This window comes from Sphaerisporangium fuscum, assembly GCF_018531465.1.
Lineage (GTDB): Bacteria > Actinomycetota > Actinomycetes > Streptosporangiales > Streptosporangiaceae > Sphaerisporangium > Sphaerisporangium fuscum.
This window is the reverse complement of the sequence record NZ_JAHDTF010000049.1, coordinates 1-57,526: the sequence shown is the minus strand read 5'-3', so window position 1 is coordinate 57,526 and position 57,526 is coordinate 1. Positions and strand designations below refer to the sequence as shown.

The following is a 57,526-nucleotide window of genomic DNA, read 5'->3' as shown; positions in this document are numbered from 1 at the left end:
CAACGAGGACGTTGAAGCGGCGGGGCTCATGGGTGCGGTTCAGGCCAAGAAGGAGGTTCGCAAGATTCAGCGCCGTGTGAGGCGGTCGCATCGGCGGAGAGCGGAGGAAGGTACCCCGGTGGGCGGACATCGACCGTTCGGCTGGCAGGCCGACCGCGTCTCGCTTCACCCGGTGGAAGCTCCGTTGCTCCAGCGGGCGGCTCGCGACTTCATCGGCGGACGTTCGCTGCGCTCCATCGTGAACGAGTGGATCCGGGAAGGCGTGAAGACGCCACGCGGCGGAGACTGGAAGGTCCACGTACTGAAGGACACTCTCTCGAACCCTCGCCTGTGCGGCTGGCGTCGGCTCGGCGGGGAGTTGGTGAGGGACGATGCGGGCAACCCGGTTGTCGGGCAGTGGGAGGCGATCCTTACGCCGGACGAGTGGGTCACCGTGCAAGCGATCTTCAGCACGCGGAATGGTCGGAGCGTCGGAAAGGATGGCGTGCCGGGTGAGGTGCTTCCCGCTGACTACCGGGAACATCGCTACCTGCTTACCGGCATTCTCCGCTGCGGACGACCAAAAGAGGATGGCGTTATTTGCAACACCAAGCTACGAGTTGCCCAGCGTCCGGAACTAGGCCATCACGTCTATCACTGCCCGGCGCGTAGTGCCGGAGGATGTGGGGGCCTTTCTCGGCGCGGTGATCTCGTCGATATGTACGTCTCGGAAGCGGTTTTGGCAAAGCTCGAAGAGGCGGAAATGCGCAAGAGGCCCATTTCGACGGTGTGGCCTCGCGAGACGGAATTAAAGGAAGCGGAAGCGATCCTGAGCGAACACATCGCCGCGTTCATGAGCAAGCCTCGGAAGATAACCGCAGAACTGTTCTACCGCCTCCTTCCCGACCTGGAACGCGACGTTGCCGAACTGCGCGCCGAGAAAAACAAATACGAGGGTGCGGCCAGAGCGGCTCAGGCTCGAACCGATATCAACATTGCCGACATTCGTAAGCGCTGGTACCTGCCGGAAGCGGAGGGGGGTCTTCCCCTGTCCCGTAAGCGACTGTACGTGCGGGAAGCGCTCGTGGCGGTGATCGTCCATCCGAGCGGCCGAACCGGGCGGGCTCCGTTCAACCCGGACCTACTCGAACTGATCCCGCGTGAGGACGTCTAGGACGTCTTCAGCTCGGCAGGGCGCTGCCCCCCTTACCTAGGGGTGACAGCGCCCTTACCTTTTGCCTGAAGCGGTCGGACGTCTACGGACGCCCTGGGACGTCTGTGGACGCTGGTGGACGTTGGCGGAAAGTCGGCAACTCGCCTGCTAAAGGAACTTTCCCCTGGTCTTGATCGTTAGGAACGTGGTAGATCTAGAGACGTCCAAGCCGTCCGATCACGAGAGGCAAGAACAGCGGGGACCGATACGCGACCTGATCCGGCGTGAATAAATCACCGGGCAACTAAATATATAAAACATGATTGCCGTTCCGTTGGAGGGACCCGGCCCAACGGTAGGCCAAAAATTTGGCACGCCAATCGGTATATAAAACATCGCGCCTTAAATTTATAACACTCCAAATAACTCCCGCTGAAAGTAGCACTCTAGGTCATGTCGTTTCTTTGGCATGCCTGCCGGTGATGCTTTCGTTTCCGTGTTTCGGTGGCTCCCTGCGGCGAAAGGAGCCCCCCGCTGGTACCCGACGAATTGGGACCGCACATCAAGCTTGCTCAGGAGTGGGGCAAGCGCAAGGCCGCTCAGTTTCCTGAGTGGTCAACCGAGAAATGGCGGCGCGTCGCTGCCATCCTCGACGTGGAGATAGACCCCCGTCCCTCTCCCGTCGTTCCGCAACTTCCTGCCGAGAGCGGGAGGGGTGCCGCGTGAGCGAGGCTCCTCCGTTCTCTCCCGAGGTCTACGCCGCTGCTCGTCGTGCGTCCATGCCTGATTTCGCCCGGTGGCAAGAGATGGTGCGCGCGACGGGCGGGTGTGCCCAACCGATCCGGCTTCAAGGTCGCCGGATCACCTTCGACTCGTCGCTAGAGATCCTCGACGTCTACCGGACGGCTGATGAGCCCACGGGGTACCTGCTCACCGCCTGCGGCAACCGTCGCAAGTCTCGTTGCCCTGCCTGCGCCGAGGTGTACCGGGACGACACCTATCACCTGATCCTGTCCGGGCTGCGGGGCGGCAAAGGCGTTCCCGAGGATGTGGGCGGGCATCCTCGGGTGTTCGCCACCTTCACCGCCCCCTCGTTCGGCGCGGTCCACGGTCGACGTGAGAGGGACGGCAAGACGCTGCCCTGTCGTCCCCGGCGAGACAACCCCGTGTGTGAGCACGGACGGCCGGAAGGGTGCGGGGCGCGGCACGCGGAAGATGATCCCCAGATCGGGCAACCCATCTGCGTGGACTGCTACGACTATCCCGGCGCGGTGCTGTGGAACGCTCACGCGGGCGAGTTGTGGCGGCGCTTCACGCAGGCTCTACCGGCCACCTTCGCCCGGCGGCTGGGCATCACGCGGGGGGAGTTACGGCGTCGGCTGCGGCTGTCGTACGCCAAGGTCGCCGAGTACCAAGCGCGGGGCCTGGTCCACTTCCATGCCGTGATCCGGCTCGACGGACCGGACGGGCCGGATGCTCCTCCACCGGACTGGGCGAGCGTCCCCGTACTCCAGACGGCGATACAGGAGACGGCGGCAGCGGTCGCGGTCCCTGTGGGGTCCTCGTTCGTCGCCCGGTGGGGTGACCAACTCGACGTGGAACCGATCTACGTTGCCGCGTCGCTGGAAGGGGTCGCAGATCAGCGGGTGGCGTCCTACATCGCCAAGTACGCCACCAAGGGCGCGGAAGCCTCCGGGACGGTCGACCGCCCGGTTCGGCAGTTGCGGGATGTGGCATACCTCGACGTCACTGAGCACGCGAGGCGCATGATCTACACGTGCTTCGTGCTGGGTGACTTGCCCGAGTATCGGCTGGTGCCGCTTCGGCAGTGGGCTCACATGCTCGGCTACCGGGGGCACTTTTCCACCAAGAGCCGCCGCTACTCGGTGACGCTCGGCAGTCTGCGGCAGGCTCGGGCCGATCATCAGGCGGAAGAGTCTCGCAAGCGGCGGGGCCTGCCCGATCGGGGTGAGCGGCAGACGGTGACGGTGGGAGAGTGGCGGTTCGACGGAAGCGGCTACCGGGACGGTGAGGCGTTCTGGGCTGAGGTGATCCGGCAACGCCTGGCCACAGCTCGGGCCATCGCTCGGGAACAGAACCGGCAGGAGTCCTCCGGCTGATGGCTGGCTGATCCGCTACGTGAGTGGTGTGGCCGGCGGAATGCCGTAGGCACCCGAAGGGCGACCGCAAGGGAGTTCGGCCGGCGACACCACGTCACGATCTCGTAAGACCATAGCCTCCACGGGCTTAGGTCGCTCGCTTTACCCTGGGAATCGGAGTTGTCCCCAGGAAGGGGTAAGAGCTATGGCCGATGGCAACTCGACAGTCGGGAAGCGGCTGCGGTCCCTTCGCCTGGATCGCGGCTACAGCCAGCAAGAGCTAGCCAACCGAGCCGGTGTAAGCCTCGACCTCGTCTCCCTCCTGGAACGCGACGTACGCGAGTCGATGTCCTGGGCCTCGATGGTCAAGCTCGCTCGCGCCCTCGACGTCGACCCCGGCGTGATCGCCGGTAAGAAGCCCGCGTTAGATCCCGTGCCCGGTGCGGCCGTCCTGAGCGTGCGCGACGCTGTGATCAATCCTGGGTTGCTGCCCACGCTGCATCCCGACCACGAGGGAGAGCCCGCCGATGCGGCTAGCCTGTGGCGGCTGGTAGAGCGCGCTTACGGGGCCTACTTTGGCGGGGAGTTCGGCGTCCTCGCGGCGGACCTCCCGAACCTGATCAACGAGTGCCGTCTTCTGCATGCCAACGATCCGGCTGCTGGTGCTGCTGCGCTGGCTCATGCCTGGCAACTGGCCTCGTGCGTCCTGGTCCACACGGGACGTGACGACGCTGCGGCCATCGCTGCCGAACGGGCGATCCTCGCTGCTAAGGACGGCAACGACCCTTGGCGGCTGGCGACGCTCTACGGTACGTATTCCTGGGTCATGCTCCATCAGGGGCGACTCGAAGAGGCCGAACAACTGGCGACGTCAGCGGCAGACGAGATCGAGCCGGTGATGTCGAAGGCCGTCCCGGAACAGATCACCGCATGGGGCGGGCTCATCCTCAATGCGGCCGTGTCGGCTGGTGCGCGCACTGATCGCGAGCGGGCGGAAGAGTACTTGCGCGTTGCTGCTGCTGGTGCGGCTCGTGTGGCTAAAGACCGGCATGACTACTGGGTGTCGTTCGGTCCCTCGCATGTCGCTGTCCAGACGACGCACATCATGACGGCCCTGCATGAGCCTGAAGCCGCGCTGGAAGCGTCGAAGCGGGTACGGCGGGATGACCTGTTCAAGGTCCAGTTTGGGCGGCACCTGCTGAACGAGGCGCGTTCGCTGTTGGAGCGCCGTCGTACTGACGATGCCCTGGCTGCGACGGTCCGGGCTCGTGAGCTGTCGCCGGAGTGGTTCCGTCATCAGGGCTTCGCGCGGAGTCTGACGGTGGACCTGGCCGAACGTAAGACCCGGCTTTCCGCACCGTTGCGCACCCTGGTTCAGGAGTTCGGGGGCGTCAGTTAGTCGAGCCCGTACACCATGTACGGATTCAGGGTGCGGCCTCGACCAACCCTGACACTGCGTCCCTCGTTGTAACCGAGCGTTACGGTTACCGTCCCATGCATGGGTTTCCGAGACGCGAACGAGTTGCACTACTGGGACGCGGACGACGAGATCGTGGGCCGCCTGCGCATCCGGTTCCCCCGATGGCGCGTCTGGCGCGGACGAAACGATCAGTGCGAGCCCTCCGGCTGGTACGCCACGCGGACGGACGTCATCTCCGAGGATGATCTCGACCGGGGCTTGTGCCGCACTTTGGACGCCGACAATGACACGGAGCTGGCTCGTCTCCTCGGCGAGCAAGAGCGCATCCAGCAGGACATAGCGCCTCGTGATGGCGCTGCCGAGACGGCTACGGCGGGGGGCTGAGCGGTGCCCCGGCCTTTGGCGTCGTCAATCCGATCTGAGAAGCACTCCGAGAAGCTCGCGGGCTACCTGAGCAAGCTGGCTCCCCATCTGCGAGCTAAGGGGCTTTCGGTCCTGCTCAGCAGACCGGTCAAGCTCCGGGTCGGTCTCCAGTACGGCCAAGCGATGGGGTACCTGAGCTACGGTCCTCCCGAGCTGGACGTGTGGCGCTCGGACGGCAAGCCGCTAGGCACGATCACTGTGTACGAGGAGGCGAAGGAACCCGAATATGCGCTGCGTCCGCGCGGTGGGGAGCCCAAGCCGATGTGCCCGGTCAGTGACCCCAAGACGGCGGCCGATACCTTGGCGGCGCTGGTCATCCTTAGCTCGTACTGGGGCGGCTGATGTTCTACTACCTGCCCCGTGACGTGCCGCAAGACCAGCGGCAGGCGAACCCGGAGACGGTCAAGCGGGTTCGTTCGGCAGTGGCGCAGATCGTAGAGAACGAACGGCGACGGCGGCACGCTGAGGGCCTGATGCGCGCCTGGGACCTCGACCGTGACGGCCTCGACAAGGCGGCCGTCTCTCTGGGCATCCCCCCGGTCTCCGACGAGGAATGGACCGTGATCCAAGCCGCACGCCGCAGCACGCATGACGCTGCCACCCCCTGATCATGTCGTGCCGGATAGGCGAGGGTCATAAGCGTCCGGCGCGGCAGAGGCCCCCACGGGGAAGCACTGGTGGGGGCTCATCCATGTTTCGGCAAGCTTCCTCGGGACATCGCCCGTGCTGCTCGGTGGGCTGGGGCTGAGGAACGAAGTCCCAGACCTTCGATCGCCCCCAACCCCGTGTGGAGACCAGCCACAGCATGGCGATCGTAGGGCTGTACTGGTGGACACCTAGGAACGCTGCCCCGTGCGAGCCGCACCTTGATCGGCTTTCGATCGGCTTTCGGCAGACATCTCACATGTCCTCGGCCGCTCGTTGCCTGCGGCGGCGGTGCTCCCCCGCCGGGACCGGCCCCCAGGCCGCATGCCCGGCGGGGGGAGGGCACCGACCGCCGCGCGGCGCGCTTGCGCGCCGCCTAGACCATGTAGAGAAGGTTCTCGCCGAAATGTGCCTCATCGTGGCGAGCGGGTCATGCAAGCGGGGGCGGAGATGAGATCCGGCTAGGTGTTCGACCTGGTAAAAGCCGTTGTGCTGCGTCGATGACCGGCTGAGCTGGATGGCTGCGACTTCACGCGAAAGAGTTGCGTGGATGCAGGTTCTGAAGGTAGTTCATGATGTTGCTGAACCCGGCGGCGATCAGGGCGGTGCCGACGCCGAGCACCACGCCGCCGACGGTGGCGAGGCGGCCGAGCCGCAGGTAGTACTCATCCGGCTTGTCCTTCTTCACGTGCGACTTCCAGATGTCGTAGGTGAAGACGGTGTTGAACCCGCTGATGTTGGCCGCCATGCCCGCCATGAAGGAGGCGAGCAGGCCGGTGACGGCGATGCCGAGCACGCCGTTGGGCAGCAGGTCGCCCATCAGCAGCGGGATCGCGTAGTTGTACTGGGGGCCGCCCGGCTTGCCGAGGTCGTTGAACAGCACGAGGGCGACCAGGCCGGGGATCACCGTCACGGCGGGGATCACCAGTTTGGGGTAGGCGGCGACGATGGGGGTGAGCCGCGCCGCGGTGGTGTTGCGGGCGGAGAGCCCTCGCTGCACCTCGGCGAAGTTGGTCGTCCAGTAGCCGAACGACAGCACGAATCCGAGGCCGAGCACGATGCCGATCCAGTGCGCGCCGAGCGGGTTGGTGGCGCCGGAGCCGGTGCCGGCCCAGGCGTGCAGGCCGGGGTCGCCGAGCGCGGAGTGCCGCACCTTGTCGGCCAGGCCGGAGAACCCGCCGACCTTGATCAGCCCGAGCACGGTGACCGGGATGAGGCCCGCGAGGATCACGAAGAACTGCATGACCTCGTTGTAGATGGCCGACGACAGTCCGCCGAGGACGACGTAGGCGAGCACGATCGCCGCCGACACGACGATCGACAGCAGCAGCGGCCAGCCGAGGAGCGCGCCCATGACCAGGGCGAGCGCGTACAGGTTGATCCCGGCGATGAGGATCTGCGCCAGCGCGAAGGTGATCGCGTTGAGCAGCTGGGTCTGGCCGTTGAAGCGGCGCCGCAGGAAGTCGGGGACGCTGTGCACCTTGGAGCGGTAGTAGAACGGCATCATCACGATGCCGAGGAAGACCATGGCGGGGACGGCGCCGATCCAGTAGTAGTGCACGGTCTGCACGCCGTACTGCACCCCGTTGGCGGCCATGCCGAGGATCTCGGTGGCGCCGAGGTTGGCCGACAGGAACGCCAGGCCGGTGATCCACGCGGGCAGCGACCGGCCGGAGAGGAAGAAGTCCAGGCTCGTGCGCACGGCGCGCCGGGCCGCGAGTCCGATGCCGAGGACGGTGACGAAGTAGAGCGCCAGGACGACATAGTCAAGGACGTTGACGTTCAGCCGCAGGTCCTGCGCCGCGAGGGTTAGGTGTTGAGGCACGAACCCCCCGCTACCCGGAATTTTCCTGCTTTCACCTGCTGCTTCGTGCGAATTATGAGCCCTCGTCACACAGGGCATGGTGATCGTCCGTGTGGCGCCGCGGCGCCGAGCGACGGCGGCGAGAAAGTTTAGCGCCCAAACTATTGACGCGCCCGGCCCGGCTGTGTGAACCTGCGGCGGAGGCTGTCAGGAGCCTCGTCGTCACCATGCACGCTGGAGGTCGACGGTCAGGGTCCCGCCTGATCGTGCATGGCGGTTGTCCGCTGCCTGGAGCACGCCGGGAGGCGTCTTGGGCGGCACTTCGAAGGGAACCGTTCATGCGCAGGAAGCTCCTCAGCATGCTCGCGATCGCGCTCGCCGCGTGCTTCGTCGCGAGTGTGAAGGCGCCGCCGGTCACCGCGGCCGCCTCCGATCCGTACACCTACAGGAACGTCCAGATCGCCGGCGGCGGGTTCGTACCGGGGATCATCTTCAACCAGACCCAGAAGGACCTGATCTACGCGCGCACCGACATCGGCGGCGCCTACCGCTGGAACCAGGCCACCCAGACCTGGACGCCGCTGCTCGACTGGGTGGGCTGGGACGACTGGGGCTACAACGGCGTGGCCAGCCTCGCCAGCGACCCGGTGGACCCGAACAAGGTCTACGTCGCGGCCGGCATGTACACCAACTCCTGGGACCCCAACAACGGCGCGATCCTGCGGTCAAGCGACAAGGGCGCGACCTGGAGCCGTACCGTGCTGCCGTTCAAGCTGGGCGGCAACATGCCCGGACGCGGCATGGGCGAGCGGCTCGCCGTCGACCCCAACAAGAACAGCGTCCTGTACTTCGGCGCCCCCAGCGGGAACGGCCTGTGGCGCAGCACCGACTCCGGCGTCACCTGGTCGAAGGTCGCCAACTTCCCCAACGCCGGCACCTACGTCCAGAGCCCCGGCGACGCCTACCTCGGCGACAACCAGGGCGTGGTCTGGGTGACGTTCGACAAGCGCACCGGCAGTTCGGGCAACGCCACCCAGACGATCTACGTGGGCGTGGCGGACAAGGCCAACACGGTCTACCGCACCACCAACGGCGGGACCACCTGGGAGCGGATCGCCGGCCAGCCGACCGGGTACATCGCGCACAAGGGCGTCCTGGACACCGCCAACGGCTACCTCTACATCGCCACCAGCGACACCGGCGGCCCGTACGACGGGGCCAAGGGCGACGTGTGGCGCTACACCACCGCGACCGGCGCCTGGACGCAGATCAGCCCCATCCCCTCCAGCAGCAGTGACGACTACTTCGGCTACAGCGGCCTGACGGTCGACCGCCGGCATCCGGGCACGGTCATGGTGGCGACGCAGGTCTCCTGGTGGCCGGACGCCATCTTCTTCCGCAGCACCGACTCCGGCGCCACCTGGACGCGGGTCTGGGACTGGACGAGCTACCCCAACCGCTCCTTCCGCTACAAGATGGACATCTCGGCCGCGCCGTGGCTGACGTTCGGCGCCAACCCCTCGCCGCCGGAGGTCACGCCGAAGCTCGGCTGGATGAACGAGTCGCTGGAGATCGACCCGTTCGACTCCGACCGCATGATGTACGGCACCGGCGCCACGATCTACGGCACCACCGACCTCACCAAATGGGACTCCGGCGGGCAGTTCACGATCAAGCCGATGGTGGGCGGCCTGGAGGAGACCGCCGTACTGGACCTGATCAGCCCGCCGTCCGGCCCGCCGCTGGTGAGCGCGCTCGGCGACATCGGCGGCTTCCGGCACGACGACCTCACCAAGGTGCCGTCGAAGATGTTCACCCAGCCGGTCTTCACCAGCACCACCAGCCTCGACTACGCCGAGACCAACCCGGGCGTCATGGTCAGGGCCGGCGACTTCACCGACTCCGACCGCCCGAACGACAGCCACGTGGCCTTCTCCACCGACGGCGGCGCCAACTGGTTCCAAGGCGGCGAGCCGAGCGGCGTCAACAAGGGCGGCACCGTCGCGGCGAGCGCCGACGGCGGCCGGTTCGTGTGGGCCCCCGGTGACTCCGGCCTCCCCGTGGTCTACTCCGTCGGGTACGGCAACAGCTGGAGCCAGTCGTCCGGCGTCCCGGCGAACGCGATCGTCGAGTCCGACCGGCTCAACAAGAACAAGTTCTACGCCTTCTCCAACGGCGGCTTCTACGTCAGCACCGACGGCGGCGCCACGTTCGCCAAGACGGCGGCCTCCGGGCTCCCCGCGTCCGGCGTGCACTTCAAGGCGCTGCCCGGCATCGAGGGCGACATCTGGCTGGCGGGCGGCACCGGTGGCCTGTGGCACTCCACCAACTCCGGCGCCTCCTTCACCAAGGTGTCCGGCGTGACCGAGGCGGACAACATCGGCTTCGGCAAGGCCGCGCCCGGCAGGACCTACCAGGCGCTCTACCTGGTCGGCACGGTGGACGGCGTGCACGGCGTGTATCGATCGGACGACGCCGCCGGCGCCTGGGTGCGGATCAACGACGACCAGCACCAGTACGGCAACCTGGGCGAGGCGCTGACCGGGGACCCGCGCGTCTACGGCCGCGTCTACATCGGCACCAACGGCCGGGGCATCATCTACGGCGACCGTACCGGCGGCGGCAACGGCACGCCCGACACCACCGCGCCGACCAAGCCCGGCACCCCCACCGCCTCGTCGGTCGGCGCCACGGGCGCCACCCTGTCGTGGACGGCCTCCACCGACGACGTCGGCGTCACCGGGTACGACGTCTACCGCGAGGCCGGCGCCACCGACGTCAAGGTCGGCACGGCGACGTCCACGTCGTACGTCCTGACGGGGCTCACCGCGAGCACCTCCTACACCTTCTACGTGGTGGCGCGCGACGCGGCCGGCAACACCTCCGCGGCGTCCGGCCCAGTCACGTTCACCACCACCTCAGGTGGCGGGACCGGGAACGGCTGCACGGCGACCTACAAGGTCACCAACTCCTGGCAGGGCGGGTTCCAGGGCGACGTCACCGTGAAGAACACCGGGAGCGCCCCGATCAGCGGCTGGACGGTGAAGTGGAGCTTCGCGAACGGCCAGACGGTCACCCAGCTCTGGAACGGCGCCCTGACCCAGTCCGGAGCCGACGTCACCGTCAAGAACGTGAGCTACAACGGCAACCTCGCCGCGGGCGGCTCCACGTCGTTCGGCTTCAGCGGCACCTGGACGACCACCAACACCGACCCGGCGAACGTCACCTGCACGGCGAGCTGAGGCTCCCGGGCCGCGGGCCCGGCGCCTTCCCGGCGCCGGGCCCGCTTCGCGCTCAGAGCGCGGAGGTGTAGCTGATCATCGAGGCGTTGTTCGCCCGTGTCGTGGCGTTGTAGCAGGCGACGTCCCGCACCAGCACCTCCATGCCGGAGGTCGCCCAGGTCGTCAGCAGGTTGCAGAACTGCGGGCCCGGACCGAACGCGGTGACCTGGACGTGGTCGGGAAGGACGCCGACCTTGTGGAAGGTCACCAGCCGCAGCCCGGGACCGGCGGACTGGATCTCGTTGAAGGAGCCCACCGAGTTGAAGGTCACCCCGGCCGGCACCGGCGTGTACGGCCCGAGCGCGGCCGGCATGTTGTCGTAGGTGTAGGCGAAGTACTTCGGCGGGATCGCCGCCCCCGTGATGGCCCGCTGGCGCTGGTAGGTCAGGGTCCAGCCGGTGTTCAGCGGCACGTTCGTCGCGTCGAAGCAGCGCACCTGCACCTTCTGGGCGCTCGCCGTCCACGACCAGGCGCTCAGCTTGCACCGGGCCGGCACGCCGGAGTCGACCGCCGTCACCTGGAAGCCGCCCTCCTGGACGGTGGATCCCACGCCGTTCAGCGTGACCGTCCACACGCCGGTCACCGTCGGGACCACGGTGTTCGGCGCGCCGGCCGAGTTGAACGATGCGGCGGTGGCCCCGCCGTTCCAGTACACGTACCCGAGGGCCTGGGGCGCCGGAAGCCCGCCCGAGCTGTCCTCGATGACGATGCTGAACCGCGAGAACTGCGGCGTGCCGCCGTACAGGTAGCACCGCACCGCCACGATCTCGTCGGTGCCGGCCGTCCACCACTTCTCGGCCTGGCACCACTGGGCGAGCTCCGAGATCGCGGTGACGTGCACGACGCTGTTGTCGACGCCGGCCGCGCCGATCATCGGGAACTTCACGAACACCTCACCGGTGCCGCCGGGGCTGACCGTGACGTTGAACCCACCCGGCCAGCTGCCGGCCTGGTGGCTCGGCGAGGGAATCCCGGAGGTGACGTCGACCAGGGCGAACCCCCACCGGTCAGGCACGGCGGCCGCGGCACCGGTCGCCACCGCGGCGATTCCGGTCGCGAGCATGGTGGTGATCAGGAGCAGCCGTAAGACCACTCTTCGTAACTGGCGCATGTCGTCCTCCGTCGACGGTCGGATGGGCTTGCGCCGGAGACGCGGGGGCCGGTGATCCAAAGGCGGCCCGGAGGGTTCACAACCGCGTCCGGCGCCTTTTGATAACCCGCGCCCCGGCCTTTGAGAAGGCCCAACCGTGCCGCCTCCGCCTTGAGTCGTACGGCGCGTTCTACTCGCGGAGGAGACCAGACGCGGACGACCGCCCATATTCTGGGGGAGCGGTATCCGGGCGGACAGGGAGGGACATGGCGCTGACCGGCGACAGGAGCGGCGACGCCAAGGAAGGCACCCGCCGAGACGGCCTCAAGGGATGGCTGGACGACATCCGGTCCACCCGCACCGGGCGGCTGACCCTGAAGATCGTCATCGGGGTGTGCGGGGCCACGCTGGTCGTCACCGGCCTGCTGCTCGTCCCGCTGCCGGGCCCCGGCTGGCTCATCGTCTTCGCCGGCCTCGCCCTGCTGGCCACCGAGTTCGTCTGGGCCCACCGCCTGCTGGAGTTCGGCAAGAAGACCCTCGCGGCCTGGACCGACTGGCTCAAGCGCCAGGGCTGGCCGGTCCGCATCCTCGTCGGCACCCTGACCCTGGTCCTGGCGGCGGTCATCGTCGTACTGACCCTGAAGTACACCGTCGGCCTCGACCTGGTGGCGCAGGCGCGGCGGCTCCTGGGGTGACGGCCGCCGCTCACCAGAGCCGGTGACCTCTACCGGTCGTCCGTCGCGAGAAGAGAAGACAGCACGCTCGCCAGATCCCATATCTCCCGTTCCTTGGCGATCGACAGAGCACGATAGACGAGATCGGGATCAGTGCTCGCCGCGAGCGCCAGCGAAGCCCTGGCAGGGCGGAAACGGCGGTCGGAGACGGGGAGGACGCTACGCTCGGCCAGCGCGAGCCACACCCGCAGGTCGCCCCGGCAGCCGTTTCTGAGGATCGAGGAACGCCGGAACCAGAAGCGGGCAAGATTCTCATCCTCGGCCGCGCCACGCCCCAGTGCGGCGATCAGACATGTCGCCAGGTCGTCCACGAGTTCCGGAATATCATCGAGCAACTGCTGCTTCCACAGCATGGACAGGATCCCCGTCAACCGCTCCACCGGGATACGAGGCGCGTCCGCGGTCAGCATGGCGAGATACGTCGGCAAGAGGCGCGAAGTATGTATCAACTGAGGGCTGAAGGTGCGCAAATACTGCTCGTACGCCCTCACCAGATGCTCATCCGGCCGCGACACCATCAAGGTGAGCAGGCCCTGGGTGACCGTCTGGATCCCGACTTCTTGCGGGGCAAGGGCTATCAGGTCCTGCCCGATGCGTGATCGCATGATCGGTTCGGAGAGATGCGCCAGCAGATCGGTCTCGGGCGAACAGATGAACTGCGCGTGACCGATGATCGTCAGCGGGTCCTTGGGGAGGAGCCAGGAGTCCCGGCGCTCGTCACCTGGTGGGACGTCATAGGTCCAGTACAGGTCTTGGCTGTGGAACGGGGTGATGTAGTGGTTACCGGCCGACAGCTTCAAATCGCGCGTCCGGCCTCGCCAGACCCTTTGGACATCGACGGCTTGGACCAGGCTCTCCCACTCCTCCGGCGAGCACTGTGATTGCCACAGCAGGGCCAGTCGGCGCCATGAGGCGACGGCAGCGTCGTCCTCCCCGCCGAAGAGATCGCCGGCGTGCAGTCCGCCAGGGCTCACCCGTACGGCCATCAGCAGGAGGTTGGCACTGTAGGTGGCGTAGAGAGCCACCATGGTGGTGGAGGCCGGTCGATATTGGGGATATCCGGGTGCGGTCCGGGCGTCCACACCGCGCAGCAGGTCGATCAGTAGCCCGGTCAACCGGCCCCTCTCGCTCTCACGCACCAGTTCGGACAGGAAGTCGAGGATCGGGCCGCGCGTGGCGAGCACGGCGAACGACAGCAGCGCGTGGAGCAGGTCGTCGTCGGTGCCGGTCCGGCCGAGCGAAGCGCGTCTCGCCGACGACCGGCGGGCCAGGAGCTCGTCCAGCTCGACCGCGATCAGCCGTGCGATCAGGTACTCGCCGAAGGTGGCGTGCAGGAACTCGAAGGTGCGCAGGACGCCCGCGTCCCGGGTGGCCTCGGCGCGGTGGACGAAGAAGAAGCGGCCGATGACGACTTCGGCGTCGGTCAGCGGCGCCCGCATGCCGACCGGCTCGGCCCTGTCGGCCGGGCACAGGACGGCGAGGTCGGCGTTCAGCTCTTCGGCCGTCACCCACTGGCGGCCACGGTTGAACATCGCGAACGCCACCACCGACAGGCGCAGCAGCTCTCGCTCGACCAGTTCGTCCAGTTCTGCGCCGGGATGATGCTTGGCGACCTCTCTGCGCGCGAAGCGGTCCAGCAGGCGCTCGTACAGCTCGGCCCGGCTCAGCCCTTCCGAGGCCTTGCGCAGCGCGTTGCCGTCGGCGTCGTACAGGGCCAGCATCAGCAGCAGGAGCGGCTGCTCGGCGAGCTGCGGCTGGGCGAGGACGTCGTCGAGCTCCAGAGGTTCGAGGGAACGAGCGGCGAAGAAGCCGGCGTTGGCCGCGTTCCACACCGCCAGCCACTGCCGGACCTGCTCCGGGGCGAAGGGTTCGAGCCGTACGGCCATGGTCCCCGCCGGGAAGGCGCAGCGGTCGGCGACGGCCGTCCGCGAAGTCACCACGACGGCCACCGGACGGCCCAGTTCGGCCTCGCGCCGCTGGAAGTCGGCGATCGCGGTCAGGTAGTCCGACCGGCGCACCCCGGTGGCCTGGAGCAGCTCGTCGAAGCCGTCCAGCAGGACGAGGGGCAGCGCGCCGCCCGCCGACCGGACGAGGTCCGGCCAGTCGACGCGCTCGCCGGTGGTCGCCCGTATCCCGTGTTCGATCTGGTCCTGCACGCTCCCGTCGGCGGGGACGTCGCGCAGCGGCACCCGGATCGGCAGGAAGTCGGACGCCGGGAGCCGCGCGGCCAGCGCCCGGGTGAGCACGGACTTCCCCGATCCCGGCTGCCCGAGGACGACCAGGGGCGCGCGCAGCGCGGCCGAGCTGGTCAGATGTCCGAAGAGGAACTCCTGCACCTCGTCGCGCACCGCCACACCGGACCACCACTGCTCCGAGCTCGGGTCCCCGGCCGTACCGACCTCGGCGACCCGGAAGCGCGGGTGGATGTAGGCCTCGGCCAGGGACGGCATGACCATGCCCTCCGGCACGTCGCCGCTCTGGGCCACCGGGCGGTCGAGCAGCGCCCGGTTGGCACCGGCGATGCTCCGCATCCGATCCTCGGGCACCCGGCCGCTGGAGACTTCGGTGAGCAGCTCCTCCAGGCGGGACATGCCCACCGACAGCTCCGCACGCGTCGCCTGGTGGTCCACCATCTCCGACCAGAAGGCGAACTCCGGGACGTCACCGGCCAGCCGCCGGTAACCGTCCTCGTAGGCCTTCAGCGCCTCGGCCGGCAGCATCCGGGCGGCGGCTCGGAGCTGATCGCGGTCGCTCTCCGGCATCCTCGCCACGACGGCCAGCCCGGACACGAACGCCTCCAGTTCGTTGGTGAAGCGCGTGTAGTACGCCAACAGCTCGGCACGCGCCCGCTCGTACGGCAGGCCCGGCCGGGGACAGCCGGGTATCCCCTTCCAGGGAAAGGCGTCCCACGGCCCGGACGCGGCCCGCGCGCCCAGGGTGGTCTGCTCCTCGCGGGTCAGCTCCAGCTTCCGGTGGTCGAACGGCAGGTCGAGCCCGGCGAAGGCCTCGAAGAACGCGGTGACGACGACGATCGTGTGCGCGGCCTCCAGCAACTCGGTGCGGCTGCGCCGGTCCTTGCCCTTGACCAGCCCGCGGGCCCGTCCGACCAGCTCCCGGCCGACGCCCACGAAGTCGGCCTTGGGGTCGAAGAGGGCGAGCAACGCCGGGTTGAACACCGAGCCGACGAGAAGGCCGCCGCCCAGCACGGTGTCCAGGGCTTTCGCGGCACCGCTCTCGCCACCGAGCAGGCGGACGGCATCGGCATAACGGACTTCTCTGCTCACCGACGGGTTCCTCCGGAAGAGGGTGGAATTTCCATCATCTTGCCGGAAGGACACTGCCGGCGTGGATCAGTCGAAGGGACCGGCGGCATATCCGTCACGGAGCGTGCCTATATCAGATTGTCACCTGGGTGCGTACCGGATACCCGAGAAATGTGGGTGAAACCATAGGAACATTGTCATATCGGAGTAACGTCCGGATTCACGGATCCTCACCGGACAAGAGGTGCACCAGGTGAGCGCTGCCCAGGGACACGAGTGAGCGGCGTCGCGGCCCCGGCCACGTCCCGCCTGCCCAAGGAGTTCGCCGACGTCATCCGTGCCCATCTGGCCGATCTGACCGAGGAGATGATCGGCGAGATCCAGGCCAGCGTGCCGGAGTACTCCCGGCCCGGCGACGAGAAGTACGTCAGGGCCGTCCGCCGTGCCGTCGAGGAGGCGCTCAAGCAGTTCCTCGACCGGGTGTCGGCGAGCGGATCGAGCAAGGGCAGGCTGCTGGAGGTCTACCGCGCGATCGGCAAGGGCGAGGCCAACGAGGGACGTCCTCTCGACTCGCTGCAGGCGGCCCTGAGGATCTGCGCCAGGGTGGCATGGCGCCGGCTCGCGATGGAGTCGGAGCGGCTGAACCTCTCCCGCCGGCGGATGTGCGAAGTCGGTGAGGCCATCCTCGTCTACCTCGACGAGATCGCCGCGGCCGCCGCCGAGGGGTACGCCGAGGCGCAGATCAAGGTCGCCGGGGAGCTCGAGCTGCGCCGCCGGCGGCTGCTCGACCTGCTCGTGTCCGACCCGCCCGCCGACCTGCGCGCCGTGGAGGACCTGGCCCGCGCCGTGCGGTGGACGGTGCCGAAGACCGTCGCCGGCGTGGCGCTCGCCGCCCGCTCGCCGGGCGTCGCCGCCCGGCCCGCGCTGCCGCCCGACGTGCTGTCCGACCTCGACCGGTCGGATCCCTGCATGGTCGTCCCCGACCCGGACGGCCCCGGGAGGTCCGGCCTGCTGGACGCGGTGCCGCGGGACTGGGTCGTCGCCCTCGGCCCCGCCGTGCCCCTGCAGGAGGCCGGGCAGTCACTGCGGCTGGCGCGCGAGGCGCTCGCCCTGGCCCGCCGCGGGGTGCTGCCGGGGGAGCGGGTGATCCGCTGCGCCGACCACCTGTCGACGCTCATCATCTTCAAGGACGAGGCGTTGATCAGGGTGATGCGCAAGGCGCGGCTCGCGCCGCTGCGCGCCCTGCGTCCCGCGCAGCGCGACCGCATCGCCGAGACGCTGCTCGCCTGGCTGCAGTGCGGCTACAACGCCAACGAGGTGGCGGCCCGGCTGCACGTCCATCCGCAGACCGTGCGGTACCGGCTCCGCCAGGCGACGGAGCTCTTCAGCGACCAGTTGAAGGCGCCGAACGACCGGTTCGAGCTGGAAATAGCACTCCGTGCCCGGGCTCTGGCGGCCCGGGCCGCACAGCGCTGAAAAGCGCCGCTCCGCGCTTTCGTAAAGCGTGAAATGTGGGGGTAGTGAGTTCTCTTCGACCTGTCTGACGTGCGGTTTTGTCATTCGCGTGACAGTTGGGTGGGGTGGTTTGTCGGCCGGGGACAAGTTATTCGACCGGCGCTGCCTTAACTTTTCTGCCATTCAGCCGAAACGGGCTGTTAATGGCTGGAAGGCGGAAAAGTCATGCGTTTTCGGGTCGTCGTCTCGGCGTTGCTCGGGGCGGTACTCCTCTCCTCGGCCCTCACCGGCACCGCGCACGCCGCCACCTCTCCCCAGGGGGCGAACGACTGGGGGTGCAAGCCCTCGGCCGCCCACCCGCGTCCCGTGGTGCTCGTGCACGGCACCATCGAGAACATGGCGATCAACTGGGTGAAGATCTCGCCGGTGCTGAAGAACAACGGCTACTGCGTCTTCGCGCTCAACTACGGAGGCGCCGACGAGGACGCGTTCATCCAGGCCACCGGCGACATCGCCGCGTCGGCCCGGCAGCTGTCGGCGTTCGTCGACCGCGTGCTCGCCGCCACCGGCTCCTCCAAGGTGGACCTCGTCGGGCACTCGCAGGGCGGCATGATGCCGCGGTACTACCTGAAGTTCCTCGGCGGGGGAGCCAAGGTGAACAAGCTGGTCGCCCTCGTGCCCTCCAACCACGGCACCACGCTCGGCGGCCTGGTGGCCCTCGGCGACCTGCTCGGCGTCACCGGGATCGTCACCGACGCCTGCCAGGCGTGCGGGCAGCAGATCGCCGGGTCCGACTTCCTGAAGAACCTCAACGCGGGCGGTGAGACGGTCGCGGGCGTGAAGTACACGGTGATCACCACCCGGTACGACGAGGTCGTCACGCCCTACACCTCGGCGTACCTCGCCGGCTCGGGGGTGAGGAACATCCTCCTCCAGGACGCCTGCCCTCTGGACTTCAGCGCCCACATCGGCGTGATCCTCGACCCCGTCGTCCAGCGGATGGTGCTAAACGAGCTCGACGGGGCGGCCTCCCACCGCTCGATCAACTGCCTCGACCCGCTGGGCTGACCCTCGGCCAGATGCCCCGGGCGGGCGCGCCGCCCGGGGCACGCGTACGGCCTCGCCCACGTCCCGGGACGCCGGGGGAGCGGCGAAGGGTCAGAGGTAGAGGCCGGTGCCCTGCTCGGACTGCTGCGTGGCGACCGCGTGCAGGTCGCGTTCGCGCATCACGAGGTAGACCTGCCCGTGGACCTCGACCTCGTACTGGTCCTCGGGGTTGAACAGCACCTTGTCGCCGGCCTTCACCAGGCGCACGCTCGCCCCGACGCCGCACACCTCCCCCCAGACGAGGCGGTTGGCCATGGAGACGGTCGCGGGAATGACGATGCCCGCGGAGCTGCGGCGCTCCTCACGGTCCGGCTCGACCTTGACCATGACGCGATCATGGAGCATCTGGATCTCGAACTTCGGGTCACCCACGTTGGAAGCTTATTCCGAGCTCAGGTCAAGGGGGACCGGGTGTCCGGCCGTCGGATGGTGGGAGCGTTCCCATTGGGGTGATCGATAGGGTGGTGGCGGGAGGCGTGATGAACGAGGACTTCAGCGGCTGGCAGTGGATCAACGAGCCGGCGAAATGGTCGGCGGGCGACGACCTGCGGATGACCGCGGGGCCGCGCACAGACCTGTGGCGGGTGACCCACTACGGGTTCACGCGCGACGACGCCCACATGTTCGGCAAGGTCGTCCCCGGCGACGTCAAGGTCACCGCGACGTTCGAGGCGGCCTACGCCGAGCAGTACGACCAGGCGGGCGCCGTGCTGCGGGCCGACGAGACCACCTGGATCAAGGCGGGCGTGGAGTACGTCGACGGGCGGATCAACCTCAGCGCCGTCGTGACCCGTGACTTCTCGGACTGGTCGGTCGTCCCGCTCGCCGGTCCGGTCGAGGCCGTGACCCTGGAGCTCGCGCGCGAGGGCGACACCGTGACCGTGCGGTACGGCCTCGACGGCGCCGAGCCGCTCACCATGCTCCGCCTGGCTTACTTCCCTCCCGGCGCCCCGGCTCTGGCGGGCGTCATGTGCGCGGCGCCGCAAGGGGACGGATTCGAGGTCCGCTTCACTTCGGTGACCCTTGTGTGACGCATTTGTCGGTAAATGCCCCATTTATCAGGGTGAACGGCAGGTTTCACGGCAAAGCCCCAAGTGTCGGAGACCGTAATATGGATATGTTGGATGCCCAATGGGCGTGGATGGCTCACGGCGGCCGCCGTGCCGTCCGGTGCCTCCGGTCTCGTCCACGACGGGGAGTGAAGCGTGACCGATGAGACCTCCTGGCCCGCCGGCCTGGACACCAGCACGCCGAACCATGCCCGCATCGCCAATTACTTCCTCGGCGGGAAGGACAATTTCGCCGCCGACCGGAAGGCGGCCGAGGAGCTCCTGGCCATCGCCCCGGAGATCCGGGACATGGCCCGCGAGGGGCAGGCCTTCCACACGCGGGTGATCCGCTACCTGGTCGAGCAGGGGATCACCCAGTTCCTCAACGTGGGCGCGGGGATGCCGAGCGGGAACAACACCCACCAGGTGGCCCAGGGGCTCACGCCCGACGCCCGCGTGGTGTACGCCTCGCGCGACCCCGTCGTGCTGTCGCACTCCCGCGCGTTGCTCGCTACCGACGAGCGCACGGGCGTCGTCGAGGGCGACATCCTCCATCCCGCCGAGCTGCTCGCCGCCCACGGCCTCCGCCGGGTGCTCGACCTGTCGCGCCCGGTGGCCGTCATCGTGATGAGCGCGCTGCAGTTCGTCCCCGACGAGGACGGGCCGTTCAAGCGGGTCGCCGAGCTGCGCGACCTGCTGCCGGACGGCAGCCACCTGATGGTGATCCACGCGGTCTTCGACTCCCGGCCCGAGGCGGCCAAGCCGATCGTCGAGGTCTACAAGCGGGTCCTGAAGCGCAACGAGGACGCCTCGCGCACCCGCGAGCAGGTGCTCGGCTTCTTCGACGGGTTCGAGCTGGTCGATCCGGGCCTGGTCTACGTGCGCCAGTGGCGGCCCGAGAACCCGCTGAACGTCCACCGTCCCGAGAAGGACTGGCTGGTCGGCGGCGTGGGCCGCAAGATCTCCCCCTGATACCGCGGCCGCCTCGCGCCGCCCGGCGTCCTCACGCCCCGGCGTGGACGCCCGTCTCGACGGGGAGGCCCGAGAGCCGCCGAGCGCGTCGACGACGGTGACGGCCCCCGTGTCGATGGCGGCCCGCAGCTCGTCGCGGCTGATGAGCGCGGTCATGACTGGACCCTCCGAATGAACTGGACTACAGTCCGGTTGTGTGAACGATGAGGAAGTCAGCGGACCGCAGTCCGGTTCGTCGAGCGAGCTTCTGAGCCTGCTCGGCGGCGAGCCTCCGCGTGAACGTGCCGACGCCGCCCGCAACCGGGAGAAGGTGCTCGCCGCCGCGGCGAAGCTCTTCCGCGAGAAAGGGGTCGCCGCCGTCTCCATGGACGCGATCGCCGCCGAGGCCGGAGTGGGCAAGGGCACCCTGTTCCGCAGGTTCGGCGACAAATCGGGCCTCGCCGTCGCGCTCCTGGACGAGCGGGAACGCGAGCTGCAGCGCGCCATCGTCTTCGGCCCGCCCCCGCTCGGCCCCGGGGCACCGCCCGGCGAGCGGATCCTGGCGTTCCTGGACGCCTACGCCCGCTACTTGTACGACCACCTCGATCTCGTGCGGGTGTCGGAGACCGCCGCGCCCGGAGCCCGCTACCGCATCGGCGCCTACCGGTTCTGGCACCGTCACCTCGCCATCCTCCTGACGCAGGCCTCCCCGGACCGCGACTCCGACTACCTGGCGCACGCCCTCCTCGCTCCGCTCGCGGCCGAGGTCGTGACCGCTCTGAGGGACGAGTACGACATCGACCGCACGATCGAGGGCCTGCGCGCCGTCGTGAACGCCGTGACCGGCCGGTAGCCCGCCCCCGGGCCGGGCCGGACTGTCGGAGGGCGGCACTAGGGTGGCCGAACAGCGACCTCCCGGTGACCGATCACGCTGTTGACGGTCCCCATACTGTGAGGCGCCGTCAGTCGAGAAAGGCCGCAGAACCGTGAGGATCGCCCCCTACGTTCGGCTTCCCCGCCCCCTCCGGTGGGTGGCGCGCGTCCTCACCGCCCTCGTCGTCCTGGCCATGGTCCTCGGCGGCGTCGCCGTCTGGGCGGTACGGCAGTCGTTCCCCCAGCTCGACGGCGAGGTCCGGCTGCCCGGCCTGCACGCGAAGGTGACCGTGCTGCGCGACCGGTACGGCATCCCGCAGATCTACGCCGACGACCCGGGCGACCTGTTCAAGGCACAGGGCTACGTCCACGCCCAGGACCGCTTCTGGGAGATGGACTTCCGCCGGAAGACCACGGCCGGGCGGCTTTCGGAGCTGTTCGGCCCCTCCACGCTCGCGGTCGACAAGGTCGTCCGCACGCTCGGCTGGCGCCGCGTCGCCGAGCGCGAGGTGGCCCTGCTCGACCCGCGCACCCGCCAGGCACTGGAGGACTACGCGGCCGGCGTCAACGCCTGGATGTCCGCGCACCAGGGCTTCGCCGACAGGAGCCTCGAATACGCGGTGCTCAAGCTGACCAACCGCGCCTACACCCCCGAGCCGTGGACCCCGGCCGACTCCCTGGCGTGGCTCAAGGCGATGGCCTGGGACCTCCGGTCCAACATGTCGAGCGAGCTCGAACGGGCCATCGACGCCGCCGTCCTGCCCGGTGACCGGGTACGGCAGCTCTTCCCGCCGTACCCGTACGACAGGCACCAGCCGATCGTCACCGCGGGCTCCGTCCACGACGGCACGTTCACCACCGGCACGGGCACGACGGCGCGGGCCTCCACCGAGGCGGGCACCCTGCGCAAGACCTCCGTGACCGGCGTCCCGGGCAAGGCGCCCGTGACCGGAGTCGCGGCCGGGATGGGCGCCGCGCCGGCGTCCACGGGCGTGTTGCGGGACGTGTCGCGGGCGCTCGGGGCCGTGCCGTCGCTGCTCGGCACGAGCGGGGCCGACCCCGCCGGCATCGGCTCCAACTCCTGGGTCGTCGGCGGCGCGCACACCGCGACCGGCAAGCCGCTGCTGGCCAACGACCCGCACCTCGGGCCGCGCATCCCCTCCATCTGGTACCAGGCCGGGCTGCACTGCCGCGTCAGGTCGGCGGCCTGTCCCTACGACGTCGTCGGCTACACCTTCTCGGGGCTGCCCGGCGTGGTGATCGGCCACAACGACCGCGTCGCCTGGGGGTTCACCAACCTCGGCCCCGACGTCACCGACCTCTACCTCGAACGCACCAAGGGCGACACCTACGAGTTCAAGGGCCAGTGGCTGCCCCTGGAGACCCGCACGGAGGAGATCAAGATCGCCGGGCGGCCGTCCCAGAAGCTCACCGTTCGATCCACCCGCCACGGGCCGATCGTCTCCGGCGTCCTCGGGGACGCGAACGACGCCATCCCGGGCTCCGCCGCGCACGCCGGGGAGACCCCCGGCGCGATGGCCTCACCGGGAACGGCGGGCAAGCCCGGCGGGTCGGAGCCGGCTGCGGCGGGCGCGTCGGCCGGGGGCCGGCAGGGGCTGGAGGTCGCGCTCCGCTGGACGGCCCTCGACCCGGGCCGCACGGCCGACGCGTTGCTCCTGCTCGACACCGCCTCCGACTTCCAGCAGTTCAGGAAGGCCGCCTCCTTCTTCGAGGCGCCCGCGCAGAACATGATCTACGCCGACGTCGACGGCAACATCGGCTACCAGGCGCCCGGACGCATCCCCCTCCGGCCGGCGAGTGCCGGCGCGGGGCGCGGTGATCGGACGTCGGACAAGAGCGCCGCCCCGCCGGCGCCCCAGGGCGGCGAGCGGAGCGAGACGGTGGAACCCGGTCAGTGGCCCTCGCGCGGCTGGACGGGCGACGAAGAGTGGACCGGTTTCATCCCCTTCGACGAGCTGCCGATGGCGTACAACCCGCCGGAGGGTTTCATCGCCACGGCGAACAACGCCGCGATCGGCCCGTCGTACAGCCGGTTCCTCACCTCCGACTGGTCCTACGGCTACCGCTCACAGCGCATCGTCGACCGGATCAAGCAGGCCATGGCCGGCGGGGAGATCACGGCCGGCACCATGCGCGACATCCAGATGGACTCCGTCAACGGCCTGGCGCCCGTCCTCGTGCCGTACCTGCTCCGAGCGCCCGGAGCCGCGCCCGAGGCCGGGGAACTGCTGAAGGGCTGGGACTTCACCCAGGGCCGCGACTCGGCGCCCGCCGCGTACTTCAACGCCGTCTGGCGTCACCTGCTCCAGCGGACCTTCGACGACGAACTGCCGGAGGGCGGCCGGGCGGGCGGCGGTGACCGCTGGTACGAGGTGGTGCGCCCGCTGCTCGACAAGCCCGGCGACCGCTGGTGGGACGACGTGCGCACCAAGGGCAAGATCGAGACGCGCGACGACATCCTGGCGGCGGCGACCGCCGACGCGTCCAAGGAGCTCCGCCAGAAACTGGGCGACTCCCCGCGCGACTGGCGCTGGGGCGACCTCCACACCCTGGAGCTCACCAACGAGACGTTCGGCACCTCCGGCATCGGCCCCATCGAGTGGCTGTTCAACCGGGGCCCGCTGCGGCTGGCCGGCGGCAAGGACGCCGTCGACGCCACCGGGTGGGACACGACCGAGGGGTACGAGGTCAACTGGGTGCCGTCGATGCGCATGATCGTCGACCTGGGCGACCTGGACCGCTCACGCTGGTCCAACCTGACCGGGGCGTCGGGCCACGCCTTCCATACCAACTACGCCGACCAGGCCCCCCTCTGGGCCGACGGCGCCACCACCCCCATGCGCCAAACAGAACCCGCGGTCCGCAAGGACACCGCCAACACCCTCACCCTGCTGCCCTGACCTGACTTCACCCGCTGTCGCGGTCTCGCTCGCCACCGGGGTCGGTGGGGTGGTGTGCGGCGAGTGGGTGGGACGGCGTGCGGCGGGGTCGGCGGGAGCGCCTGCCGTGATCTTGCAGGTGTTCTCAGGCCGTTCGCATGAGCTTGGGGGAGCGGACCCGCACCCGGGTTCGCTCGCAGTCGGCGCACTGCTGGGTGACGACGAGGCCGATCATCTCGATGGTGTACCAGTGGTGCCGGAGGTGGACGGCCTGGGCCAGTTCGGTGAGCCTTTCCTCCACAGCCGCCAGTCCCCACGACAGCAGCGATCCGCGGTGTCCTTTGAGGGTCTCCATCCGCTCCGCCTCCACCCTGGTGTCGAAAAAGGAAACGGCACGACCACTCCCGCCGCCTCTGTGCCCCCGGAAACCGTGGTCATGCCTGGAAAAGTCGGCCGGACACCCGAAATGCCCCCGTGACCTGGGCGAAGGTCACGGAAAATATGTACTTTTCGCTGGCTGTCGAGCCTTTCTGGGCTTCGTCGGCAAGAAGAGCCATCGACGGCACGAGTAGCGGCAGCGTGAGAGCTCCTGGACAGGGCGAGTCTTCATGCCGTCCCTCAACCGATGAACGCCCGCCCGTTCCACACGTCCCCGGCTCGTCACTGCCGCCCACCCAGGTTCCCCAGGCCAGGGCGGCCGAAGGCGGACCTCTTATAGCCGCGTCGGTGGAGAGTCAGCCGCTGGTCACCGAGGCGATCTCGGCCAGGGGGAACTCGAGGTAGTCGCCGGCTTCCTCGCACCAGGCGTCCAGGACGCCGCGGCGGAGTTCGCCGTGGCTGATGGTGGCGGTCAGGCCGTCGGACAGGGTGATGAGGGCGCGTACGCCGCGGTCGACCACGAAGCCGAGCAGGGACTGCTGTGCGGTGGGCAGCCGGGTCGCCAGGCGGCCGATGACCGCCCAGGTCTGGCCGGTGTGGCGTTCCTCGTCGCGGCCGCGCACCAGGCGACGGGCGTGCTCGCGCGGGTCGGGCGGCGGGTCGGTGATCAGCGGCTGCGGTTCCTCCAGTTCGGCCACCCGGCCGCCCGGAAGCAGGATCAACCGCCCGCCCTGCGGCTCCCGCTTCACCGCGATCTCCCCGGTGTCGTCCACCGGGACGGGGGCGTACCCGGCGTCGCGCAGGGCGGCCAGCGTACGCTCGGCCGGTGCGGTCCCGGCGAGTACGGTCGGGGCCAGCAGCCGCAGGCCGAGCCGGGCGAGGCGGCGATGCGCGGCGATCTCGGCGAGCAGCGCCGGGTCGGAGCCCTGGATGATGCAGCCCACCGTGGTGACGGTGACCTCGCCGTGCCGCCGCGCCACGTCCCTGACGAGGTAGGCCAGCGGCTGCGGGATGGCGCCCGCCGTGCCGAGCTCCTCCAGCAGCGCGTCGGCGGAGTACCCGGCGTCGAGGGCGCGCCGCACGCTCGCCGCGCTGAACCGCCACACCGACGCCGTCCCCTGCGACTCCCGGTCGGCGGCGCGGTCCAGCAGGCTCGCGAGCTCGGCGGCGGGCGGCCCGGTCACGACGGCCGTGAGGTCGGCCCCGAAGAGCGCCGTGCGCTGCGCGCTCGCCAGCGCGTGCACCGAGGCCTCGACCAGCCCGGGGTCGCGCTCGACCTGTGGCACGGTCTCGTCCTGCTCGTCGCCGGCGACGCCGGAGCCGAGGGCGGCGAGCGCGCGGCCGAGGTCGGTCAGGGTGCCGGACTCCACCAGTCCCAGCAGCCGCGCCTCGGTGAGGACGGCCGGGCAGCACTCGGCCAGCAGGTCGCCGTCGAGCAGCGGGGAGCGCCAGTGCACCGCCTGCACCAGCTCGGGCAGGCTCGCGAACGCGGTGCCTTCGGGCAGGGTGGCGAGCGTGGCGAGCACGGCCCACCGGATGCGGGCCACGGTCTCACCGGCGGGGTCGTCGCCGAGCACCGTGGGATACCTGCCTCCGCCGCGGCGCAGGGACGAACGTTCCATGCGCCACCAGGCCGACAGCAGCACGCGCAGCCGCGCCGGGGCGTCCTCCAGCCGCCAGGCGTCGAACCGCTTGGTCGGCACCAGGCCGCCGGCGGCCTCGTCGAGGGAGAGGAGCCGGGCGACGGCGCAGACCTCCAGCAGCAGCCGGGTCTCCTCCTCGGTGCAGCCGGTCTCCTTGACGACCCTGCGAACCTCGCGGACCCCGACGCCGCCGCCCTTCAGCAGGGGGAGCGGGGTCTTGTCGGTGTTCTCCAGCAGGGCGGTGGCCCGGTCGAGGGCGTGCGGCGCGGCCAGGCACATGGCATGGTCGACGGCCTCGCCGTCCGCCGGGACGGTGCCGAGGCTGGGCGGCTCGGGGGTGAACGGCGGGTGGTAGTCGGGCCCGCGCAGGGCCAGGGCCACCTCGCGGGGCATCTCGGCCATGTCCCACTGGGTGCGGTAGAGCAGTCCGCGGTCGGCGGCCCACTTCTCCGGCGTCCCGGGGGTGAGGAAGCGGTTGCCGTCCACGCCGCGCACCGGGCCGTCCCAGGCGAACTCGTCGAGCAGGCTGACCGTGCCGTCGGGCGCGTCCTGCAGCAGGGCCGAAAGCCGGTCGGGGTCGGCCAGTGCGGCGGTGAGGCGGGTGATGAGCTGGCGCCGCCCGCCCTGGGAGGCCAGGCCGAGGCCGCGGCCGATGCGGCGCAGGCCCTCGATGTTGAGGGTCCAGGAGTCGAGGTAGGAGGCGAGGGGGTCGCCGAGCCCGCATGGTGCCGTCCACCAGCGGGCGACGGCTCCGGCGAGGTGGAGGCGCCCGTCGCGTCCGGGCCAGACGAGGGCGTGGTCGTAGAGGCGTTCGAGCCAGGGGAGGACCTCGGCGGTGGTCACTCCGAGGAAGCGCGCCAGCTCGTCGGGGGTGGCGCGCTCACCGATCACCAGGCAGGCCTGGAGGATCTCCAGCGGGGGGAGGGGGAGCCCGCGCATGACCTCCATGACGGCGAAGTTGTCGCCCAGGCGCCGGGCCAGGGTGTCGAGGCGGCGTGGCCAGGGCGCCGCGATCGCGTCGGGGCGGCCCGCGAGGACGCGAGCGAGCCGATCTTCATCAAGGGTCGTCAGCCAGTCGAGCAGGTGATCATCCATCACAGCTCTCTCGAGGGTCTCGCGGGGGAGTCACCGTATGTCGGAAACCTGCGCCACGTCCGCTTGGACGGAGGCGGGGGAGGGTGTCAACAAGAAGCAACCGTAGTGCAGAGCCCCGGCTCGGCGGGATCGACGTAGCCGAATAGACCCTGAATCCATGAACCCCGAGATCAACATCTTCTCCGCGGATCGGTACGAGCAGGGCGTGCCCTGGGATCAGTACTCGTGGCTCCGGGAGCACTCGCCGGCACCCCGATCCGGGAGGGCCGGGCTTCTGGGCGATCAACCGCCACGAGGACGTGACTCACGTGTCACGTCACCCCGAACTGTTCTCCTCCCAGCTCAAGTCGTCGATGTTGTACGAGCGCACGGAGGAGGCTCTCGCCCGCGACCGGCTCATCATGCTCAACCAGGACCCGCCCCAGCACACCGCGACATCTCCATCGTCAACCGCGGGTTCACACCGCGGATGATCGGGAAGCCGGAGGACCACATCCGGGGTATCTGCGACGAGCTCATCGACCAGGTCAGTGGAGCACGGCCGACTTCGTCACCGAGATCGCCGCGCCCTTGCCGCTCTATGTGTGCGAACTGCTCGGCGTGCCCCCGGAGGACCGAGAGAAGATCTTCCACTGGTCGAACAGGCTCATCGGTTTCGACGACCCGGAGTTCTCCAGAGTGGACACGGCCGAGTTGTTCGGTTTGTTTGAGTATGGCATCCAACTCGGAAAAGCACGGCTGAATGAGCCACGCGACGACATCATCATCCGACTGGTGACCGGCGAGCAGGTTCTGCCGGACATGGAGCTCGGCATGTTCGTGGTGCCGCCGGCCGTCGCGGGCAACGAGACCACGCGCAACGCCGCCGGCGGCGGCACGCTCGCGTTCTTCGAGAACCGCGGCCAGTGGGAGCGGCGCGAGGCGGTCGACCGTCCGCTCAGCTCTTGAGGACGGCCCAGACGACCTTGCCGAAGGGGAGCAGCGGGTTCCAGCCCCATCGCAGGCTCATCGACTCCACGATGTGCAGGCCCATCCCGCCGGGCTCCAGCGGGGACGGATCGCGCATGACGGGCGCGGCGGAGCCGGGGTCGGCGAAGACGCAGGTCACCAGGGAGTCGCGGCGGATCATCGACATCCGGATCGGCTCGGCGGTGCCGCGCCGACGGTTCTGCGGGTCGAGCACCAGGCCGTGGCGCAGGGCGTTGGTCGCCAGCTCGGACACCACGAGCTCCATGTCCTCCACCAGGTCGGCCATGCGCCAGCCCATGAGGCTGCCCGCCGCGTAGCTGCGGGCGGAATGGACGGATTCGGCGCGGGGTGGGAGCACGAAGGTGGCACTCGACGTGCCGGCTCCAGGGGGCGTGAGATCGCGGGCGGGTAGGGGCCACCAGCCGACAGGAGGCCACCAATCGAAGGCCGACCACTGGTTTTGCCCACGTGTCAGGTCCGTGGAGTGCACGGGATCATGATGATGCAAACTCCTGTGCAGGTGCAAGAGCGAATGCACGTGCAGAAGGGTCGTGCAGGCGCTACGGTTAGCCCTGGGAGTGAACGAAGGGGGACCACACGCGCGATCTTTGACAGACTGTGATCCAGTCCACAACCGGAGGAAAGCACGTGTCCATCGATCCGCCTGGTTCCGGCTCAACGGTACGCCGCATCATGCTGGGCGCAAGCCTACGCAGGCTGCGTGAGGAGCGGGGGCTAACCCGTGAGGTCGCGGGTTTTCACATCCGCGCCTCCGAGTCGAAGATCAGCCGGATGGAGCTCGGGCGCGTGGGGTTCAAGACGCGTGACGTCGAGGATCTGCTCACGCTCTACGGCGTCGACGACGACGCCGATCGTCGTGCGCTGCTCGAGATGGTCCGCGAGGCGAACACTCCCGGATGGTGGCACAAGTACAGCGATCTCCTCCCCTCATGGTTCTCGACCTACGTCGGGCTCGAGGAGGCGGCCTCGGTCATCCGCACCTACGAAGTGCAGTTCGTGCCGGGTCTCCTCCAGACGGCGGCGTACGCCCGGACGGTGATCAGGCTCGGGCTTCCGGACGTCTCCGACGACGAGATCGAACGTCGTGTGCATCTGCGCATGCAACGGCAGGAGCGTCTCACCCGAAACGACGGACCGAAACTGTGGGCGGTCATCGACGAGGCCGCACTCCGGCGGCCGATCGGTGGCAAGGAGATCATGTATGAGCAGCTTCAGCATCTGATGGCGGTCGCGAGCCTGCCGGCCATCACGTTGCAGGTGATGCCGTTCCAGTTCGGCATGCATGCGGCCGAGGGTGGAGCGTTCACCATCCTGCGTTTTCCCGAGTCCGACCTGTCGGACGTGGTCTACGTCGAGCAGCTGTGGGGTGCCCTTTACTTGGACAAACGTGAGGATATCGACCCGTACCTCACCGCCATGGAACAGCTGTGCATCGAGAGCACAACCCCCGGGGGCACTGCCGAGATACTCGGCGACATACTCAGAGAGATCTAGATGAACCAGCCCTATAACGGAATGCCGGCGACGAGTCTGACCGGCGTCGCGTGGCGCAAGAGTGTTCACAGCAATTCGCAGGGCAACTGCGTCGAGCTTGCCAAACTCCCCGACGGGGGCGTCGCCGTCCGTAACTCCCGTTACCCGGACGGACCGGCCCTGATCTACACCCGTGACGAGATCCGCGCCCTGGTGCTCGGCGTCAAGGACGGCGAGTTCGACAATCTCGTCGCGTAACACCCTGTTCACATGCCGCGAGTCCGGTTAACCGGAGAGCGCTGATCGTGTAACCGGGGCCTGTCATCGATCCGGCACACTGGATTCGTCCACTTCCAGTGACATTCGTGGGGGACCGTGATGCTGGACCAGATGACTCTCTATCCCGTGGCGGACGACGTGCTTTTCGCGCCGGGGGGCCGCGTCGTGATCCGTACGTACGGAGTCGCGTCCGCGGCCTCCACTGAGGACGGCTCCCGCCCGGTCTCCTACCGCACCTGGGTCACCGGAGTCCGTGACCAGCCCAGGTACTGGCGCTGGGGTCACTTCGAGGACGCCCGCCGCGGCCACCGCCGCGTCCTCGAATGGCTGACCGGCCAGGGCCCGCAGCCCCAGCCCGTGGTGGGCGGCTGACGGAGACGCGGCCCACCCCGCCCTCCGCGCCCCGCCGCCCCTGGTTCGAGGGCGCTACGGCGGAGTACCCGGTTCCCGCGTCAAGGGCGGTCCCGGTGTGAGTGCCCCTTCTTGTCCGGGCCTCTCCCCGCAGCTACTCTTCGACCAAGCGTTAGCTTGGTGACGGGAGAGTGCGATGCGCCGTGGCATCTATCTGGTCGAAGAGGTCGACTTCCGCCCGATGAACTCGCGCAAGCCGCTGGAGTACCTCACCTGGCTGACCAGGTACAAGAAGGAGGACGAGCGGCTCGACCGGCCCGAGCTCACCCAGGGCCTGTCCATCCGGTCGCGCGAGATCGACCTGGTCGGAGCCTTCTACGCCGTGGGCATCACCGGTCACCCGCAGTTCAAGGCCGTCACGCTGTGGGACTGCCACGGCGGCTGGGACGGCGGCTGGCGGCAGATGATGAACATCTACGACGGCGTCGACGACAAGCTGTTCCTGTCCGACATCGACGACCTGCGGTTCTCCGCCTTCTCCCGCCCCCTCGGCGCCGCCCACGACAGCCCCGCCGTCGCCGACCTGCTCGCCGAGGGGTACGCCGCGCCGTTCTACCTGTTCGAAAGCGCGAGGGTGCGGCCGGGGGCGGCCCTGGACTACCTGGCGGCGGTGAAGGAGGAACGCCTCCCGATCCTCGCCGACCACGGCCACCGGCTGGTCGGCCTGTACGAGGTGCTGTTCTGCGACACCGAGGTCGTCACCATCTGGGGCATGTCGCTCGACGACCACCTCGCGACCCAGCGCGCCCGCGACGCCGCACTCGGCCTGGACGACGAGGTCACGCCCGACCCCCGCCTCCTCGACTGGCAGAAGCGCGCCCGCCACTACCTGGAGGGCCCCTGGCGCGAGACCCTCCTGGCCCCCTTCCCCGGCTCCCGCCTGGCCCCCGCGGCTCAGGCCCGCTTGCGGTAGCCGTCCAGGACGTCCTGCCGGAGCAGGAAGCCGAAGCCCGCCGACTCCAGCCGCATGCCCAGGGCCGCCTCGCTGAGACCCATCGCGGCGGCCGGTGTGCGCCGTGTTCCAGTCATGGGCGGCCAGCAGGCTGAGCAGGTGGCCGCGGCGCACCTGGCTTTCCGAGAGCCGGAAGGTCTTGAGATAGGCGACGCGGCCCCCGTCGTCGGTGATCACCTCACCGATGTGGTTCTGCTCCTTCGGACGGAAGGGCGGCATGAACCGGGACAGCGTGAAGCGCCCCATCCGGTGGACCCTCTCGAAGGTGTAGGAGGGCGACAGCAGATCGCCGGCCATGGTGGAGTCGTGGAACGCCGCCCACGCGCGTTCCTGCTCGTCCGCCGCGGCCCGCAGGTCGGCCGGCGAGCGGATCTCGTGGTCGCGCAGGCGGGCGCGGAAGTCCGGCACACCCGCCACCAGCGTCGCGTAGTGGTGGATCAGCTCGCCGTACAGGTCCAGCAGGAGGGTCTGGTGCAGCAGGCGGTAGTCGTCGGGGTGGGGTACGACGAAAGCGGCGGCGAGCGCGTCGGCGGCGTACACCATCACCCCGCACTGGCCCGGGTGGATCTCGAACACCCGCAGCGCGTCGGCCAGCCCCTGGACCTGCGCCCCGACGTACGCCTCCTCGACACGCGGCGACAGGCCCTGGCGGATCGCGCGCTGCGACCACTCCTCCCAGGCGATCGACGGGCCGCCGAAGTGGAGCGCCAGGTACCCCTCCAGGGCCAGGTGCAGGGGCAGGAAGCGCAGCCGGTCGCCGTGCTCGCGGCGGGCCATCCGGCGGTGGAACCGCAGCGGCATCGAGCGGGGTCCCGCGTCCGGGACCGTCGACAACTGCGTGCCGTACGCGGCGGCCGGCGTGCCGTCGCCGGTCCAGTGCGCCACGAACGCGTGCGGGACGTAGGAGAAGTACGACGTCCGGGGCCCGACCTGGACCGAACCGATCTCGTCGCCGTACACCCGCCGGTGCAGGCGTAGGTCGGCGAAGGGCTCGGCGCGGACGAGGGGGACCAGGCGGACCGCGCCCCAGACCTGGGAGGGGCGGGTGTCCAGGCCGGCCAGGTCGAGTGTGGTCATCGGGCGCGCTCCAGGCCGTCCTCGTGCAGGAACCGGGCCGTCCGGGCGTCCAGGTAGGCCTTCAGCTCGGCCAGGCCGGTCCGGCCCTCCGCGAACTGGGCGAGCTCGACCAGCGCGGGCAGATCCTCGGCGTCGCGGATTCCCGCCGTCGGCACCGTGGGGGCCAGGCGTCGCACGTCGAAGCCGGCCGCGTCGTACACCGGGTTGAGGTGGACCACGCTGACGCGGCGTCCCGGGTCGAGCCGGGTGCGCCATACGCGGAGCACTTCGGCGGCCAGGCCGGGCGGGGCGTTGTCCCACCCGTCGGAGACGATCACCAGGCGGTCGGGCGCGGTGTCGAGCGCGTCGAGGATCCGCCGGCCGAGCGGGGTGGGGCCGTACGGGTACGACAGTCGCACCGTAGTCCCGCGGCCGGCAGGAGGACCCTAACAGGACGCGTTTCAGGCCCTCTGCCGATTTTCCGCGCCCCTCCGGTCCGCCGGAATCGTCCGGAGAGGGGTGAGGTCTACAGCAGGGTGCCGGAGACCGGGGCGTTCCAGCGGGCGATGGCGTGTTCCTCGTGCTCGAAGCCGAGGACGGAGATCGTGCCGGTGTCGAGCTTGAGGAAGCGGCCGTCCTGCGGGGTGAGGCCGAGCCAGCGGGCGGTCAGGACGCGCAGGAAGTGGCCGTGGGAGACGAGGACGACCGTGCCGTCCGCCCCCAGCACGCGGGCGATCACCTTGTCGGCGCGCTCGGCCACCTGCTCCACCGTCTCGCCGGGGTGCTCGGCGTCCCCCGGGATGACCCCGTCGCGCCAGAGGTACCAGCCGGGACGGGTCCGCCGGATGTCGGGCGTGCTGATGCCCTCGTACCCTCCGTAGTCCCACTCCCAGAGGTTCGGCTCGATCTCGTAGTCGGTCAGGCCCGCGAGCTCCGCCGTGCGACGGGCGCGTGAGGCGGGGCTGGTGAGCACGAGCGAGACCTTCGTGCCGGAGAGGGCGGCGGCGAGGGCCCGGGCCTGCTCCTCCCCGCCGGGGGTCAGTGGGATGTCCGTACGCCCGGTGTGCCGGCCGTCCCGGCTCCACTCGGTCTCACCGTGGCGCAGAAGAATGACGCGTTCCATAGGTAGCCATCATTCACTGCCCGGCCAGCTCCTCGACGACGGGGGTGAAGGCGTCCAGATCGGACTCGTTGTGCAGGACGAAGTACGACAGATCGTGGTCGTCGCGCCAGCGGCGCAGCTTGGCGGCCATCTCGTCCCGCGAGCCGAGCAGGACCTGCGGGGTGTCGTCCTGGCGGCTGGTGTCGGCGGCGCTCCAGGCGGCCCTCTCCCTGGGGACGCCGGCCCGCATGACGCTCGTGCCGAGCTCGATCGCGTCGTACCGCGCCCCGGCGGCCGCGCGCACGATGTCGATCTTCTTCAGGAACGCGTCCAGGCCGCCGTCGTCCCGGTCCGGCCCGGAGCCGTCCGGCCGTACCCGCATGGTCAGGTTGACCACGTCCGCCTCGCGCGCGGCGAGCCTGAGGACGCGGGGCCCGCCGCCGCCGAGCTGCAGTTTGGGGTGGGGCCGCTGGACGGGCTTGGGCCGCTGGTCGAGCGCGGTGATGCGGTAGTGCTCGCCCTCGAAGCTGAACGGCCCCTCCGACCACAGCCCCTTGAGAACGGTGATCGCCTCGGCGAGCCGGTCGACGCGGACGCCGGGCGGGTCGAGCGTGAGCCCCGCGGCGGAGTAGTCGGCCGCCGCCCAGCCGGTGCCCAGGCCCACCTCCAGGCGTCCGTCGGACAGCAGGTCGAGGCCGGCGGTCTCCTTGGCCAGCACGGCCGGGTGCCGGAAGTCGTTGGCGAACACCAGCGTGCCGACCCGCAGCCGGGTGGTGGCGCAGGCTGCGGCGGTCATGGCGGCGATCGGCCCGAAGCGCGGGCCCACGAGGTGGTCGGGGACCAGCAGCACGTCGTAACCCGAGTCCTCCAGGCGGCGCGCCTTGTCGGCCCAGGACTTGGCGGACTCGGCGTCGCGGACGACGGCGGCGAACCGGAACGGTCTCACAGGGCCTCCCAGCCAAGCGCTTGTTCAAGTCACTTCCGGGGCCCAGTATCCGGGTAATCGCCCACCGCGGGCAACCGAAGCGGGGCGGGTCTCCTCGGCTCGGCCTGGCTACCTCTGGGAGCTGCGGAAACGCTGCTGGTAGGTGCGCGGGGAGACCCCCACGTGGTGGACGAAGGCACGCCGCAGGGACTCCGGGCTGCCGAACCCGGCGAGCTCGGCGGCGGAGGTCACCGAGTGCCCGGCGTCGAGCATCGACTTGGCCGCGTCCAGGCGGATCAGCTCGACGTACTTCGCCGGCGACATGCCCAGTTCGTGCTGGAACAGGCGCGCCAGGTGGCGTCCGCTGACGTTGACCCGCGCGGCGAGCCGGGGGACCGAGTGGTCGCCCGCCGGATCGGCGGCGATGGCGTCGAGCAGGCCGCGCAGCGGGGACGCCGGCGGGCGCGGCCCGGACAGCGACGGCGAGAACTGCGACTGCCCGCCCGGGCGCTGGAGGAAGACCACCAGGGACTGCGCGACCTTCCGGGCCAGCTCGGCCCCGTGATCGTCCTCCAGAAGGGCGAGGGCGAGGTCGATGCCCGCCGTGACACCCGCCGAGGTGTACACGCTGCCGTCCCGCACGAAGATCGCGTCCGGCTCGACCGCGATCTCGGGGAACGACCTCTGCAGGATGCGGGTGTGCTGCCAGTGGGTGGTGGCGCGCCGGCCGTCGAGCAGCCCGGCGGAGGCGAGGACGAACGCGCCCGTGCAGATCGAGGAGACGCGGGAGGCGCGGCGGGCCATCTCGCGGGCCGCCGACAGCAGCTCCGCCCCCACCGGGCGCGTCGGCAACAGGTCGCCCCCCGCGACGAGCACCGTGTCGAAGGCGAGGTCGTCGTGGGCGTCGGCGTCCACCGGCACGCGCATGCCCGTGGACGAGGCGACCTCCCGGCCGTGCGGCGAGCACAGCACGAGCTCGTAGGAGGCGCCGAACCGGTTGGCCTCGCTGAACACCTCGCTCGGCCCGGCGACGTCGAGCAGCTTGACGCCGTCGAACACCAGGATCCCGACCCGATGAGGCGCCGCAGGCCCGTGTGCCGCCACGTGCTGTCTCCGTTCAGCGTGGCATGTCCCGATCTGTGGGCTACCTGTCCGGACAGACGGGGTGCCGCCGCTCGCCTGGTTGCGAGGGTGAATTCACAGGATACGACCAGCCCACGACCTGCGAGGAGAACCGACATGATCGAGAAGATCGCCGGCGTCGTCGTCCCCGACTCGTTCATGGCCGCAGAGGCCACCGAGCTCGTGCGGGAGGTGGCGGGCCCGCTGCTGTACCACCACTCACGCCGCGTCTACCTGTTCGGCACCCTGCAGGGGAGGAGGCTCGGGCTCGAAGCCGACCCCGAACTGCTCTACGTCGGTGCGATGTTCCACGACCTCGGGCTGACCGAGCCCTACCGCCGTACGACCGAACGGCGCTTCGAGATCGACGGAGCCGACGAGGCGCGCCGGTTCCTCACCTCCCACGGCGTGCCGGAGGCCGGCATCCGCAAGGTGTGGGAGGCGATCGCGCTGCACACCACCCCGGAGGTGCCCTACCACCTCGAACCCGAGGTGGCGCTGGTCACCGCCGGGGTCGAGACCGACGTGCTCGGCGTCGGCTACCACCGCCTCGACCCCCGGGACATCGCCGAGGTCACCGCAGCCCACCCGCGGCCCGACTTCAAGCGGCGGATCCTCGCCGCCTTCACCGAGGGGTTCAAGGACCGGCCGGGCACGACGTTCGGCACGGTGAACGCCGACGTGCTCGAACACTTCGTGCCAGGGTTCCGCCACATCGACTTCGTCGAGGTGATCATGAACTCCGACTGGCCCGAGTGACCCGGTGTGAACGTTCAGCCGGAGCAGGACTTGCGGAACCAGACGGTCTTCGCGCTGCCGTCGGGGGCCGGCATGACGCCCCATTCGTCGCACACGGCCTCGACGATCGTCAGGCCGCGGCCGTGCTCGGCGTCGTCGTCGGCGACCTGCCGCCGGGGACGTCCGGCGCCGTGGTCGGTCACCTCGGCGAGGACGTCGTGATCCGACATGCACAGGGTGAGCTGGATGGGCGGCAGGCCGTACAGGACGGCGTTGCTCAGCACCTCGCTGGTCGCGAGCACCACGTCGTCGGTCAGCTCGCCGCCGTCGGTGAACTTCCAGTCGCCGAGGGCCCGCCGGACCTTGCCTCGCACGTCACCCAGGACCGTGGGGTCCCTGGGAATGTCCCAGCACACCGTGCGATGGCCGTCCCCGGTGCCGATCATGTACTTCCCCGTCTGTGTCGTTTATGGCATGGATGACCATACTCTGTCCATGTTTGCGCTTTTTGCCCGGCTGTCTGGTGGCGGCGGCACCGTGCGGGGCAAGGCCCGTTCTTTCTGGGGGACCCTGGTGCTCCATGCGGTGAACTGCGGGAATCGATGTCCGGTGGCGAGCTGAGGCGGCCGCCCGCCCGGACCGGGACGAGTCACCCGCGGCGCCCGTCCGCTGCGCGGTTAGCATTCGACCTTGTGACGCCCCGAGAACTGGCGGACGCCTACCTCGCCGCCCTGAGCAAGGGTGACCTCGACCGCATCCTCGCCCTTTTCGCGCCCGGCGCGATGGTCTACTCGCCCATGTACGGGCCCAACTCCGCGGTGGACTTCTTCCCCAAGACCCTCGGGGACAGCAGCGCGTCGTACCTGACGCTGCGCGGGGTCACGACGGGGGAGACCGTGACCGGCACCCGCCTGGTGAACATCTGGTTCCACTACGACTGGCGCCTGCCCAGCGGCCGCCCGGCCCCGTTCGACGTGGTCGACGTCATGGAACTGGACGCCGAGGGCCGCATCGCCGCCATGCACATCGTGTACGACACCATCGACGTCCGCCCTGCGTACGAGGAGGACACCGGCCACCCCTCCTATCGCAAGCCGCGGGACTGACCTCCGCGCGGTGACGCCGAACCGCTCCACGCCTCTTGCGTCTCCGGATCCCGGTCCCTCGCCCGCGCCCCGCGATCGGTCCGCCGTCCGGCCGACTTGACGGCTTCGTGTTCCACCTGTCAGTCTTCACTAACAGGTGGAACATAGAGATGACTGCGGAGGGATCCTGACCAGTGAGGAGCTGTTGGCGGTGCTCGCAGCCCTCGGGCATCCGCAGCGGTTGCGCATCGTCGCGGGGCTTGCCGAGGGCCGGGTGCACGTGAGCGAGCTCGCCCGGCGGCTCGGCATCTCGCGTCCGCTGCTCTACATGCATCTGGAGCGGATGGAGAAGGCAGGGCTGGTCGCCGGCGACCTGGAGCTCTCGGCGGAGGGCAAGGCGATGAAGTACTTCCGGCTGGCGCCGTTCGATGTGCGCCTGTCGGTGAACACGATCCTCGACGCCCTCCGGGCCGACGAGGCGGAGCAGGGCGACGAGGCGGGGCGGATGGATCACGGGTCGCGGAACGACGGCCAGGAAGGGCCCGACGACATGCAGGAGACACGGAGTTGAAGGAAATCATCATCCCCAGCGTCGTCTTGCTGCTGCTCACCACCATGGTCGTGGCCGGCCTGCTCTTCTACTTCCGGCTGCTGCGGCACCGCACCGAGATCGCGGCGATGTCGGAGTACCGCCGGCTGGCCGAGCAGACCTTGCGCAACCAGGAGCGGCTTCAGGCGCAGCTGGCCGACCTCACCGACCGGCTGAGCGATGTCGAGCAGCTCCTCCGGAGCGTCGGATGACCGCATGATCGGGAACGGCCCGGACGCGAGCTGGCACTCGCCGTCCAGGCCCTGACCGGCGGTACGTAGGAAAACGGGGTGGCGAGCTGGCACTCGCCACCCCGAACGAAGTCGCGCGACCCACGCCGTGACGGCGTGCCTTCAACGCGCACGAACATCAAAGGAAAGGAGAGCAGCTCATGCTGCTCGAAAGCAAATCAGTCCGCAGGGACGCCGCCGAGCCGAGCGGCGCGGGCCGGTGAACGGCGGGACGAAGCGGCCCCTGACCGTGCGGATCGCCGGCTGGAGCGCCACCCACCCATGGCGGGCGATCGTCGGCTGGTGCCTGTTCGTCGCGCTCTGTCTCGGCATCGGCGCGGCGGTCGGCACCCGCAGCGCGTCCACGGAGGACTACCGGGTCGGCGAGGCCGGCAGGGCCGAGGCGATGGCCGCCGAGGGCGGCCTGCAGCGCAAACCCGTGGAGTACGTCACCGTCCGTTCCAGGACGGGCCCGCTGGACGTCACGGCCGCCGGCGCCGCCGTGCGGGACCTCACCGCCGGCATGGAAAAGCTCCCCGAGGTCGCACGCGTCGGACCTCCGGTCCGGTCCGCGGACGGCGCGGTGCTCAGAGTGGACGTGACGATGAAGGGCGAGGAACTCGACGCCCGCAAGCACGTCGACGCACTGACCGCCGAGACCGCCCAGGTGCAGAAGAACCACCCGGACCTGGTCCTGGAGGAGAGCGGCAGCCCCTCGATCAGCCAGGGCGTCGACGAACAGCGCGGCGGCGACCTGGCGCTCTCCGAGGCGATCACGTTGCCGGTCACGCTGGTGACCCTGCTGCTGGTCTTCGGCTCCGTCGTCATGGCCGGGGTGCCGCTGCTGCTGGCGCTGTCGTCGATCGCCGCCGCGATGGGGCTCGCCATGGTGGTCTCGCACGTCATCCCGGACGCCGGCGTGGGCAACAACGTCATCCTGCTGATCGGCATGGCGGTCGGTGTCGACTACACGCTGTTCTACCTCAAGCGCGAACGCGAGGAGCGTGCCCGTGCCGGAGGGCGGCTCAGCCCGGAGGCGGTGGTGGAGCTGGCGGCGGCCACCTCGGGACACGCCGTCGTGGTCTCCGGCTTCGCGGTGGTCGTCTCGACCGCCACGCTGTACCTGGCCGGGGACATCGTCTTCGCCTCCCTCGCCACCGGCACGATCGTCGTCGTCCTGGCCGCGGTGATCAGCTCGCTGACCGTGCTGCCCGCGCTGCTGGTCACGATCGGGCGCCGGGCGGCGCGCAGGCGGAAGCCGGTCGCGGCCCGGAGGACCGGCACCGGCCGGGTCTGGGGCGTCCTGCTGCGTCCGGCGAGCAGGCATCCGGCGATCACCCTGTGCCTGTCGGTGCTGGTCATGGTCGCGCTCGCGCTTCCCGCACTGGGCATGCAGCTGAGGGTCCTGAACAAGGACAGCCACTCGCGCGAGATCCCCGCACTGCAGGTGTACGACAGGCTGACCGCCGCGTTCCCGGAACTGCGCGTCCAGCACCAGATCGTCGTACGGTCCGAGCCGGCGCGTTCCGGCGAGGTGGCCCGGGCGCTGCGGGACCTCGCGCGGCGCGCGCAGGCGGACCCGCTGTTCGCCGGGCGCGCCAAGCCGCGCGAGCAGGCGTCGGCCGACGGCCGTACCAGCCTGCTGGAGCTGTCCACCCCGTTCCGGTTGAGCTCCCCGCAGGCGCGGGAGTCGCTCGACCGGCTCCGTGGCGACTACCTCCCCGCCACGGTCGGCCGGCTGGCGGGGGTGGAGGCGGCCGTCACGGGGGACGTCGCCCGTGACGCCGACTACCTGGCCAACCAGGACGCCAAGCTTCCGCTCGTCGTGGGGTTCCTGCTGCTGGTGACCTTCGTGATGACGGTCGTGATGTTCCGTTCGGTGGTGCTCGGACTGGTCGGGATCGCGCTCAACCTGCTCTCCGCGGCCGGCGCGTTCGGGCTGCTGGTGGTGTTCTTCCAGCACGGCCTGGCATCGGTGCTGTTCGGCTTCGACGAAAGCGCCACGAGCGCGATCGGATCCCGCGTGCCGCTCTTCCTCTTCGTGATCCTCTTCGGGCTGTCCATGGACTACCAGGTGTTCGTGGTGAGCCGGATCCGCGAGGCGGCGCTGCGCGGAACGCCTCCCCGCCAGGCCGTGCTGGAGGGCATCGGCTCCTCGGCCAGTGTCGTGACCAGCGCCGCCGTCGTCATGGTGACGGTGTTCGCCGCCTTCGTGTTCCTCCACCTGGCGGAGATGAAGCAGATCGGCTTCAGCCTGGCGACGGCCGTGCTGCTGGACGCCTTCGTCATCCGGGTGCTGATCCTGCCGTCGGCGATGACACTGCTCGGCCGCAGGGCCTGGTGGCCGTCCCGCCCGGCACCGCGGTCGACGCCCGCGCCGGAAGCGGTCGCGGTGCGCGGCTGATCGAGCGGCCGCCGGCGGAGCCCGAAACCTTCAGACCCACGCCGCCCTGGCCGGACATCCGGCCACGGTGGCGTCTCATGGTCGACAGCGTCCATGTGGCCCTGGACGGAGGGCGGCCCCGATCAGTTCAAGGTGTCGGGATCGGGGCCGACGCGGGTGCCGTTGTCGAGGGGCTTGATGGCGGCCATGTCGTCGTCGGTCAGGGCGAAATCGAAGACGTCGATGTTCTCGCGGATGCGCTCCGGGGTGACCGACTTGGGGATGACGACGTTGCCGAGTTGGAGGTGCCAGCGCAGGATCACCTGGGCGGGGCTCTTCCCGAGCCGGTCGGCGATCGAGGTGATCACCGGGTCCTTCAGGAGGGCGCCCTGGGCCAGCGGGCTCCAGGCCTCGGTGACGATGGCGTGCTCGGCGTGGAAGGCGCGCAGCTCGTCCTGCTGGAGGTTCGGGTGGAGCTCGACCTGGTTGATCACCGGCACGACGCCGCCGTGGTCGAGCAGCCGGCGCAGGTGGGCGGGCTGGAAGTTCGACACGCCGATCGCGCGGACCCGGCCGTCGGCGTAGAGCTTCTCGAAGGCGCGCCAGGTCTCCAGGTAGCGGTCCTTGGCCGGGGTGGGCCAGTGGATGAGGTACAGGTCGAGGTAGTCCAGCCCGAGCTTGGCGAGGCTGGCGTCGAAGGCGTTGAGGGTGGAGTCGTAGCCCTGCTCGCTGTTCCACAGCTTGGTGGTGACGAAGAGCTCCTGGCGGGGGAGCCCGGACCGGGCGATCGCCTCGCCGACGCCCTCCTCGTTGCCGTAGATGGCGGCGGTGTCGATGCTGCGGTAGCCCGCCTCCAGGGCGGTGGTGACGGCGGCGACGGTCTCCGACTCCGGCACCTGGAAGACGCCGAAACCGAGCTGCGGGATCCGCACGCCGTTGTTGAAGGTGATATCGGGCACGACTGACATGGTTTGTCGCCTAACTTGCTTGTTCTGCTGGATCGAACCGGGTGCCTGTCCCCGGGGATCGAGGAGGACGAACACCCGATCAGGGAATGATGGTCGGGATGACGCCGCCGTCGGCGCGCAGGGCGGCCCCGTTGGTCGCGGCGGAGAGCTCGGAGCCGACGTACAGCACGAGGTTCGCCACCTCTTCGGGGCGGATGAGCCGGCCGAGCAGGGACGTCGGCCGTTCCTCGGTCATGAACCGCCGCTCCGCCTCGGAGAAGGGGACCTCGTCGCCCATGAGGTCGGTGATGAACTCCTCGACCCCCGGGGTGAGCGTCGGGCCGGGCAACACGCAGTTGACCGTGACACCGCTGCCGGCGACCGACTGGGCCATGCCGCGGGAGACGGCGAGCTGGGCCGTCTTGGTCATCCCGTAGTGCACCATCTCGGTCGGCGGCAGCACCGACGAGTCGCTGCTGATGAAGATCACCCGCCCCCAGCCCCGTTCGGCCATCCGTGGAATGTAGAAGCGGGCCAGGCGCACCCCGCTGAGGACGTTGACCTCGAAGAAGCGCCGCCACTCCTCGTCGGGGATCTCGAACACCGGCTTGGCGGCGAAGATGCCGGTGTTGTTGACCAGGATGTCGACGTCGGGCTCCACCACCGTGATCGCCTGCGCGCCCTCGGCGGTGGCGACGTCGGCCGCCATGGCCTGGACGTCGCGGTTGCCGGTCTCCTCCCGGATGCGGTCGGCCGCCTCCCGCGTGCGCTTCTCGTCGCGCCCGTTCACCAGGACGCGCGCGCCCGCCCGGGCGAAGGACGTGGCGATGGCCTGGCCGATGCCCGAGGTGGAGCCGGTCACCAGTGCGGTGCGGCCGCTGAGGTCGATGTGCATCTGTCCGCCTCCAGGTGGTCGCTCGCCTGCTCGCGCGGCCGGCGCTCGCACCGGCCCCACGGCCGACGTTAGTTGCACACGCCTGTTATTGCAAGCGCGGGTATAAATCCCCCCTCCGGTCGATTGTCTCTCGCTCCCCTGAGGGGTGGAGGCCCGGCCGCCGTACGGCCCGCCCCGGCGCGAGGTGGGTCAGAGCGTCCGTAGCCCCTCGAGCACGGCCTGGTAGATCTCCAGGTCGAGAAGGTCCTCCTCGCGCGGAGGCTCGTGGATCGCCACATGCCCTCGGTCGGCCAGGTCGCCGAGCAGGACGCGCACGGTGCCGGCGGGCAGGTCCAGGCGGGCGGCGATCTCCGCGACGGACAGCGGCCGCCGGCAGATCTCGACGATGGCGTGGTGCTCCGGACCGAAGCCCGGTTCCGCCGGGATCGCGGGGGCGGTGGTCGCCACGAGCGCGACGAGGTCGATCCGCCCCCGGCTCGGCGTCGTGCGGCCGCGGGTCATGACGTACGGGCGGACGATGCGCCCGGCGTCGTCGTCGATCCACTGCTCACCGGCCGGTCCGCCGGACAGGGTCGTCATGGGCGGAACAGGCCGGAAGCCGGCCGTACGTCGTCGCCGCCGGGCCGCGTGGTCTCGGCCGCGCCCTCCGGGCGAGAGCTGAGGGGTTTCGGCATGATCCGGGACAGGGGGCCCTGCCCGCGGTCGGCACCGACATCGACCGGCATCTCGACGCTCTCCCACTTCGAAGCCGCCCGCGACAGCGTGCGGCGGGCTCGGACCTTGCCTTCTCCGCTGGAACTCGCGATCCAGCGTCGGTTGCCTCAATAGCCGCGTAAAACGCAAATCGCTACGCTTGCCATCAAGATGGTGCGAGCTCCATGAATTATCACGATCTTCTGACTGCGGGCAACTTTCTCGGTAATGGGCGGCCGTGCTGTCACTACCGGTGATCATTACGGTCGGGACGACCTGTTTCGGGATGTCGGCGGAATGTTCAGGGGAAACGCCGCGCTCCGCAACGGGGTGCAGCGGCGATGGCCGGTCATCGTGAGGCGCCGCTGTTTTCGGGCCGCCGGGAATGGCGAGAATCCCGCATTTCTCGATAAGTCACGTCGGCGCCGGCCGGAGATGTCGCGTGCGGGGCGGGCGGCCGAGCAGGGGTGCTTCGGGTAGACCAAGCGCTTGCTTTAGTGGGTCGGTTGGTTCGACACTGAGGCATGGCCATCAATGCCCCGGTCCGTGAGGTGACCGATCACGAGGTCGACTTCTTCAAGGAGAACGGCTGGGTGCGGCTGCCGCGCCTGGTGGGCTCCGGAACGGTGGACGCGCTGCGCGAGCGGGCGCTCGGATACCTCAGGGCGCGCCCCAGGGAGCGCACCACCCTGGTCGACCAGGCGTTCGGCCAGTCCAGGGACATCGCCGAGACCGACGAGGCCTTCCACGACCTCGCCTTCGACCCCGCCATGGGCCGCTGTGCCGCCCGCCTGCTGCACGGCGTCCGCGGGGTGCGCATCCAGGTGACGAACCTGCTGGTCAAGGAGCCCGGCGACGGCGGGCACGGCGCCACCGAGTTCCACCAGGACTTCCCCTGGATGCCCATGGACCGCTCGGCGATGCTGACCATCTGGCTGGCGCTCGTCGACGTCCCCGCCGAGATGGGGAGCCTGCGCTTCTACAACGGCTCCCACCGGCACGGCATCCTCGGCCGCAGCTTCACCCGCGACGGCGACGACCAGCTCACCCAGCACCCCTGGCTGAAGGAACTGGAGCTGTCGCCGCCGCTCGACCTCGCCGCCGGGGACGCGACGGTGCACCACGCGCTGACCGTGCACGGCGCGGCGGCCAACCGCAAGGACAGCCCCCGCCTGTCGTTCACGGTCACCTACTTCGACGCCGACGCGCTCTACACCGGCACCCCCTACAAGCAGACCGACGGCCTGGGCCTGCGCGTCAACCAGCCGTTCGACCACCCCCGCTTCCCGGTCGTCTCCCAGGGCGCGCCGTGAGCGTCCAGACGGTACGGGGGCCGGTGACCGACCTCGGGGCGACGCTCATGCACGAGCACGTCTTCGGGCTCAGCCCGGAGATCCTGTGGAACTGGCCCGACATCCCCGAGGGCTGGGACCTGGAGCTGCGGGCCCGGGAGGCGGCCGCGAGGCTGGACGAGCTCAAGGCCGAGGGCATCGACACCATCGTGGACCTCACGGTGGTCGGCCTCGGCCGCTACGTCCCGGCGGTGCAGCGGGTGGCCGAGCTGACCGAGGTCGACATCGTCGTCGCCACCGGGCTCTACACCTACGACGCGCTGCCGCCGTACTTCGGCAACCGCGGCCCCGGCAGCCTGTTCGGCGGGCCCGACCGGCTCGCCGAGTTCTTCGTCAGGGACATCACCGAGGGCATCGGGCGGACCGGGGTGAAGGCGGCGATCCTGAAGTGCGCCTCCGACCACCAGGGCATGACGCCGGGCTGCGAGCGCGTGTTCCGCGCGGTCGCGCGGGCGCACCTGGAGACGGGGGCGCCGATCACCACGCACTCCCACAGCGCCTCGCGCGGCGGCCTGGAGCAGCAGCGGCTCCTCGCCGCCGAGGGCGTCGACCTCACGCGGGTGGTGATCGGCCACGCCGGCGACTCCACCGACCTCGGCTACCTGGAGGAGCTCGTCGCCGCGGGCTCCTTCATCGGCATGGACCGGTTCGGCATCGACACGATCAGCCCCTTCGAGGACCGGGTGGCGGTCGTCGCCGAGATGTGCGCCCGCGGCCACGCCGGGCGCATGGTGCTGTCGCACGACTCCTACTGCTTCAACGACCGCTTCGACGCCCAGGTGGTGCGCGAGCGGCACCCGAACTACCACCTGTTGCACATCTCCCGCGACGTCCTCCCCGAGCTGCGCGAACGCGGCGTGACCGAGGACCAGATCGACCAGATGCTCGTCGAGAACCCCCGAAGGATCCTCACCCCGAGGTCGTGATCATGGAAGACACCTCTCCGGCCACCGCCGCCGACTTCGACGTCACCGCCGACTGGCACGTCGCGTCGCCGTACGCCTTCCTGCGCAGGCTCAGGGACGAGCGGCCGGTGTTCCGCAGCGAGCACCTCGGCGCGTACGTCCTGAGCCGCTACGAGGACGTGCGGGCGGCGTACGGCGACGCCAGGCGGTTCTCGTCCGAGGGATCGCTCACCATCTCGCGCAGCCTCGCCGAGGAGACCAAGAAGGTCCTCGGCGACCACGGCTCCTTCCTGTCCAGCTTCGTGGCCAACGTCGACCCGCCGACCCACACCCGGCTGCGCCGCTCGGTGTCGCGGGCGTTCACCCCCCGGGCCGTCACCGCGATGCAGGAACGGTTCCGGCGGCTGAACGAGGAGCTGCTGGACCGGGTCGCGCCGGACGGCGGGGGCGACCTCGTCGCCGAGATCGCCCACGTGCCGTCCGCCAAGCTCACCGCGCGGTTCATCGGAGTGCCCGAGGCGGACGAGGAGTTCGTCAAGCAGCACGTCAAGGACTGGTTCCTGCTGTTCCTCTCGCCGCAGCCGCCGGACCGGCAGCTGGTGCTGGCGCGCAGTTTCCTCGAATACCTCGACTACGTCGACAAGCTGGTCGCCGCCCGCGCCGCCGAGCCGCGCGACGACTTCACCTCACTGATGACCGGGCTGATCGGCAGCGAGCTGACGCACCGGGAGGTCGTCGAGCTGATCTCCACGATCCTGCTCGGCGGCAACGACACCGTGCCGAACCAGCTGGGCAACAGCGTGCTGCGGCTGCTGCGCGAGGACGCCTGGCCGGTCCCGCCCGAGCTCGTGCAGAACGCCGTCGAGGAGTGCATGCGCATCGACGGCGCCAGCCTCGGGTCCTACCGCTACGCCCGCGCCGACATCGAGCTGCACGGCGTCACCATCCCGGCGGGCGCGCTGGTGCTGCTCTCGACCGACTCGGCCGCGCACGACGAGAAGGTCTTCCCCTCGCCCGAGACCTTCGACATCCGGCGCCGCAACGCCGACGCCCACATGACCTTCGGGTACGGCATCCACTTCTGCGTGGGCGCCGCACTGGCCCGCCTGCAGTTGCGGACGGCGTTCGAGGTGCTCGGCGACCGCCTGCCGCGCCTGCGGCCGGTGCCCGGTCAGCCGATCGCCCACCGCAGGTCGATCGTGGGCCGCGGGCTGACGTCCCTGCTGGTGGAGTGGTGAGGCCGAGGTTCGAGGGCAGGGTCGCCCTGGTCACCGGCGGCGGCTCGGGAATCGGGGCCGCGACGGCCCGCAGGCTGGCGGCCGAGGGCGCGCGGGTCGGCGTCGCCGACGTCCGCGCCGACGCCGCCTGGCGGGTCGCCACCGGGATCGGCCCGGCGGCGCTCGCCCTGAAGTGCGACGTCGCCGACGAGGGCTCGGTCGCCGCGGCCGTGGAGGAGCTGGCCGGGCACTTCGGCGGGCTGGACGTGGTGCACTCCAACGCCGCCTGCCTGGACCGGGAGGTGTACGGGCGGGACGGTGATCTGCTCGACCTCGACGTGGAGGTCTGGGACCGCACGATGGCCGTGAACCTGCGCGGCGCCGTGCTCGCCGTCAAGCACGCCGTGCCGCGCATGACCGGGGGCGGGGCGATCGTCGTCACCTCGTCGGTCTCCGGGCTGGTGGGGGACACCGACCACGCGGCGTACGGCACGTCGAAGGCGGCCCTTAATGGATTCATCCGTTATGTCGCGACGATGTACGGCGCGCGCGGCATCCGGTGCAACGCGGTCGCGCCCGGATTGGTGATGACCGAGGTGGCGCGGGCCGTCATGAGCCCGGAGAGGCTCGCGGAGAAGGCCGCCGAGCGCGTGCTGCCGTGGGCGGCGAGCCCGGAGGACGTCGCCGCGCTCGTCGCCTTCCTGGCCTCCGACGAGGCCCGGTGCGTCACCGGGCAGGTCGTCGCCGTCGACGGCGGCACCACCGCCCACCGTCCCGAGCACGCCATCCGCTCCTGGCGGGACGCGGCCGGGTAGAAGCGGGGTGTTCGGGCGAAGTCGGCCGCGCGACACGTTCGTGCTTGCTAATCTCGCGGCCTATTGGATGAAATATCCGGATACGTCGGGGAGCTGAGCGCGTGGAGCCTGTGTCGGTGGGGCTGGTCGGAGCCGGACAGTGGGCGGAGTCGGTGCACGCCCCCGCACTCGCCAAGGGACCGCACACGCGGCTCGTCGGCGTCTGGGCGCGCAGGCCGCGGGCCGCCGCCCGGCTGGGCGTCCCCGTCTACGAGCGCATCGAGGAACTGTTCGACGTCTGCGAGGCCGTCGCGTTCTGCGTGCCGCCGGGCGTGCAGGCCGAGCTCGCCGTCCAGGCCGCCAGGGCCGGCAAGGCGCTGCTGCTGGAGAAGCCGCTCGCGGCCGGCCTCGACGGCGCCAAGCGCCTGGCCGACGCGGTGGGCGAGGCCGGGGTGGCGTCGCAGATGGTGCTCACCTTCCGGTACTCGGCGGCGACCAAGGCGTTCCTGGAACGGGTCCGCGGCATCGAGCCGTTCGGCGGGTACGCCATGAACGTGTCCGGCGCGCTGCACACCATCGACTCCCCGTGGCGGCAGGAGCGCGGCGCCGTCCTCGACGTCGGCCCGCACATGATCGACATGCTCGACGCCGCCCTCGGCCGCGTCACCGGCATCCGCGCCCACGGCCATCCGCTGGGCTGGGTGGGGCTGCTGCTGGAGCACGAGACCGGGGCGGTCAGCGAGGCGTCGCTGTCCATGGCCGCGCGCCTCGAACGCGGCTCCTCCCACGTCGCCGTGTTCGGCCGCCACGGCAGCGAGACGCTCGACGGCGGCGACCTCGGGTACGACGTCTTCCCCGACATGGTCGCCGAGTTCGCCCAGACCGTCCGCCGCGGCGGCGGCCACCCCCTCGACGCCCGCCACGGCCTCCGCCTCCAGGAACTGATCGCCGCGGCCGAGGCCCAGCTCGCCTGACCCGGTCGGCCCCGGGCTGTCCCGGGCCGAGGGGGCTTGGTACGGTTCCTGTGACGCGCGGCGGTGCAGCGAAGTCCGGTGGGAGTCCGGCGCTGTCCCGCAACTGTGAGCCCCTCGGGGGGGCGAGCCAGGTCGCCTGCCTGCCGCGCCGACGCCATCAACCCTCGTGGAAAAGGGTGATCCGTCGTTTCGCGGGTCTCTCGATTTCCCGGCAACAGGAGGACTCTCGTGAGGCCCGTACGCACGGCCTTGGCGGGGGCGTTGCTGGGTGCGCTGACGCTGGCCGGATGCGGCCAGTCCGCCGGCGGCTCAGACACCGCTTCGGCCGCCCCCACCCCCACCACACCCGCGGCGTCCACCGAGGGCGCCGGTTTCCCCGTCACCGTCCAGGCCGGCAACGGCTCGGTGACCATCGCCGAGAAGCCCCGGCAGATCATCTCCCTCTCGCCGACCGCCACCGAGACCCTCTTCGCGATCGGCGCCGGATCCCAGGTGACGGCCGTGGACAGCCTCTCGAACTACCCGGCCGAGGCGCCCAAGACCGACCTTTCGAGCTTCAAGCCGAACGCCGAGGCGATCATCGCCAAGAAGCCCGACCTGGTCGTGCTCTCCAACGACATCGGAGGCGTGGTGGCCGCGCTGACCAAGGTCGGCGTCCCCGTCCTGCTCGAACCCGCCGCCACCAAGCTGGACGAGAGCTACGACCAGATCGCCGACCTCGGCGCCGCCACCGGCAACAAGGCGAAGGCCGACGAGGTCGTCCAGGGCATGAAGCAGCAGCTCGACCAGCTGGCCGCCCAGGCCCCCAAGGACAAGAAGCTCACCTACTACCACGAGCTGGACAGCACGCCGTACTCCGTCACCTCCAGCACCTTCGCCGGGCAGATCTACGCCCTGTTCGGGCTGACCAACATCGCCGACAAGGCACCGGACCCCGCCGGCGGCTATCCCAAGCTCTCCAGCGAGTTCGTGGCCAAGTCCGACCCCGACCTGGTCTTCCTCGCCGACACCAAGTGCTGCGGCCAGTCGAAGGAGACGCTCGCCAAGCGGCCCGGGTGGGGCGGCCTGACGGCGATCAAGAAGGACCGGGTCGTCCAGCTCGACGACGACATCGCCTCCCGCTGGGGCCCGCGCGTGGTCGACTTCGCCAAGGCCGTCGACGAGGCCGTCAAGAAGGCCGCCGCCTGAGACCCCGACGGACGGCCGCACCCATGGTGAGAACGGCGGCGGGTGACGGTGAAGGCCGCCTCGGGCGGCCCGCCGCCCGCGCCGAGGACGATGAGACCTCCGGCGTGGGGGCCGGAGCGAGCGGGCCGGGACGGCGGCGGGCGGTCGCGCTGACCGTCGCCGCCGCCCTCCTCGTGGCGGTCATGCTCGGCGGCGTCATGATCGGCGCGGTCGGCATACCGCCGAAGGGCGTGCTGCTCGAACTGCTCGACAGGCTCCCGCTGGTGTCGGTCGACTCGGGGCTGTCGCCCGTCGAACGGGGACTGCTGTTCCAGCTCAGGCTGCCGCGCGTGGCGCTGGCCGCGATCGTCGGCGGCCTGCTCGCCCTGGCCGGGGCGAGCTACCAGGGCGTCTTCCGCAACCCGCTCGCCGACCCGTACCTGCTCGGCGCGGCCGCCGGAGCCGGCTTCGGCGCGACCCTGGTGATCGTGTTCACCCAGGCCGAAGGGTTCGTCCCGCTCGCGGCCTTCGTGGGCGCGATCGGCGGCGTACTGCTGGCCTACGCGCTGGGCAACACCGCGGGCCGCGGCGGCGGGACCGCCACCCTGGTGCTCGCCGGCGTGGCCGTCATGTCGTTCCTGTCCGCCTTGCAGGCGTTCGTCCAGCAGATCAAGGTGGAGCAGCTCCAGCGCATCTACGCCTGGATCCTGGGCGGGATCGGCGGCGACTGGTCGCAGGTGTGGCTGGTGGCGCCGTACGCCGTGGTGTCGGTCGCCGTCCTGCTCGCCCACGGGCGGCTGCTCGACGTGCTGTCCGTCGGCGACGACGAGGCGGGCAGCCTCGGGGTCAACGCGGGACGGGTCAGGCTGGTCGTGCTGTGTGCGGCCTCGCTGGCGACGGCCTCGGCGGTGGCGGTGAGCGGGCTCATCGGGTTCGTGGGCATCGTCGTGCCCCACATCGTGCGGCGCCTGGCGGGCGGGTCGTACCGGGTGGTGCTGCCGCTGTCGCTGCTGGCGGGCGCGTCGTTCCTCGTGCTGGGCGACCTGGTCGCCCGTACCGTCCTCGCCCCGGCGGAGCTGCCGATCGGCGTGGTCACGGCCTTCATCGGCGCCCCGTTCTTCGTCGGCGTGCTCCGCGCGACCCGGGCGGTCGGCCCGTGAACGCGCCCAAGGTGGATTCGATCGAGGTGCGGGATCTGTCGGTCGAGCTCGACCGCCGCACCGTCCTGTCCGGCGTCAGCCTGTCGGTGCGCGGCGGGGAGTGGCTGGCCGTCGTCGGGCCCAACGGCGCGGGCAAGTCGACCCTGCTGCGCGCCATGACGGGCCTGCTCGGCGGGCACGGCGAGGTGCTGGTCGACGGCGTGCGGGTGCGCGAGATGCCCCCCCGCCGGCGGGCGCGGCTGGTGGCGTACGCGCCGCAGACCCCGCTGCTCCCCTCCACACTGACGGTTTTCGAGTACGCCCTGCTCGGCCGCACGCCGTACATCTCCTACTTCGGCGGTGAATCCCACGACGACCGGGAGATCACCGGCCAGGTGCTCGAACGGCTCGACCTGGCGCCGCTGGCGTCCCGGCCTCTCGGGCGGCTGTCCGGCGGCGAGCGCCAGCGGGTCGTGCTTGCCCGCGCGCTCGCCCAGCGGGCCCCCGTGCTGCTGCTCGACGAGCCCACCACCGCCCTCGACCTCGGGCACCAGCAGCAGGTGCTGGAGCTCGTCGACCGCCTGCGCCTGGAAGGCGGGCTGACGGTGGTGACGACCATCCACGACCTCGGCCTGGCCGGGCAGTACGCCGACTCGGTGCTGCTGGTCGCCGACGGGCGCCGCGTCGCCTCCGGCCCGGTGGAGGAGGTCCTGACCGAGTCGCTGGTCGCCCGCCACTTCGGCGCCCACGTCCGCGTCACCACGGGCCCCGACGGCCGTCCCGTGGTCACCCTGACCCGCCCCGCCGCCTCCTCGCCGGGCTGAATCGGTACGCTTCCGGCAGCCCCCCGCCGCGAGGAGACCCCCATGCTTTCCCTGAGCCACCGGCACGAGGACGGCGCCCGGCTGGCGTCGCTGCTGTGGGAGTTCGGGCCGGGGTGGCGCATGATCTCGTCGGCGATGGTGGGCGGCGGCATCGGTCCGGGGGAGTGGGTGCTGAACGCGCAGGTCGTGGGGGCGTACTCCCGGATGGACCCGGTGGAGCACCTGATCGAGCTGTCCCCGGCGGGCCCGGGGGTGGCCATGATGACGGCCGCCGCCGTCGAGCGGTACACCCGCGCCCACGACGGGGGAGTGGACGCCGTCGCCACCGTGGGCCTGCGGGTGCCCACCTGGGCGGCGTCCCCGGAGGGCGTCCCCGACGTCGAACTCCGTCCGGAGCGCGCCGCCGCCCCGGTGCCGGTCACGGCCGCTCCGGCCCCGGGAACGATCAACATCATCGTGGCCGTTCCCGTGGCGATGACCGACGCCGCCCTGGTCAACACCGTGATGACCGTGACCGAGGCCAAGACCCAGGCGCTGATCGAGGCCGGCTACGAATGCACGGGAACCGCCTCGGACGCCGTCTGCGTGGCCGTACGGGCCGACGGCCCGCAGGAGCTCTTCGGCGGCCCGAGGGCGACCTGGGGCGCCCGCGCCGCCCGGGCCGTCCACCGCGCCGTCCTCACCGGGGCGCGGGCCTGGGCCGCCGGGTGAACTCCCCGGTCCCGCCGGCCGTCAGTTGCCGTGGCTGTGCTCGGGGACGGTGGGGCCCTCGCTGGCCTGGACGAGGACGAAGCCCGGGCCGTTGAACGCCAGTTGCGCCGCCTCGCCGCTGCCCCGGCCGATGAGGGCGCCCAGCTTCATGGTGCGGTTGACCCCGACCTGGAGATTGGAGCTCCAGCAGACGGCGGCCTGGGCGTCGGCGAAGGTGGGCATCCGGCCGGTGTCCAGCAGCACCGGGGTGCCGTGCGCGGTGATCGCCACCCAGCCGGTGCCGTGGATCGTGGTGTTGAACAGGCCGCCCGTCGCCATGCCGGCCCCCTGCACCCGCTGGATGTCCCAGGTGAGCTGCGGGTCGAAGGCGAGGAGATTGGCCCCGTTGACCGTGATCGCCTCGTTCTCCAGGTAGAACAGGTGGATGTCGTCGGCCTCGTGGGCCAGGAACAGCAGGCCCTGCCCCCGGACGCGCATGAGCGGCGCGCCCTCACCCGTGATCATCTTCTTGAGGAACCTGCCGACGCCGCCCGAGCCTTCGTAGTCGAAGTCCATCTGCCCCTGGAAGGCCACCATGGACCCCTGCCGGGCCAGCACCTCTCCCTGCAGATGGACCCGGAGCATCTTGGAGTTCTGCTGGGCGAAGTGCCCGGGAAGCTGTCCGGGGTCAAGGTTGGCGAAGAACGAACTGCGCATCGGGGAAAGGCCTCTCGGGGGCGGGCGTCGGAACGTGTGCAAGCAGTGTGACGAACTCGCGTCCGCTCAAGTTCCGGCGGGGTCGAGACCGTAATCCGTCCGGGCGCCGTCCGGGGTGATCCTGCCGGTCCTGAGGTCGAGGAGGATCTCCTCGGCGGGGCGCTCGCCGGGGGAGCCGATGCCGCCGCCGCCCGTGGTCTCGACGACGAGCGCCTCGCCGGCGGCGAAGCGCGCGTTGTTCACCTTGGAGGCCAGACGTTCGAGCGTGCCGTCCGCTCGGCGCCTGTAGAAGCCGCCGAGCCTGCCGGGCAGGCCGCCGTCCCGGCCGGGAGGGGCGTTGCGGAGCCTGTCGCCGCGCGTGGTGACGTGGGCGTCGGCGAGGAAGCGGAACACCGTCCTCGACCCCAGTCCGCCCCGCCAGCGCCCCGGGCCGCCGGAGTCGGGGATCGTCTCCACCGACTCCACGATCATCGGGCAGCGGGTCTCCACCGGTTCGGCCTGGGGGACCGAGTTGCGGCCGATGCCGAAGTGGACGCCCGTCGCGTCCGGGCCGTCCTTGCCCGCCCGCGCCCCCACGCCGCCGAAGTCGTAGGAGAGGTGGATCCAGTACGGCGCGGAGCAGGCGGCGATGCTGAACGGCTGCAGGATCCCCGACGCGGCGATGGCCCGGCCGGGCATGGCGTCCGACAGCGCCTGGAAGATCGCCTCCATCGCCGCGTAGATCGGCACGAAGCGCCCGCCGCACGGATAGGGGGACTGGGCGTTGAGCAGCGACCCCGGCGGGAGCCGTACGTCGATCGCGCGCAGGCAGCCGTCGTTCATGGGGATGGCCGGGTCGAGGAAGCACCGGACGGCGAACACGGCGGCGGCCAGCGACTGCGAGGACGAGGAGTTGATCGCCGCCGGCACCTGGGGATCGGTCCCGTCGAAGTCGAGGACGATGCGCGGGGCGGACGCCTCTTCGTCCCGGACGGTCACGGTGACGCGCACGGTGTGCGAGCGGGTCAGGTCGATGCCGTCGTCGTCGATGGCGTACGAGGCGGCGTAGCGGCCAGGCGGCAGCTCGGCGAGGGCGGCGCGCGTGCGGGTCTCGGTGTGGTCGAGGTAGGCGTCCACGGCGGAGGCGAGGCCGTCCGGCCCGTGCTCGGCGAGCAGCGCCGACAGCCGCGCCGCCGCGACGGCCGTGCCCGCGACCAGGGCGCGGACGTCGCCCATGACCTTGTCCGGGGTACGGCTGTTGGCCCGCAGGATCGCCTCGATCGCCGGCTCGATCCCGGCCTCGGTGGCGAGCCGCACCGGGGGCAGCTGCAGCCCCTCCAGGAAGATGTCGGTCGCCAGCGGCGCCATGCCGCCCGCGGACAGGCCGCCGAGGTCCGAGACGTGGATCATGGTGGCGGTGAAGTACGCGGGCCGCCCGCCGGTGAACACCGGGCGGTACACCAGCAGGTCGTTGGTGTGCACGCCGCCCCGGTAGGCGTCGTTCAGCGCGAACACCTCGCCCGGCCGCATGGTCTCGGCGGGGATCTCCTTCAGCAGTTCGGGCAGGGCGACCTTCAGGGCCATGCTGTTCATCAGCGTGGTCGCCATCGACTGGGCGACGAGCCGCCCGCGGGCGTCCAGGATGGCGGCGGAGGCGTCGGAGCCCTCGACGATGAAGGTGGAGTACGCCGACCGCACCACCACGATGCTGGCCTCCTCGGCGGCCACCACCAGCGCGTTCCGCAGCACCTCGGCGGTCAGCGACTCGGTCAACGGGCACGCTCCAGGATCACGGCCCCCGCGGGGGAGAGGGTGGCGCTCCAGCCGGGGGGCACGACGATCGTGGCCTCCGCGTCCTCGATGATCAGCGGGCCGGCCGCCGTGCCGGTGAGCCGGTCGCGGGTGAGCACCCGGGTGGGCGTGAAGCCGCCGCTCTCCGGGAACCACGCCGCTCTGGTGCGCTCCCCGGCCGGTGGCGGACCCGCGGCGCGCGCGGGGGCGGCGGGCGGGGTGGCCGCGCGCCGGGTGAGGCGGACGCGGTAGCTCACCACCTCCACCGGGCCCCGCTGCCCGATCCCGTACACCTGGCGGTACTTCTCGAAGAACCGCGCCGCCAGTTCCTCCGGAGAGTCGCTCCACGGCACCGTCAGGTCATGTGCCTGCCCGGCGAACCGCACGTCCGCCGACCGCTCCACCGCGACGTCCGGCGCGCCGAGGGTGACGCCCAGGTCGCCGGCCGCCGCCGCCGCGAGCTCCGCGAATACGGCCGAGGGGTCGCCGGCGCCGAGCCGCGACAGCACCCGGTCGGTGGACAGGTCGCCCGCCAGCAGCCCGGCCGCCGAGCCGACGCCGCAGTACGGCGGCACGACGACGGTGCCGATGCCGAACCGCTCGGCGACCCGCGCGGCGTGCACGGGACCGGCCCCGCCGAAGGCGACCATGACGAAGCCCCGCGGGTCGATGCCGCGCTGCACGGTGACGACGTGCACCGCCGCCCCCATCGCGGCGTTGGCGATCTCGTGGACGGCGTGGGCCGCCTCGGCGCGGGAGACGCCGAGCGGCCCGGCGAGCCTCAGGTCGACGGCCTTCGCGGCCGGTTCGGCCGACAGCGGGAGCGACCCGAGAGACGCCGGGTCGAGGTAGCCGAGCACCAGATCGGCGTCGGTCACCGTCGGCTCGTCCCCGCCCAGGCCGTAGCAGGCCGGTCCGGGCGCGGAGCCGGCCGACCGGGGGCCGACCTTGAGCGCGCCGGCGGGGTCGACCCAGGCGACGCTGCCGCCCCCCGCGCCCACCTCGGCGAGGTCGATCGCGGGCGTCTTGATCGGAACGCCGGTGCCGGCCCTCCTGCCGCCGAAGCTGCCCTTGCCCCCGACGTGGAACTCGTGGGTGATCTCGGGCCGGCCGTTCCTGATCACGCAGGTCTTGGCCGTGGTGCCGCCCATGTCGAAGGAGATGACGTCCGGGTGGCCCGTCAGGGCGGCCGCGAGGACTCCGGCGGCCGGTCCCGACTCGATCGTGGCGACGGCCCTGCGCGCGGCCAGCTCGGCCGACATCACCCCGCCGCCGGACTCCATGACGTGCACGGGCGCGTCGACGCCGATCTCGCGGAGCCGGGCGCGCAGCCGTTCGAGGTAGCGGGCCATCACCGGGCCGACGTACGCCGACATGATCGTCGTGGTCGCCCGTTCGTACTCCCGCAGTTCCGGCCACACCTCCGAGGAGATCACCACGGTGGACCCGGGAGGCAGGGCCTCGCGCACGATCTCGGCCACCCGCCTCTCGTGGCCGGGGGCGGCGTAGGAGTGCAGCAGGCACACCGCGACCGAGGCGATGCCCCGGCGGGCGATCTCGGCCGCGACCTCGCGCGCCGCGTCCTCGTCGAGCGGCTCCAGCGTCTCGCCGCGCGGGCCGGTCCGCTCGGGCACCTCGAAGCAGTCCTCGGGGGCGACGGGCGGCGGCGGGGGGTCGAAGCGCAGGTCGTAGCGGTCCTCCTCGACGCGTGCGTAGCGGCCGAGGGGGATGACGTCGCGGAAGCCGCGGGTGGTGACGTACGCGACCCGCACCCCCGTGCGCTCCAGGACGGCGTTGGTGGCGAGGGTGGTGGCGTGGACGACCCGGGTGACGGCCCCGGCGGGGACGCCGGCCCGGCCGAGCGCGGCGGTGACGCCGGCCATGATGCCCTCGGCCGGGTCGTCGTGCGTGCTCAGGACCTTGGCCACGGTCACGGTCGCCCCGCTGACCACCACGTCGGTGAAGGTGCCGCCGACATCGACCCCGATCGCATAGCTCACGAGCCGCACACTATTACCCGAGCAAGCGCTTGTCTACGACGCCCTCGGCGGCCCGATCACCCCGTGAACCTCACCCCCGAGACGATCCGCTCGACCAGCGCCCCGTCGCATTTCGCCGGTGGGCAGAAGAACGTGATCAGGACGACCGGCTGCCCCTCGCCGCGGCCGACGACGTAGACGACCAGGTCCAGCCGGCCCTGCTGGGCGGGATCGGCGACCACGCCGGTCAGTTTGAACGCGGGCCTGCCCGCCACGGTCGCCGTGGCCGGCGCCGAGGCGAAGTCGGACGGGCCCGGCAGCACGAAGCCCAGGCTGCGCTTGAGGGTCTCCGGCGGATCGGAGGTGGCGATCGTGTCGCTGACCTCGGCGAAGACGCCCGTCGCCCGGTCGGGGTGGGCGGCGAGCAGGGCGTTCACCGCCGCCCAGTCGGAGGCGACGGGCACCGAGAACAGCGCGTCGAACTCGGCCGCCGCCGGGGAGACGACGGCGTACTCGTCGGCGTGCGTCCGCGCCTCCCAGCCGCCGGGGTACTCGAACGAGATCGGCGCCGCGGTGGACCCGGGATAGCGTTTGACGCCCACCGGGACCTTCCCCCCGCCCGCCAGCAACGTGGCGGCGACGGCGATCGAGACCAGCACCGCCCCCACGCCGACCAGCACACCCACCGGCGGGCGCCGCCTGCCCGCGCGTCGCGCCGCCCCCGCCCGGGTGACCGCCCCGGCGTCGTCCCCCGCCGGGGACAGGCCGCGCCCGGCGCCGCGCGGC

General features: G+C 70.6%; 52 protein-coding genes, 2 pseudogenes and 1 riboswitch (1 of these 55 cut by a window edge). Of the genes and pseudogenes, 33 read left to right on the top strand and 21 right to left on the bottom strand.

Annotated features, from left to right (window positions below):
* The 6 genes from KIK05_RS43110 to KIK05_RS43085 all read left to right on the top strand — a co-directional run.
* A protein-coding gene (locus KIK05_RS43110) for a recombinase family protein (protein ID WP_214416700.1) crosses the window boundary here: on the top strand, positions 1–1,153 show its 3' portion. Its footprint begins 392 nt before the window's first position; the window shows 1,153 of its 1,545 coding nt (coding positions 393–1,545); its start codon lies off the left edge, out of view; the stop codon is at positions 1,151–1,153.
* A gap of 701 nt (positions 1,154–1,854) precedes the next feature.
* The gene (locus KIK05_RS43105) at positions 1,855–3,252 is read left to right on the top strand and encodes a replication initiator (RefSeq protein ID WP_214416699.1); all 1,398 of its coding nucleotides are present in this window, start codon (positions 1,855–1,857) and stop codon (positions 3,250–3,252) included.
* Between the two features lie 184 nt (positions 3,253–3,436).
* The gene (locus KIK05_RS43100; protein WP_214416698.1) at positions 3,437–4,630 is read left to right on the top strand and encodes a helix-turn-helix domain-containing protein; all 1,194 of its coding nucleotides are present in this window, start codon (positions 3,437–3,439) and stop codon (positions 4,628–4,630) included.
* A gap of 99 nt (positions 4,631–4,729) precedes the next feature.
* A complete protein-coding gene (locus KIK05_RS43095; RefSeq protein ID WP_214416697.1) occupies positions 4,730–5,035 on the top strand; it encodes a hypothetical protein in 306 nt (101 codons plus the stop codon).
* 162 nt (positions 5,036–5,197) lie between these two features.
* Positions 5,198–5,416, top strand: a complete 219-nt coding sequence (locus tag KIK05_RS43090; protein WP_214416696.1) for a hypothetical protein — start codon at positions 5,198–5,200, stop codon at positions 5,414–5,416.
* On the top strand, positions 5,416–5,682 hold the full coding sequence (locus KIK05_RS43085) for a hypothetical protein (protein WP_214416695.1): 267 nt from the start codon (positions 5,416–5,418) through the stop codon (positions 5,680–5,682). Before KIK05_RS43090 ends, KIK05_RS43085 begins: the two co-directional genes overlap by 1 nt.
* 566 nt (positions 5,683–6,248) lie before the next feature.
* Here the strand turns inward: KIK05_RS43085 and KIK05_RS43080 are convergent.
* A complete protein-coding gene (locus KIK05_RS43080) occupies positions 6,249–7,544 on the bottom strand; it encodes a sodium:solute symporter family protein (RefSeq protein WP_308250379.1) in 1,296 nt (431 codons plus the stop codon).
* A 317-nt stretch (positions 7,545–7,861) separates the two neighbouring features.
* Here KIK05_RS43080 and KIK05_RS43075 point away from each other — a divergent pair, with 317 nt between their 5' ends.
* Entirely contained in the window at positions 7,862–10,765 is a 2,904-nt protein-coding gene (locus KIK05_RS43075; RefSeq protein ID WP_250564405.1) for a cellulose binding domain-containing protein, read from the top strand.
* 52 nt (positions 10,766–10,817) lie between these two features.
* Here the strand turns inward: KIK05_RS43075 and KIK05_RS43070 are convergent, their stop codons facing one another.
* On the bottom strand, positions 10,818–11,915 hold the full coding sequence (locus KIK05_RS43070) for a hypothetical protein (protein WP_214416693.1): 1,098 nt from the start codon (positions 11,913–11,915) through the stop codon (positions 10,818–10,820).
* 245 nt (positions 11,916–12,160) lie between these two features.
* Here KIK05_RS43070 and KIK05_RS43065 point away from each other — a divergent pair, with 245 nt between their 5' ends.
* Positions 12,161–12,589, top strand: a complete 429-nt coding sequence (locus KIK05_RS43065; RefSeq protein WP_214416692.1) for a TIGR02611 family protein — start codon at positions 12,161–12,163, stop codon at positions 12,587–12,589.
* Between the two features lie 29 nt (positions 12,590–12,618).
* On the opposite strand, the gene KIK05_RS43060 is transcribed toward KIK05_RS43065, so the two are convergent.
* Positions 12,619–15,912 (bottom strand): NACHT domain-containing protein, encoded by a 3,294-nt coding sequence (locus KIK05_RS43060; RefSeq protein ID WP_214416691.1) that lies wholly within the window; start codon positions 15,910–15,912, stop codon positions 12,619–12,621.
* A 255-nt stretch (positions 15,913–16,167) separates the two neighbouring features.
* On the opposite strand from KIK05_RS43060, the gene KIK05_RS43055 reads away from it, so the two are divergent.
* Both KIK05_RS43055 and KIK05_RS43050 read left to right on the top strand, forming a co-directional pair.
* Complete coding sequence (locus tag KIK05_RS43055) at positions 16,168–17,367, top strand: PucR family transcriptional regulator (RefSeq protein WP_308250378.1); 1,200 nt, start codon at positions 16,168–16,170, stop codon at positions 17,365–17,367.
* 204 nt (positions 17,368–17,571) lie between these two features.
* Positions 17,572–18,414, top strand: a complete 843-nt coding sequence (locus KIK05_RS43050; protein ID WP_214416690.1) for an esterase/lipase family protein — start codon at positions 17,572–17,574, stop codon at positions 18,412–18,414.
* 90 nt (positions 18,415–18,504) lie between these two features.
* Here the strand turns inward: KIK05_RS43050 and KIK05_RS43045 are convergent, their stop codons facing one another.
* Complete coding sequence (locus KIK05_RS43045; protein ID WP_214416689.1) at positions 18,505–18,825, bottom strand: GroES family chaperonin; 321 nt, start codon at positions 18,823–18,825, stop codon at positions 18,505–18,507.
* 107 nt (positions 18,826–18,932) lie between these two features.
* On the opposite strand from KIK05_RS43045, the gene KIK05_RS43040 reads away from it, so the two are divergent.
* The 4 genes from KIK05_RS43040 (at position 18,933) to KIK05_RS43025 (ending at position 24,247) form a co-directional block, all read left to right on the top strand.
* On the top strand, positions 18,933–19,484 hold the full coding sequence (locus KIK05_RS43040) for a DUF1349 domain-containing protein (protein WP_214416688.1): 552 nt from the start codon (positions 18,933–18,935) through the stop codon (positions 19,482–19,484).
* A gap of 174 nt (positions 19,485–19,658) precedes the next feature.
* Positions 19,659–20,474 (top strand): SAM-dependent methyltransferase, encoded by an 816-nt coding sequence (locus KIK05_RS43035; protein WP_214416687.1) that lies wholly within the window; start codon positions 19,659–19,661, stop codon positions 20,472–20,474.
* Positions 20,475–20,670: 196 nt separating this feature from the next.
* On the top strand, positions 20,671–21,306 hold the full coding sequence (locus KIK05_RS43030; RefSeq protein ID WP_308250377.1) for a TetR/AcrR family transcriptional regulator: 636 nt from the start codon (positions 20,671–20,673) through the stop codon (positions 21,304–21,306).
* Positions 21,307–21,484: 178 nt separating this feature from the next.
* Positions 21,485–24,247 carry a penicillin acylase family protein gene (locus KIK05_RS43025; protein ID WP_372455663.1) on the top strand — a complete coding sequence of 921 codons (2,763 nt, stop codon included), beginning with the start codon at positions 21,485–21,487 and terminating at the stop codon, positions 24,245–24,247.
* Between the two features lie 124 nt (positions 24,248–24,371).
* On the opposite strand, the gene KIK05_RS43020 is transcribed toward KIK05_RS43025, so the two are convergent.
* Both KIK05_RS43020 and KIK05_RS43015 read right to left on the bottom strand, forming a co-directional pair.
* A complete protein-coding gene (locus tag KIK05_RS43020) occupies positions 24,372–24,581 on the bottom strand; it encodes a hypothetical protein (RefSeq protein ID WP_214416686.1) in 210 nt (69 codons plus the stop codon).
* A 379-nt stretch (positions 24,582–24,960) separates the two neighbouring features.
* On the bottom strand, positions 24,961–27,342 hold the full coding sequence (locus KIK05_RS43015; protein WP_214416685.1) for a helicase-associated domain-containing protein: 2,382 nt from the start codon (positions 27,340–27,342) through the stop codon (positions 24,961–24,963).
* Positions 27,343–27,912: 570 nt separating this feature from the next.
* On the opposite strand from KIK05_RS43015, the gene KIK05_RS43010 reads away from it, so the two are divergent.
* A complete protein-coding gene (locus KIK05_RS43010) occupies positions 27,913–28,290 on the top strand; it encodes a cytochrome P450 family protein (protein ID WP_214416684.1) in 378 nt (125 codons plus the stop codon).
* Here KIK05_RS43010 and KIK05_RS48560 read toward each other — a convergent pair.
* Positions 28,280–28,669 (bottom strand): ATP-binding protein, encoded by a 390-nt coding sequence (locus KIK05_RS48560; RefSeq protein ID WP_308250376.1) that lies wholly within the window; start codon positions 28,667–28,669, stop codon positions 28,280–28,282. The genes KIK05_RS43010 and KIK05_RS48560 overlap by 11 nt on opposite strands.
* A 290-nt stretch (positions 28,670–28,959) precedes the next feature.
* Between KIK05_RS48560 and KIK05_RS43000 the strand changes: the two genes are divergently transcribed.
* The 4 genes from KIK05_RS43000 (at position 28,960) to KIK05_RS42985 (ending at position 31,408) form a co-directional block, all read left to right on the top strand.
* The gene (locus tag KIK05_RS43000; protein ID WP_504740210.1) at positions 28,960–29,826 is read left to right on the top strand and encodes a Sco1979 family transcriptional regulator; all 867 of its coding nucleotides are present in this window, start codon (positions 28,960–28,962) and stop codon (positions 29,824–29,826) included.
* Positions 29,827–30,063, top strand: coding sequence for a DUF397 domain-containing protein (locus KIK05_RS42995; RefSeq protein ID WP_184613824.1), 237 nt, complete (start codon positions 29,827–29,829; stop codon positions 30,061–30,063).
* Positions 30,064–30,195: 132 nt separating this feature from the next.
* Positions 30,196–30,456 carry a hypothetical protein gene (locus tag KIK05_RS42990; RefSeq protein WP_250564404.1) on the top strand — a complete coding sequence of 87 codons (261 nt, stop codon included), beginning with the start codon at positions 30,196–30,198 and terminating at the stop codon, positions 30,454–30,456.
* A 175-nt stretch (positions 30,457–30,631) separates the two neighbouring features.
* Positions 30,632–31,408 (top strand): NIPSNAP family protein, encoded by a 777-nt coding sequence (locus KIK05_RS42985; RefSeq protein ID WP_214416681.1) that lies wholly within the window; start codon positions 30,632–30,634, stop codon positions 31,406–31,408.
* On the opposite strand, the gene KIK05_RS48555 is transcribed toward KIK05_RS42985, so the two are convergent.
* The 6 genes and pseudogenes from KIK05_RS48555 to KIK05_RS49290 all read right to left on the bottom strand — a co-directional run bounded on the left by KIK05_RS48555 (position 31,390) and on the right by KIK05_RS49290 (position 35,634).
* Positions 31,390–31,524: a hypothetical protein gene (locus KIK05_RS48555; protein WP_284681600.1), complete on the bottom strand. Its 135-nt coding sequence runs from the start codon at positions 31,522–31,524 to the stop codon at positions 31,390–31,392. The two genes, KIK05_RS42985 and KIK05_RS48555, sit on opposite strands and share 19 nt — an antisense overlap.
* 223 nt (positions 31,525–31,747) lie before the next feature.
* A pseudogene (locus KIK05_RS49640) lies at positions 31,748–32,524 on the bottom strand (ARPP-2 domain-containing protein); the annotation flags it as partial.
* Positions 32,521–32,922, bottom strand: coding sequence for a hypothetical protein (locus tag KIK05_RS42975; RefSeq protein WP_214416680.1), 402 nt, complete (start codon positions 32,920–32,922; stop codon positions 32,521–32,523). The pseudogene KIK05_RS49640 and the gene KIK05_RS42975, both read right to left, overlap by 4 nt.
* Positions 32,923–33,029: 107 nt before the next feature.
* Positions 33,030–33,626 carry a histidine phosphatase family protein gene (locus tag KIK05_RS42970; protein WP_214416679.1) on the bottom strand — a complete coding sequence of 199 codons (597 nt, stop codon included), beginning with the start codon at positions 33,624–33,626 and terminating at the stop codon, positions 33,030–33,032.
* Positions 33,627–33,639: 13 nt separating this feature from the next.
* On the bottom strand, positions 33,640–34,551 hold the full coding sequence (locus KIK05_RS42965) for a TIGR03621 family F420-dependent LLM class oxidoreductase (protein WP_214416678.1): 912 nt from the start codon (positions 34,549–34,551) through the stop codon (positions 33,640–33,642).
* A 108-nt stretch (positions 34,552–34,659) separates the two neighbouring features.
* On the bottom strand, positions 34,660–35,634 hold the full coding sequence (locus KIK05_RS49290; protein ID WP_214416677.1) for a GlxA family transcriptional regulator: 975 nt from the start codon (positions 35,632–35,634) through the stop codon (positions 34,660–34,662).
* Positions 35,635–35,769: 135 nt separating this feature from the next.
* On the opposite strand from KIK05_RS49290, the gene KIK05_RS42955 reads away from it, so the two are divergent.
* Entirely contained in the window at positions 35,770–36,411 is a 642-nt protein-coding gene (locus tag KIK05_RS42955; RefSeq protein WP_214416676.1) for an HD domain-containing protein, read from the top strand.
* A 14-nt stretch (positions 36,412–36,425) separates the two neighbouring features.
* Here the strand turns inward: KIK05_RS42955 and KIK05_RS42950 are convergent, their stop codons facing one another.
* Positions 36,426–36,836, bottom strand: a complete 411-nt coding sequence (locus KIK05_RS42950; protein WP_214416675.1) for an ATP-binding protein — start codon at positions 36,834–36,836, stop codon at positions 36,426–36,428.
* A 246-nt stretch (positions 36,837–37,082) separates the two neighbouring features.
* Here KIK05_RS42950 and KIK05_RS42945 point away from each other — a divergent pair, with 246 nt between their 5' ends.
* The 4 genes from KIK05_RS42945 (at position 37,083) to KIK05_RS42930 (ending at position 40,698) form a co-directional block, all read left to right on the top strand.
* On the top strand, positions 37,083–37,496 hold the full coding sequence (locus tag KIK05_RS42945; RefSeq protein ID WP_214416674.1) for a nuclear transport factor 2 family protein: 414 nt from the start codon (positions 37,083–37,085) through the stop codon (positions 37,494–37,496).
* Between the two features lie 190 nt (positions 37,497–37,686).
* Positions 37,687–38,046: an ArsR/SmtB family transcription factor gene (locus tag KIK05_RS42940; RefSeq protein WP_308250375.1), complete on the top strand. Its 360-nt coding sequence runs from the start codon at positions 37,687–37,689 to the stop codon at positions 38,044–38,046.
* A complete protein-coding gene (locus KIK05_RS42935) occupies positions 38,043–38,276 on the top strand; it encodes a hypothetical protein (protein WP_250564401.1) in 234 nt (77 codons plus the stop codon). Before KIK05_RS42940 ends, KIK05_RS42935 begins: the two co-directional genes overlap by 4 nt.
* A 238-nt stretch (positions 38,277–38,514) precedes the next feature.
* Positions 38,515–40,698 (top strand): MMPL family transporter, encoded by a 2,184-nt coding sequence (locus KIK05_RS42930; protein WP_214416673.1) that lies wholly within the window; start codon positions 38,515–38,517, stop codon positions 40,696–40,698.
* Between the two features lie 122 nt (positions 40,699–40,820).
* Here KIK05_RS42930 and KIK05_RS42925 read toward each other — a convergent pair whose 3' ends face one another.
* The 3 genes from KIK05_RS42925 to KIK05_RS42915 form a co-directional block, all read right to left on the bottom strand.
* The gene (locus tag KIK05_RS42925; protein ID WP_214416672.1) at positions 40,821–41,645 is read right to left on the bottom strand and encodes an aldo/keto reductase; all 825 of its coding nucleotides are present in this window, start codon (positions 41,643–41,645) and stop codon (positions 40,821–40,823) included.
* 79 nt (positions 41,646–41,724) lie between these two features.
* Complete coding sequence (locus KIK05_RS42920) at positions 41,725–42,519, bottom strand: SDR family NAD(P)-dependent oxidoreductase (protein WP_214416671.1); 795 nt, start codon at positions 42,517–42,519, stop codon at positions 41,725–41,727.
* Positions 42,520–42,708: 189 nt separating this feature from the next.
* Entirely contained in the window at positions 42,709–43,098 is a 390-nt protein-coding gene (locus tag KIK05_RS42915; RefSeq protein WP_214416670.1) for a DUF742 domain-containing protein, read from the bottom strand.
* Between the two features lie 638 nt (positions 43,099–43,736).
* Here KIK05_RS42915 and KIK05_RS42910 point away from each other — a divergent pair.
* From KIK05_RS42910 to KIK05_RS42870, 9 genes are all read left to right on the top strand, one after another.
* A complete protein-coding gene (locus tag KIK05_RS42910) occupies positions 43,737–44,525 on the top strand; it encodes a phytanoyl-CoA dioxygenase family protein (RefSeq protein WP_214416669.1) in 789 nt (262 codons plus the stop codon).
* Positions 44,522–45,490 carry a phosphotriesterase family protein gene (locus KIK05_RS42905; protein ID WP_308250374.1) on the top strand — a complete coding sequence of 323 codons (969 nt, stop codon included), beginning with the start codon at positions 44,522–44,524 and terminating at the stop codon, positions 45,488–45,490. The genes KIK05_RS42910 and KIK05_RS42905 overlap by 4 nt, the downstream gene beginning before the upstream one ends.
* 2 nt (positions 45,491–45,492) lie before the next feature.
* The gene (locus KIK05_RS42900) at positions 45,493–46,707 is read left to right on the top strand and encodes a cytochrome P450 (RefSeq protein WP_214416668.1); all 1,215 of its coding nucleotides are present in this window, start codon (positions 45,493–45,495) and stop codon (positions 46,705–46,707) included.
* Positions 46,704–47,501: an SDR family NAD(P)-dependent oxidoreductase gene (locus tag KIK05_RS42895; RefSeq protein ID WP_214416667.1), complete on the top strand. Its 798-nt coding sequence runs from the start codon at positions 46,704–46,706 to the stop codon at positions 47,499–47,501. Before KIK05_RS42900 ends, KIK05_RS42895 begins: the two co-directional genes overlap by 4 nt.
* Positions 47,502–47,602: 101 nt before the next feature.
* Positions 47,603–48,454 (top strand): Gfo/Idh/MocA family protein, encoded by an 852-nt coding sequence (locus KIK05_RS42890; protein ID WP_214416666.1) that lies wholly within the window; start codon positions 47,603–47,605, stop codon positions 48,452–48,454.
* A gap of 74 nt (positions 48,455–48,528) precedes the next feature.
* Positions 48,529–48,586, top strand: a riboswitch (cobalamin riboswitch).
* A 96-nt stretch (positions 48,587–48,682) separates the two neighbouring features.
* Positions 48,683–49,642, top strand: coding sequence for an ABC transporter substrate-binding protein (locus tag KIK05_RS42885; protein ID WP_214416665.1), 960 nt, complete (start codon positions 48,683–48,685; stop codon positions 49,640–49,642).
* Between the two features lie 182 nt (positions 49,643–49,824).
* Positions 49,825–50,781 (top strand): FecCD family ABC transporter permease, encoded by a 957-nt coding sequence (locus tag KIK05_RS42880; protein ID WP_250564408.1) that lies wholly within the window; start codon positions 49,825–49,827, stop codon positions 50,779–50,781.
* A complete protein-coding gene (locus KIK05_RS42875; RefSeq protein ID WP_214416663.1) occupies positions 50,778–51,584 on the top strand; it encodes an ABC transporter ATP-binding protein in 807 nt (268 codons plus the stop codon). Before KIK05_RS42880 ends, KIK05_RS42875 begins: the two co-directional genes overlap by 4 nt.
* Positions 51,585–51,626: 42 nt before the next feature.
* Positions 51,627–52,295: an adenosylcobinamide amidohydrolase gene (locus tag KIK05_RS42870; protein WP_214416662.1), complete on the top strand. Its 669-nt coding sequence runs from the start codon at positions 51,627–51,629 to the stop codon at positions 52,293–52,295.
* 21 nt (positions 52,296–52,316) lie between these two features.
* Here KIK05_RS42870 and KIK05_RS42865 read toward each other — a convergent pair whose 3' ends face one another.
* The 4 genes and pseudogenes from KIK05_RS42865 to KIK05_RS42850 form a co-directional block, all read right to left on the bottom strand.
* Entirely contained in the window at positions 52,317–52,991 is a 675-nt protein-coding gene (locus KIK05_RS42865) for an AIM24 family protein (RefSeq protein ID WP_214416661.1), read from the bottom strand.
* Positions 52,992–53,057: 66 nt separating this feature from the next.
* Positions 53,058–54,743, bottom strand: a complete 1,686-nt coding sequence (locus tag KIK05_RS42860; RefSeq protein WP_250564400.1) for a hydantoinase B/oxoprolinase family protein — start codon at positions 54,741–54,743, stop codon at positions 53,058–53,060.
* Entirely contained in the window at positions 54,740–56,761 is a 2,022-nt protein-coding gene (locus KIK05_RS42855) for a hydantoinase/oxoprolinase family protein (protein WP_214416660.1), read from the bottom strand. Before KIK05_RS42855 ends, KIK05_RS42860 begins: the two co-directional genes overlap by 4 nt.
* A 56-nt stretch (positions 56,762–56,817) precedes the next feature.
* Positions 56,818–57,526, bottom strand: a pseudogene (locus tag KIK05_RS42850) (hypothetical protein); the annotation flags it as partial.

What these genes read in the sequence shown, in the direction of transcription:
- KIK05_RS43100 (WP_214416698.1), top strand. Translation starts at nt 3,437, where the DNA reads ATGGCCGATGGCAACTCGACAGTCGGGAAGCGGCTGCGGTCCCTTCGC.
- KIK05_RS43095 (WP_214416697.1), top strand. Translation starts at nt 4,730, where the DNA reads ATGGGTTTCCGAGACGCGAACGAGTTGCACTACTGGGACGCGGACGAC.
- KIK05_RS43090 (WP_214416696.1), top strand. Translation starts at nt 5,198, where the DNA reads ATGGGGTACCTGAGCTACGGTCCTCCCGAGCTGGACGTGTGGCGCTCG.
- KIK05_RS43085 (WP_214416695.1), top strand. Translation starts at nt 5,416, where the DNA reads ATGTTCTACTACCTGCCCCGTGACGTGCCGCAAGACCAGCGGCAGGCG.
- KIK05_RS43075 (WP_250564405.1), top strand. Translation starts at nt 7,862, where the DNA reads ATGCGCAGGAAGCTCCTCAGCATGCTCGCGATCGCGCTCGCCGCGTGC.
- KIK05_RS43070 (WP_214416693.1), bottom strand. Translation starts at nt 11,915, where the DNA reads ATGCGCCAGTTACGAAGAGTGGTCTTACGGCTGCTCCTGATCACCACC.
- KIK05_RS43065 (WP_214416692.1), top strand. Translation starts at nt 12,161, where the DNA reads ATGGCGCTGACCGGCGACAGGAGCGGCGACGCCAAGGAAGGCACCCGC.
- KIK05_RS43050 (WP_214416690.1), top strand. Translation starts at nt 17,572, where the DNA reads ATGCGTTTTCGGGTCGTCGTCTCGGCGTTGCTCGGGGCGGTACTCCTC.
- KIK05_RS43040 (WP_214416688.1), top strand. Translation starts at nt 18,933, where the DNA reads ATGAACGAGGACTTCAGCGGCTGGCAGTGGATCAACGAGCCGGCGAAA.
- KIK05_RS43020 (WP_214416686.1), bottom strand. Translation starts at nt 24,581, where the DNA reads ATGGAGACCCTCAAAGGACACCGCGGATCGCTGCTGTCGTGGGGACTG.
- KIK05_RS43015 (WP_214416685.1), bottom strand. Translation starts at nt 27,342, where the DNA reads ATGGATGATCACCTGCTCGACTGGCTGACGACCCTTGATGAAGATCGG.
- KIK05_RS42995 (WP_184613824.1), top strand. Translation starts at nt 29,827, where the DNA reads ATGAACCAGCCCTATAACGGAATGCCGGCGACGAGTCTGACCGGCGTC.
- KIK05_RS42990 (WP_250564404.1), top strand. Translation starts at nt 30,196, where the DNA reads ATGACTCTCTATCCCGTGGCGGACGACGTGCTTTTCGCGCCGGGGGGC.
- KIK05_RS42985 (WP_214416681.1), top strand. Translation starts at nt 30,632, where the DNA reads ATGCGCCGTGGCATCTATCTGGTCGAAGAGGTCGACTTCCGCCCGATG.
- KIK05_RS48555 (WP_284681600.1), bottom strand. Translation starts at nt 31,524, where the DNA reads ATGACTGGAACACGGCGCACACCGGCCGCCGCGATGGGTCTCAGCGAG.
- KIK05_RS42970 (WP_214416679.1), bottom strand. Translation starts at nt 33,626, where the DNA reads ATGGAACGCGTCATTCTTCTGCGCCACGGTGAGACCGAGTGGAGCCGG.
- KIK05_RS42955 (WP_214416676.1), top strand. Translation starts at nt 35,770, where the DNA reads ATGATCGAGAAGATCGCCGGCGTCGTCGTCCCCGACTCGTTCATGGCC.
- KIK05_RS42950 (WP_214416675.1), bottom strand. Translation starts at nt 36,836, where the DNA reads ATGATCGGCACCGGGGACGGCCATCGCACGGTGTGCTGGGACATTCCC.
- KIK05_RS42925 (WP_214416672.1), bottom strand. Translation starts at nt 41,645, where the DNA reads ATGTCAGTCGTGCCCGATATCACCTTCAACAACGGCGTGCGGATCCCG.
- KIK05_RS42920 (WP_214416671.1), bottom strand. Translation starts at nt 42,519, where the DNA reads ATGCACATCGACCTCAGCGGCCGCACCGCACTGGTGACCGGCTCCACC.
- KIK05_RS42915 (WP_214416670.1), bottom strand. Translation starts at nt 43,098, where the DNA reads ATGACGACCCTGTCCGGCGGACCGGCCGGTGAGCAGTGGATCGACGAC.
- KIK05_RS42910 (WP_214416669.1), top strand. Translation starts at nt 43,737, where the DNA reads ATGGCCATCAATGCCCCGGTCCGTGAGGTGACCGATCACGAGGTCGAC.
- KIK05_RS42900 (WP_214416668.1), top strand. Translation starts at nt 45,493, where the DNA reads ATGGAAGACACCTCTCCGGCCACCGCCGCCGACTTCGACGTCACCGCC.
- KIK05_RS42880 (WP_250564408.1), top strand. Translation starts at nt 49,825, where the DNA reads ATGCTCGGCGGCGTCATGATCGGCGCGGTCGGCATACCGCCGAAGGGC.
- KIK05_RS42870 (WP_214416662.1), top strand. Translation starts at nt 51,627, where the DNA reads ATGCTTTCCCTGAGCCACCGGCACGAGGACGGCGCCCGGCTGGCGTCG.
- KIK05_RS42865 (WP_214416661.1), bottom strand. Translation starts at nt 52,991, where the DNA reads ATGCGCAGTTCGTTCTTCGCCAACCTTGACCCCGGACAGCTTCCCGGG.